The organism is Streptomyces sp. EDA2-14 (genome assembly GCF_054963755.1).
In genome coordinates this window covers 1-56,439 of the sequence record NZ_JBUEGE010000028.1, presented here as the reverse complement: position 1 = coordinate 56,439, position 56,439 = coordinate 1, and the positions used below count along the sequence as shown (strand labels likewise).

The following is a 56,439-nucleotide window of genomic DNA, read 5'->3' as shown; positions in this document are numbered from 1 at the left end:
CTCACCGTCATCTCCGGTGTCCGCGAGACCGGCAAGATGATCAAGGTGGACGACATCGTCAGCCACTTCGAGACGCGCTGCCGCGGCGTGGTCGTCGTCCCGTTCGACGAGCACCTGGCGGCCGGTGCCGAGGTCGACCTCGACATGATGCGCCCGAAGACGCGTGAGGCGTACTTCGAGATCGCGGCGCTGATCGCCGAGGACTTCGCGCAGCGCGCCGAGGCCCAGATGCAGGCGGGCGGCATGTACGGCGGCCAGCAGCCGGGCATGCCCCCGGCCGGCTATCCGCCGCAGCAGGGGTACGGGCAGCAGCAGCCCCCGGCCCCGCAGCAGGGCGGTCAGCCCGGCTACGGCTACCCGCAGCAGCAGCCGCCCCAGCAGCCGCAGGCGCCGCAGCAGCAGCCCCCGCAGCAGCCGGGGGGCGGCCTGCCGTCGGGCTGGACGAACCAGCCGCCGCCGCAGTAGGCATCCACGTACAAGCGGTAACGAGGGAGGGGGCCGCGTCCGGTGTGGACGCGGCCCCCTCCCTCGTACGTGCTGCTCATGTGCTCACCGCTGGAAGGTCGACCGCAGATGCTGGTCGAGCCAGGCGGTCCAGGCCGGTACGTCGATGTTGTCGTACGGGAAGGCGAACGGCCCGTACCTGCCGGTGACCAGGTCGAGAGAGTCGTGACGGGCGAAGAACATCGACTCCAACTGCCCGCCGGGCCGCCGGTACTCCGGCGGGAACCACATCTCGATCTCCTGCCAGAAGTCGGCCTGCGAGTTGTGGCCACCGGTCGGCGTGCCCTTCTTCACCTCGGCCTCGTCGAAGCGGAAGCCGAGGTTGGCGTACGCCTGCAGCAGTGCGTCCTGCGCGGGCAGCGCGTGCACCTGGATCTCGTCGAAGTCACCGCGGTCCACGGCGTTGTCGACGGTCAGCTCGGTACGGACCGCGACCCGCGCCCCCTTCAGCGGCCGCCCGCCAAGGAAGTGCGTCAACGGGGTCTCCCACGGCACCTCGAACGAGACCTGCCCGTCTTTCGTCTCCCCGGCCTTCAGCTCGAACTTCTCGCCGAGCACGAGGGACTTCACGACCCCCGGATTGCTCCACAGGACCTCGGTCTCCTCCAGGTCCTCGAACCGGGTGACGATCTCGATCCGGACCCGCTCGACCTCGATGTCCACCGAGCCGCCCTTCAGCTGCACATTGCAGTGCAACTGGTCCCCCGGCCGTACGGCGCTCGCACTGAGCGTGGTCTCGACCTCGGGCGCACCGACACCGAGCGAACTGAGGAACTTCCGAAAAGCCACGAATACCCACTCCCCAAGCCACCGGCTCCTCCACCTGGACCCTCCAAGCCCGCCGTGACCCGCCGGGGAACCCTAACGTGGCGGTGCGGGAAGGGACTTGGCCAGAAAGGATTTGATGACCGGCGCCACCGCGAAGCCTTTGCCGGGTGGCTGAATCAAGTTGTTCCGCATCTGCGCACCAACAGCCGAATGGCAGCAGAACGGTAACGCATCACGGTGACTGTGGTGCGTGTGACGTGTGAAGATGCCGTTTGTCCGGCTCTGGCCGATGCGGCAGTCGACTAATCTAGTGGCCGGGATTCGACTGTGGTCCCGACAATGACAGGCAGCAGGGGGATGACATGGCGGGCCCGCAGTTCGATGTCGATCCGGACGTCCTGAAGGCGCAGGCGCGGAGCTTTGACCGGATGGCGAGCGAGTTCGCCACCAAGTCGAAGGCATTCGAGGAACGGATCAAGGCGCTCGAAAAGGGGTGGGGCGAGGACGACGTCAAGGTCGTCAGCGCGCTTCTCGATGTGTACGGGCCGGTGAGCGGAGGCATCCTCGGCGCTCTCGAGCACCTCGGCGAGGCCATGAAGGGCGTGGGCGAGAAGCTCGACTCCACGGCGCGCAGCTATGAGCAGACGGAAGAGGATCATTACCACGCGCTGAAGCAGGCTGCTCAGCAGCGTCACGGCTGATCCGACTGCGCGCGGCCCTCGGGTCGCCCGTCCGTGTCCAATCCGCGTGCGCCGATACGGCGGCGCAGCTCTGTGTCCTGAGGGGAAAATCCCGTGTCCATTATGTTGCCTGGGGAACTCGACTGGGTTCTCGATCTTCTGGGTTTTGAGTGGCCGAATATCGACGAGGACCTGCTGTATCAGGCCGCTCAGGAATGGCGTGACTTCGGGCAGGCCGTTTCTGAGTACCAGGAGCAGGGCAATACGGCGGCGAGCCTCGTCGTGAGCGCGCACGTCGGTGATGCCGCGGACGCCTTCATGAAGGAATGGGGCAAGTTCGCCGACAACGGCCTCGGTATCGGTGGACACGGCATCGGCTACCTGGACGGTCTGGCCGGCGCCGGTGAAGTACTGGCATTGATGCTCGAGATGTGCGCGATCGCCGTCATCGCTCTGAAGATCTTCGTCATCGTCCAACTCATCGACTTGGCCATCGAGTTCGCCATCGCCCAGGCGTCTGCGCCTGTGACGCTGGGCGCCTCCGAGGCCGCGCTTGCCGGCCGCGTCGTCATGATCCGGATGCTGGTCAAGCGCGCCCTGACCGAAGCTGCGCAGAAGGTCGAAGAGGCGGTCATCAAGGCCGTCAAGGAGCGCGTCGTCGTCAAGGCCAAGGACATGGCCGTCGACCTGGCGAAGGACGTAGGCAAGAAGGTGGCCGGCGAGCTGGCTTCCCAGGGCATCAAGGCATCGTTCGGTGCGGGCGGCAGCTGGGGCGAGAGCCTGACGTCGCTGGGCGTCGCCGCCGCCAACCCTGTGCTGGGCAAGGTCGCCGGGGAGATCAAGGAAGACGACGACGGTTCCGGCTACCACTTCGAGACGAAGGCGGGCGGCAAGGTCGTCGAGGGCGCTATCGACACGGCGAAGGGCGACGACGGCGGCCTGTCGAAGATCGCGCAGGGTTCCGGCGAACTCTTCAACAACTTCACGGAGAAGAAGGGCGAGGAGTCGGGCAGCGGCACGACGTCGGAGTCCGGTGGCGGTTCCGGAGAGGGGTCGGGCGGCGGTACGACATCGGGATCGGGCGGCAGTGCGACGTCGGAGGCCGGTGGCGGCTCCGGAGAGGGGTCCGGCGGCGGTACCACGTCCGAATCCGGCGGCGGGAGCACTTCGGGGTCCGGCAGCGGTACGACGTCCGAGTCGGGTGGTGGCACGACGACCTCGGAGTCCGGTGGCGGTACGGCCCAGGGGGCAGGAGAGGGCACCTCGCAAGAGTCGGGCAGTGGCACCTCGCAGGAGGCCGGCGCTGCACAGGCGCCGCCGGAGCCCAGGCAGGGCAGTGCGACGAGCGCCGAAGGTGTTCCCGAGAAGGATCGCGTCCGCACCGTATTCGGCTGACCGACCACACCGACATCCCGCCGCACCGCCCCGACGAGGAGACCAGCACACCATGAGCACCGGAAACCGCTTCGAGCCACAGGGCGAGCGTGAGTACCCGATCGAGGACAAGAATCTTACCGAGGAGCAGAACGAGCACCTGACGGAGTCGTTGCGCAAGGTGCGGGACATGAAGAACGCGCCGCCTGCGTTGCAGGATCTTGCGCGTCAACTCCTGGGTGGGCGTATGGAGTTGAAGGACGTGCTCGATTCCTCGTCCGGGCACCGTGCCCTGGGTGAGGGGCTTGCGCCGTTGCGGGAGCAGTGGCGGAACATGTCTCCCCAGGAGCGGCAGCGGGTGCGGGACTACGACCCGGACGAGGACCCGAAGAACGCCCCCGGACGTGACGGCAGGATTCGGTAGGAACTGTGGCTACCAACAGCGAGGCGTGGCAGCGGCATCGGGCTCGACGGTCGTTCGTGTACCGGCGGGGGGCGGGCTGGATCTTCGGAGCCGTGCTCGTCGTGTTCGCCGTCAAGATTCTCATTTCCGCGGGAAGTTGGGCCGGCTGGCGGGTTACTCCCGCTGACGGGGTCGGCACTCAAGGACTGTTCAGATTCGCCGCGTGTGCGCCCGCAGGAGACGACTACCGGTGCACAGGCGCTTTCCGGGAGGACGGCGGGGACCGCCGGACGTTCGACGACGCCGTCTTCGTGGCCCACTCCGACGAGCTCAAGGGCAGCCTGGCGGCTGTGTACCGGGCACCGGACGGCGGCTACTCGTACGACAACCCGGGAGAGGTCACCAAGGGGATGCTCGGTGGAGCGTCCATGGTGTTCGGCGCAGCCGCGTTGATGATCGGCACCGGCACCTTCTTCCTGGCGACCGGGTATACGCCGCGCCCGCCGCGGATGTCCGGCAGCTGGTCCCGGTGGGGTCGGGTCTCCTTCGGAGAGGCGTGGCAGGTTGTGCGCTCGAGCGCCCTGCTCCTCTGGTCGATCATCGCCTTCTGCGTCCTGGGTCTGGTGTTGCTGGCGACGGGGCCGCTGGTGGTCTTCCTGACTTGACGGAGAGCACAGCGACGCCGTGGGCCCCGAGTCGTACTCGGCTCGGGGCCCACGTGCGTCACTTGTGTTTGCCGGTCAGATGAAGATCTTTGTCAGGATGATGCCGAGGACGGCGGCGGATGCCACCGTGATCACCGAGCCGCGGGTCCCCGGGCCGACGCTCTGGCGCCAGGCGACCTTGAGCGGGAGGCTTCCGCCGCCCCCTCGCGGCCAGTCGGCCTTGAGGCAGAAGATTCCGGCGGCGAGGAAGAAAAGGCCGCCCAGCGCCATGAATGCGGACCGCTCCGTCTTCTCTGGGTTCGACGTGTTGAACTCGCCGAGGAAGTTTCCGAGGACCGAGTCGGGGTCCAGTCGGGCCGTGTGCAGTTCTGTGCCCTTGCCTCCGGTGTTCATCAGCTCGCGGAGGTAGGCGTCACCGTCCGAGACCGGGGCATCCCCGGGCTGCAGCGTCATACGAACGGACGTGGCGGCCGCGGTGTTCCCGTCGGGGCGGAACTCGCCGTTGCACGTCACCTGCAGTTCGTGCGTGGAGCCGTTCTTGCGGGAGCTGCCGCCGGGAGTCCTACTGAAGGTCTCTTCGCATGAACTCGCCGTGAATGTCCCCCCAGTTCCGATGTTCCCGCTGGAGTAGACAGCCTGGAACGAGAACCAGGACGCCAACACCACGAAGACCGCAATGAATATGAATCCGAGAATGCCGCGGTCCCGCAAGCGGGCCTTCGACTGCTGTTCCACAGGCTGACTCACGAATACCGACCTTCGGTGGTGGGGGGAGGGCTACGACCGCGGGCTCGCAGGCCCGGTCCGTTAGGGTACGGGACGCGATGCACCGCGCCTGAGCTCGTGCGCGAGCCCGATGCCGGAGGTCGGTGGTGAAGGCGATTCGCCACGTACACATGACACATAGCTAGGGGGCACCACGCCATGAGTAGTGGTGACAAGGGGTACGCGGCGCAGGGCGAGCGTGAGTACCCGATCGAGGACAGGAACCTCACCGAGGAGCAGAACGAGCATCTGACGGAGTCGTTGCGCAAGGTGCGGGACATGAAGAACGCGCCGCCTGCGTTGCAGGATCTTGCGCGTCAACTCCTGGGTGGGCGTATGGAGTTGAAGGACGTGCTTGATTCCTCGTCCGGGCACCGTGCCCTGGGTGAGGGGCTTGCGCCGCTGCGGGAGCAGTGGCGGAACATGTCTCCGCAGGAGCGGCAGCGGGTGCGGGACTACGACCCGGACGAGGACCCGAAGAACGCCGGGCCCCGTGACACCAGGATTCGTTGAGAGCGGGCGCTGACGTGACATCCACGGGGGCCGCCGAGCAGTACGTGGCTCGGCGCAATTACATCTTCCGGCGCATGTTCGGCTGGATCGCCGGCATCGGCATCGTGGTCATCGGCTGTGCCACGGCGTGGACGGGCATCGGGTACCTCGACGGCCATGTGTCGGTCTCGGCGCGGCCGGGGGCGCTGGTGGTGCAGTCGTGCGAGCCCGCTGGGTCGGGCTACTCCTGCACCGGCACGTTCGAGGACGACGCGAGCGGTGAGAAGAGCCGGGGCGCCACCATGCAGTGGGAGCGCGACGCCATTCAGAGCGCCGCGATCCCCGCGTTCAAGACGGACGACGGCTACACGGACACGGCCGACGGCGAACTCACCACGGCCAAGCTCTCCAGGGCGCTGTTCTGGCTCGGCATCACGGACCTGCTGTGGGTCGTCGGTGCCTTCCTCCTGCTGACCGGCTACCAGCCGCGCCCACCCCTCCACGTCAGCGCCTTCTTCGGTGTCTGGCGCGAACGCGAACGTCGCTTCGGACGAGTCACCCTCGAGGAGGGATGGCACGTCGTACGGCACGAGCGCGGCCCGGCGCTGCCGATCCTCGTCGTCTTCGCGGTGCTGTGCCCGGTGCTGTTCGCCGGGAGCTGGTTGGCGGGCGGTGCGTGACGTGAGTCTTCAGAGCGACCAGCTGCGGGGCCGTGCCGAGACGCGCAGTACCTACGTATGGCAGCACCTCGGTGGTTGGCTGTCCGGAACCTTCATCGTCCTGTTGGGCCTCTTTTTCGGGCTCGGCGGGGCCGGAGCCCTCAATGGACATGTGACCGTCACCGCGCACCCCGGCACGTTCCGCACCGAGTCGTGCGCATTCGCCGGCGACCACACCGAGTGCAAGGGCACGTTCGAGGACCACGTCACCGGGCAGACCGCGACCGGGGTCAGTGCCAAGATGCTCTGGCATGACGAAGAGGGCGAGCGGGTTCCCGCATTCAAGGTCCCTGGCGGGTACTCCGACGAAGCCGGCGGCGAGCTGGTCCCGAGCGACCTCTCCCGCGCGCTGTTCCTGATGGGGGGCGGGGCCTTCACCCTGGCCGTTGGCCTGTTCTGCGTCCTCACCGGCTACTCGCCGCGTCCCACTTCTCAGAACCAGCGCTCGGTCCCGTGGTACGGACGCATCAGCATCGGGCAGGCGTGGCGAGGTCTGGGGCGCTGGGGGCCAGTGCGTCCGATCCTCTGCGGGTTGGCCGGTCTTGGTGTGCTCGTCGCGGCCGGGGCCCCGGTCGTGTCGCTCGTGTATCGCTGACGGCGACACATCGACGCGAGTCGACTACGCGGCTCGGTCCCGTGCCCACACGATGAGGGGTACGGGACCGAGTTGCGTGACGAGCAACGGCGACAGGTGCGGTAACCGCTACAGCACCAGCCCCAGCAGCAGCGAGACCACCGCGCCCAGCGCGCCGAGCGCCGCCAGGCCGAGGGGGACGAGCCGGGTCGCCCGGCCCGCCGTCGACCGCCATGCGACACCGAACGACACCCTGCTGCGCCTGCCCGTGTAGCCGGTCAGCAGCATGAAGGAACCCAGGGCAGTCATGATCAGCATCGCGAAGGCGAAGGCGAACATCTGCCCGCCGTGCCAGGCGTCGGACTCGACGTACGAGAACCGGCGGTTCTCCGGCGACGCATCGGAGTCCGTCTGCGTCACGGAGAGCTTCGCGCCCACGGAGTGGTACGACGAGGGCTCGATGTAGGCGTCGGCGTCGTCGCTGTTGCCGTTGTCCGAGGCGAACTTCCCGTAGCACTTCACCTCTTCACGGGTGCGGTGCTTGCCGTGCGAGCGGTAGCTGACGGTCTGCGTCGCGCAGCGGGACACCTCGAAGTCGCCGTGCGTGCCGCGCAGCCCGGCGGAGTACATGGCCTGCCAGAAAAAGATGCCGCTCGCGATCAGCGAGACGAGGATGACGCCTACGCCGATCAGGCGCGCCATGAACGGCACCTGGTGCTTGGGCGGCGCGGACGAAGGGCCGGGCGGCGGAGGAGGCGGAGGCGGGTAGGCGCCGGGAGCGGGCGGCTGCTGCTGGTAGGGGCCGCCGGGCGCGGGCTGCTGCGGGGGCGGGTACTGACCGGGAGCCGGTTGCTGCTGGGGCTGGTACTGACCGGGCGGGGGTGGCGGCTGTTGTTGATACGGGCCGGGCGGGGGCGGCGGCTGTTGTTGGTACGGGCCGCCGGGCGCGGGCGGCTGCTGGTACGAGCCGGGGCCGGGCGGCTGTTGCGGGTACTGGCCCCCAGGCGGGGGCGGGTACTGGCCCGCAGGGGGATGGGGCGGGTACTGGCCCGGAGGGGGCGGCGGTGGGTACGAGCCCTGCGGAGGCGGCGGATAGCCACCCTGATTGGGCTGCGGTGGGTAGTGGGACATCTCGGTGCGCTTCCCCCTGTGCCGATGTGTCGAACGGATCGCCGTGCACCGCTCCGCGCATCACGGATACGGCTGAGATGTGGACGGTCGCGGAACGCTACCGCAGAGACATGGCAATAGTGCGAGGAGGACGTGAAGACCGGCGATTCGGTGCCGATGCCACGTCTCGAGATCACTAGGGTCACGAAGCCGGACGTCTGCGTCCGCGGGCGCGGGTCGTCGTGCGCGTCAACTGCACGCTGTCCAGCCCTACTTGCGCACCACCTGCGCGCATTGGCGCGCACACCGACATGCGCACCGACACGCGCACCGACATGCGTACGCATTGACACACGCACATTCATGGGGGAGCACATGGCAGGTTTCGGGTCCGGCAGTTTCGACGTCGATCCGGCGGTCCTCAAGGACCAGGGCGCCGCCTTCGGCGAGTTGGGCAAGTCCTTCCAGGCCGCCACCAAGGCACTCAAGTCTGCCCTGGAGAGCGCCGAGGGGGAGTGGGGCGAGGACATCATCGGGACCTTCAACGACATCTACGAGCCGGTGCGCGAAGGCATGTACACCTCGATGGAGCATCTCGCCGACGAACTCGGCAAGATCGGCGGCAACTTGAACGTCATGGCCACCCAGTACGAGGTGACCGAGGACGACCAGGCCCAGATCATGATCGGGCAGCAGTCGAGCCGCCCCGGCCTGGGCATGCAGTTCTGACCGCCGGACGAACCATCCGGGCGCGAACCACCATCACGCGAACCACCAACACGCGTACCGCGATCACACACACGCACCACGGGGGAGTGACACGGCATGGCATTGACCCTGCCCGACGAAGTCGCATGGGTCCTTGACCTGCTCGGCTACAGCTGGCCTGACGCCGACGAGGACAAGATTCACGAAGCGGCCGAGGCATGGCGACAGTTCGCCGCCGCGGTGCGGGACACCCAGAACGACGGCACCAGCGCCGCGGTCGCCGTACTCGGCTCCAACTCCGGTGACGCGTCACAGGGGTTCGAGGAGTCGTGGAAGAAGTTCTCCGGCGGCGGGGGCGGCTACCTCGACGACGCCGCGACGGCCGCCGAGATTCTCGCCTTCGCGCTCGACGCGGTCGCCGTCATCGTCGTCGCCAGCAAGATCGCGGTCATCGCGCAGCTCATCGCGCTGGCCTTCGAGATCGCGGCGGCGCAGGCCGCGGCGCCGGTGACGTTCGGTCTCTCGGAGATCGGCGCGGCCGGGGCCACGCAGGCGACCCGGCTCATCGTGCGCCGCATCCTCGACGAGCTGAAGCAGAAACTCATCCAGCAGGTCACCCAGGCCGTCGAGCAGCAGGCGGTCCAGTCGATCAAGGACATGGTCCTCGATGTGGTGAAGGAGGCGGCCGTCGAGGCGGGCAAGGCGGCCGGGCAGAACCTCGTTCAGCAGGGCGTGCAGAACCACTTCGGCGCGCAGGACGGCATGAAGTGGGGCGAGGCGGCCGTGGTCGGCGTGGGCACCTTCGCCTCGGAGACCGTCAACGGCGCCGCGGGTGTCGTCGGCGAGGCCGCCGGGCGGTACGGCCCGGCCGGCCGGATGCTCGGAGGGGCCGCGGGCGCGGGGCTCGGCGCGGTCGGCGAGGGCATCGGTGAGGGTGTCCACGCGACGGGCGAGGGTGTGGGCCAGGGGGCCGGGGCTGCGGCCCAGGGCATCATGGACAGCACCGCCGAGAGTCTGCCGAAGGCGGGTGACGCCGTCTCGGAGGCACTGAACCCGCAGTCGATGGTCTCGTCGCCGGGCGAGGCGGCCCAGGGAGTGTTCGACGGTGCCGTGGACAGCGCGAGCGGGGCGCTCGGAGACGCGGCGCAGAACGGTGTCTCGCGCCTCAGGGGAGAGCAGCCGGCTCCCGAGGAGGCGGGCGGCGATCCGGGCGGCGGGAGCAGTGGTACTGGAAACGCGGGCAGCGGGACCGGAGGCGCGAGCAGCGGGACCGGTGACACGGGCAGCGGGACCGGGAACGACGCTTCGCGATCGAGCGGTTCCGGGCGCAGTGCGGAGCATGACCGCGCCAGATCGGTCTTTGGGTGATGTAACGGACGTATGGGGGTCCTGTGTGAACAGCGCGCCCCTGTAATGAACCGTGACATTGTGTGGATCCTGTCACGGCACGGCCGGTCACCCGGGAACCGCCTTGGGTGACCGTGTCAGTTGTGGCTAAAGTACTGTCGCGGCACTATCGAGAAGTGCCACCCGTGCCCCAGCTTCCCACCGGAAGCCGAGCGGCGCGGGGACCGATGTCGAATTCTCATGGGGGCAAGTGGCCATGGCCGGTCAATTTAATGTCACGCACGAGGAGATGGTCGCGTTCAGCGGCCGTATCTCCCAGGTGAACGAGTCCATCCAGGGTGAGATCCAGCGACTGCAGACGGTGGTCGACTCGATCACCTCTGGCTGGAAGGGCCAGGCGGCCACTGCGTACAACAACCTGCAGAACCAGGTGAACGAGGACGCCACCGCCCTCAACCGGGTGCTCAACGAGATCAAGGAAGCGATCGACTCGACCGCCCAGAACTACCAGACGTCCGAGGACGAGCAGGCCTCGTCGATCTCGCACGTCGCCTCTGGCGCCGAGGCCTCTCCCTTCGGATGAGCCGCCCCGGCCGCTGATCCGGCTCCACGAGGAGCCATCGGCGTACAGCGCGTCACCGACGTAATCCTTCTTCACCTTTCCGTCCAACATCCCCCGGGGGAGACATCATGTCCGGTCAGGTTCTGGTCAATTTCCAGACCATTTCCCAGGCTTCGCAGGACGTCAAGTCCACGGCCAGCAACGTCCGCCAGCAGCTCGACGACCTCGAGTCCGGCGTCAAGCGCATCGCCGCCAGCTGGGAAGGCGCGGCCCAGGAGGGCTACCAGCAGAAGCAGGCCGAGTGGGACAAGCGTGCCGCGTCCCTCCACTCGACGCTCGAGTCGATCGCCCGCGCGCTCGACACGGCCGCCCAGAACTACCAGGCGACCGAGAGCCGCAACACCAGCGTCTGGTCGTAATGCGTAGTGCGTAACGCGTAGCGCGCAGCGATACGCAGCCGGGGTCGGCAGGTGCGAAAGCATCTTCCGGCCCCGTTGGCATGTGTGGGGTCCTCCAGCCCCTGCGCGCACGGCGGTTTTCGGCCACGAGGGCGGAGTGAAGCCCGCATTCCGTATTTGACCCCGTTTTCCTGACCTACACTCGGCGCTCGCAGTGCTGGAGACGGTTATCCGGAGCGGGGGGCTTCGCGCCATGTCCAATTGGCTTGGTCGACGCAATGTGCACACTTGGTCGTTAAGTCGGGGGAATGCAGGAATATCAGTATCAGTGCCGGTATCAGTGCCGGTATCGGTGCCGGTATCGATATGGGTATCGGTCGAGGTCTGCCATGGCCTCTGACTTCGCACGATTACTGAGACAGGATTTCTCGGACACGGAGGCGTCCGCCAAGGCGTGGCGCGAACTCTCCAGCACCATCCATACGTTGATGTCCCGTCACCGGACGAAGGTCACCGGGCCATTGCACCACTCCTGGAAGGGCGACGACGCCGACAGCGCGCTCTTCTTCCTGGAAGACGTCGAGTCGCGGCTGGGAGTGGTGGAGACCGAGGCCATGGGCGTCGCGCGCGTCGTGGACACCACGCGGATCTGGATGCTGGGGGCCCAGACAGCGCTGCGCAATGCCGTGCGGCGTGCCGAAGCGGACCGCTTCGAGGTCGACGACGACGGCTGGGTGAGCGACCCGACGACCGCGGACCTGCCGCACAACGACCCCGACGCCCAACAGATCGTCGCCGATCGCAGCGCCCAGCTCGGCGAGTACCGCGCGCGCATCGACGAGGCTCTGGCAGACGCCCGCAAGGCAAGCGACGACGGAGCGAAGGCGCTCGGCCGGCTGACCGGTGACATCCTCACCGACCCGCTCAGCCACGACGCGGCCGCCGAATCCGCCGACGACATCGAACGTGCCATGAAGGACATCGGCGTCCAGGACCCGCAGATCCCCAAGAACGACCCCAAGGCGGCCGCCGAGTGGTGGAAAGCGCTCAGCCCGGAAGAACGGCAGGAGTACACCGCCCTCTACCCGCAGCAGATCGGCGCGACGGACGGACTGCCCACCGACGTACGCGACGACGCGAATCGCACCGCCCTCGCCCAGGAACTCAACGCCCTCCGAGAGGGAAATTACGAGGAGCAATTCCCGGGCGAGAGCGTCGAGACCGTCAACCAGCGCCTGAAGAACGCCGAGTTGCTGAGCACCCGGCTCGACGCGGCGGACAGCGCGCCGAAGGGCAAGGAGTTGTACCTCATCGACTACGACTCCAAGGACGACGGGCGAGCCGTCATCGCGATGGGCAACCCGGACACGGCCGCGCACACGGGGATTCTGGTGCCGGGGACGAATACCAGTGTGGAGGGGGTACCGGGGCAGCTCGAGCGGATCGACAAATTGCGGGAAGCGGCCTTGAACCGGTCCGACGGTGAGGACGTGGCCATGGTCACCTGGATCGGCTACGACGCACCCGAGGCCTCCAGCACCGACTTCGACAGCGTCGGGGGAACGGGGCGGGCCGCCGATGCCGCACCCGATCTCCGGCAGTTCGTCGCCGGCACGCACGCCTCCCATGACGGTTCACCCAGCCACACCACCGTCATGGGCCACAGCTACGGCTCCACTGTGGTCGGTGCCGCGGCTGCCGGAGGGGGCGGTCTGGGGGCCGACGACGTGGTGGTGGTCGGAAGTCCCGGCATGACGGTCCACGAGGCATCCGACCTTCAAATGGACCCGGAACACGTGTGGGTCGGCGGAGCCAAGGACGATCCCATCATCAATGAGTTCGCCGGCCTCACGCTTGGAGACGACCCCTTGAACGCGCCGTTCGGCGGGAACAACTTCGAAGTCGACACCAGCGGCCACAGCGGATATTGGGACGACAACAGCCGGTCTCTCGACAATCAGGGATCGATCATTGCCGGAAGGCGCCCGCGTGAAGTACCGAAGGAAGTCAATGACGATCCGGTCTCAGGCACATTCATCGGTTAGGAAACGCCTTTGGTGCAGGGTGGCCGCCCTGTGCGCCGTGTTGCTGATGACTGGAGCCTGCATGTCCCAGAACGACGACCGGAACGCCCCGCTGCCGCGCGTGGAGCGGGATGCGGCCTTGAAGTGGGCCAAGGACTTCACCGTCTACATGGCCGGAGCGTCCGGCGCGGAGATCGTCCCGGACACCGCGAAAACGAACTTCGAGGCATGCGTCGGAGCGCATGACGAGGTCGCGGACGACGGCCGGTACAGCCTCTTCTACTACGTGTACTCGTCGGCTCCGGCGACACGGCACACAGAAATGGTGCGGGCCCTGCGTGATTCGCTGCGCAAGCACGGATACAAGATCACGGACTACCGCGAATTCAAGAACGCCTACGACTCGGCTCTCCTGTGGGCGGAGAACGAGAAGAACAACTACCGGGTCATGGCCGAGACGGTGGGCTCGGGCAAGACGAAGCCGCAGCGCTTCTCCTTCTCCGTACGCACGCCCTGCCTGCTCCCGCCGGGCGTTAAACAGCAACAGTTCTGAGCGCCGAGACGAAGCCGAGGAGCCGAGCATGTCCAAGGAAACGCACGTAGACCCCGCCGAGCTTCGCGCCTCCGCAGGTGCCGCCGACGCGATCGCCGAGGACTTTGCGGGCCCCGCCGACAAGGCGGTCAAGGAGGCCGATACGGCGGGGAGTTCGCTCGTCGGCTGGTCGTTCGGGTCCACCCTGAGCGACGTGTCCAGTAGCTGGAAACCGGCCCTGGACGGCCTCCGCGCACGCATCAAGGCCGGAGCCACCAACCTCCGCTCGTCGGCCGAAGGACACGAGTGGAACGACCAGCGCACCAGCAAGGACTTCGAGAACCCCGGTACGGGGACGGGGTCCGCCACCACCCGCGCGGCAGCCGGCGAGCTGCCCGCCGTATTGCGCAGACCGGGCAGCGACGACCCCGCCTCGCACTACGGCGGCACGCCGATCAGCACCCGGCCCACCGCGGGGGAGAACCCCTTCGGCTGAGAGGCGTGCCGGACCAGCCGCTCCGGCTGCCCCAGCCACCGCAGGAGTCCGACCTCGAACGCCGGATCAAGGCACGGCTTCCGGGGGGGGGGGCGGCGATGCAGCGACTCCTGCAACCGAGCCCGGCCAAGCCCATCTCACGGACCGAGCGTGTGACCGGGGGCGTTGCAGACAAGCTGGAAAGCGCTGAGCGGGCGGGGGCGCGGATCGCGCCGGTGGCTTCGGTGCCGACGCACGCGGGGCCGTTCGCCGCGCAGGCGGGGGCGTGAGGTCAGGCAGTCGTCCCCCTGCACGCCCCCGTCGCAGATTCGAGCCGGGTCAGCGCTCCACGGCAACCCCCGGAGCGCTCGTCCTCGTCGCCTCCTTGGAGAGAAGCTGGCCGAGGAGCGGCGCGAGTACCACCACGAGGGCCGTCCAGACCCGCCAACCACCGTTCATCGGTACGAGCAACGCGCCCACGCAAGCCGCCGCGACCAGCATCCCGACCACCAGGCCCACCGGCACCGTGCGCGGCCAGAAGCCGCCGAGTTCCAGGAGCCGGGTACGGCGACCCGCGTCGACGGTGACCGGTCCGCGCGGCCCGGCGGCCACACGGGCCGCGACCGCGCCGGGGACCCGCCCAGGCAACTGCGAGCCGTCGTCTGCGACGAAGTCCGCGGCGACCTTGGCCTTCCCGTCGCCCCGCGGGTCCCACAGGAGCCAGCCCGCGGCGCCGGTGAGTACGGGAGCCGCGGCACTCAGCTTCGCCGCGACCGCCAAGGGAACGTCCTCGTCGGCATCGGTCCGCAACGTCAAGCAGGCGTAACGGCCGGCACTCTTTCCCTTCTCCTGAGTGCCGACGCCACCGCCGCCCGCTCCCTCGACATACTCCGCCTGCCCCGCCACAACCGCCCGCAGTGCGACCCAGTCACCACCCACACGCCGCCCACCACGCGGCCGCGACGCGACACCGGTCCCCACGGCCACCGCCAGCACGACGGCGACCGCCCACCCGACCGCGACGAAGGGAACGCTGCGGGACGACAAGGCCTGCCCGCTGAGCTGTCCTTCGACGGCCTGGACCGAGACGTCGCCGACCGCGCCGAGACCGAGCTGCCCCGGCGCGTAGGCGACCTCGTAGGTGTCGCCCACCTCTCGTACGCCCTTGCCGTTGTACGCGCGGAACGTCGCGGGAGTGGGCCTGCCGCCGTCCGCCGAGGGCAAGTTGACGGTGTAGTCGGCCATCGTCGAACTCCGCGAACTGCTCCCGGCCGCATCCACGTGAGCGACGGAGACGATCGGCAGCTCTTCGATGACATGGTCCACGTCCGCGATGGCGGCGGCGCTGTCGGAACGCTCCGGCTGAGCGAAACCGAGGCACGCGGCGAGCACCGCAGTGGTCACCACGGCGACCGCGACCGCAGTGACCCGGACCCAGACCCAACGCGTCCCGTGGACCGCCGCAGGGACCGCGACCGGCTGCGCACCCCGCTGCCCCTCACCCGGCTCCGAGCCGACGCCAGCGCCAGCCCGTACGCCTCCGCCCGCGACACCCGCCCACCAGAACGCGCCTGCGCCGCGACAACCACCACACACCCGACGAGGACGACCAGCCCCGCCCACGTCAGCGAGTTCCTGACAGCCCCGGCCCCCAGAAACAGCCAGCTACCCGTCATGACGACAAGCGCGCCGCCCCCACCGAGACAAACCCACCGCCCCCACCGAGACAAACCCACCGCCCGACACGAACCGCACCCGTACTCATCCGTACGCCCCCCAGTCACCACCTCAAGACCCCACGGCCTCAAGACCTCAAGGCCGCACGCTCTCACAACCTCACCCGAACATCGGCCCGTCCCCCAGCATGGCAACCCCCGCGCCCACACACATCGCCGCGAACGCCCACCGCGTCCGCCCGAAGCGTGCCAACACCACCCCGCACCCGCTCACGAACCCACCCACGAGGTACAGCACCGTCCACACCCCGGCCTCGCTGCCCTGGCCGAGGCGGATGCCCGTGAGGGCGATGGCTACGAAGGCGACCAGAGCCGAGACCCCCGCGGAGAATCGACGCGCCTGCCGTGCCGCGCGTCGGCGGTCCACCACGAGCCGCTCGCGTCCCTGGCCCCGGAATCGCGCCTTGAGCGCCTGAGGCGTCGTCAGCTCTTCGTCGAATTCCGAGCCATAAGTCATGGCTCGGAGCCTAGACGGCACCGATCTCCCCGGTGATGGACGCGACAGGTTCCCTACACTCCCTGCCCATGTCGACACCTCACGGCCACGCCCCTGCACCCACCGCCACCGCCACGGTCATACGCACTGGTCGGGGCAGTGCGGCGAAGGCGCTGCCGCTCGGCACCAGCCTCATGCCCCTCGTCCGCGACGCGGGCAGGCTCACTGATTTGTGCCCGTACACGGCCAGGCGCACAGACCCTGGGCCCGTACGATGATCGCCGGATTCGAACCGGTCGGCGACGACGGTTCACTACGGGGGAGCTGTCCAACGCTCATGGCAGACATCGACATCAACGCCGCACGCGTACGCGCCACGGCCCACGACACCGAGTCCCTGGCCCGCCAGACGGCGAACCGCCTCGGTCACTCGCTCGACACCAGCGACGACGTGCACACGTCCCACGAAGGCCACGGCTGGCAGAGCCCGGCGCAGCTCAAGGCCTGCGCGCTCAAGTGGGAGGAACACATGGTGTCCCTCGCCAAGCGGATGGGCGAGCTGAGCGAGAAGTTGCGGGATTCCGCGGCCAGTTACGACCGCGCGGACGCCGAGGCCGAGTCCCGCCTGCGCGCCGGCCTGAACGACCTCGGGAGGGCCTGACCATGGTCTCGTACGAGGGAGTGGCAGGCGCCCACCCGAAGACCTGGGCGACCGCCGCCGACGAGTGGCACGCGCTCGCCAAGCACGCCCTGAGTGCGGCGAAGGACCTGCGCGAGTACGGCGCCAAGCCGCTCGCCGACAACTGGACGGACGAGGTCGGCGCCAAGGCGGCCGCCGAGTTCGCGCAGCTCGCCGACCAACTCGAGTCCGCGTACGACATCCTCCTCGCGGTCAACATGGTCGCCGACGGCATGACGACGACCATCGAGACCGCGCAGAGCACCGTGCACGCCGCCATGGACCTCGCGGCGCGCCACGGCCTGGAGATCGCCGCCGACGGCACGATCACCGACCCCGGCGCGGACTCCGAGCAGCCGGAGCGGCACCGCGCCGAGGTCCAGGACCTCATCGACCAGGCCGTCGAACAGGTCACCACCGCAGACGAGTTGGCCGCCGCGGAGTTCGCCGAGCTCGCCGCCCAGACTGGTGTCATCGACCCCGAAATGGCGCTGGGCGACCTCCAGGAGCACGCCTCGCACGTCCAGATGCGGATGCTCGCCGCCGACATCCCGGTCGACGCGGACAAGGCGACCGTCCGCCGCTGGTGGAACGGCCTGACGCCCAAGCAGGGCAAGGACATGATGCTGGCCGAGCCGGTCGCCGTCGCCCACCTCGACGGCATTCCCGCCGACGTACGCGAGGAACTGCGCGGCACCGACGGCAAGTACGACCGCGTGAAGATGGTCGAGTACGCCCTCGCCAACTGGAACAAGTCCGACCCCACCGACTTCGGCAACAACTGCGCCAACTTCGTCTCCAACGCCCTGTCGCACGCCGGCATGAAGGAGAAGACCAGCTTCTGGGGCACGGCGGACGACGACACCTGGATGGTCGGCCACCGCACCGGCATCGACGCCATCGACAAACGCCTCGCCTACTCCGACACCTGGGCCGCGGCCGAGAACCAGCAGAACTTCATGCTCAAGCACGGCGGTTCGGAGGTCCCGCAGTCGGAGGCGAAGCCGGGCGACATCATCTACTACGAGCAGGCCGGCGAGGGTGACACCGCCGATCGGGGCAACACACACCACGCGGCGATCGTCACCGCGGTGATGCCGGACGGCGAGATCAAGTACACCCAGCACAACAACGAGTACCAGAACGTCAGCCTGGAAGGCCGCCTCCCCTCGACCGAGAAGAACGAGGGCGACCAGAACCTGCGCTTCGTACGCCCGTCCCCGGACTGGTACTGATGCCGCCGCGGCCCTCCGCGCGGCGCCCGCCCCTGCTCGTACCGCTTGTACTGCTCGTACCGCTCCTGGTCCTCGCCTCGGCGGCCCTGCTGGTGGCCCACTTCTCCTTCGAGGGAGACACGTACCAGCACTGCCACTACCTGGGCCCGTCGACCCGCATGTACGTGACGGCGTGGGCCGCTCCGTTGTGCGGAGTCTCGGCGCTGGTACTTCTGTTGGTCCTACGCGGCGGTTCGCGCGGGCGAGGAAGACGGCCGGGCACGACGTGGCAGGACCGGGCGGCCCTGGCGGCGGCCTGCCTCGTCCCCGTCCTGCTCCTGGCCCAACTCACCGCCCTGTACTGGGTATACGCACCGGACCCGGCGGGCGGCCAGGACTGTTCGGGGCTGACGGCGACGGCGACGGAACCGATGGAACGCGCACGACCTCAGGCATGACAAGGGCCAGGACCTCATGAACTCCGCCGAGAAGCTGATCTCGTACGCCCGTGAAGGGCACTTCCAGGAGGCACTGCCACAACTGCTGGACATCGCTCTTCGGCCCGGTGGTGCGCGTGGCCCCGTCTGGGAAGCGGCTGCCGCGGCGATCCAGATCCTGCAGTGGTCGGGCCGCCTTGGCGAAGCCGCGGATCTGGCCGAGTCGTTGATCCGGACGGACGGCCCGAGCGGTGGCGAGCTCTGCGACCAGGACATGCCGTTCGACGAGGCCCTGTTGGCCGCCACACCGGAGTCCTCGCCCGAGGAAATCGCGGAGCGCCTCGACGCGCTGGCGGAGGCAGTACCGACCGGACGGGTCATGCAGCGCCGGCTGTCCTGGCTCGCCCAACAGTTGACGCAGCGCCCTGTAGCGGAGCTCATGCCCGGCTTCGAGCCTTGGGGCGCACCGCTTCCGTCATCGGGGATTCAGCTCGACTCGCCACTCGTGGAGCGCTCCTACGAGACGCTCACCGCCGACGAGCAGCGCGTTGTGTGGCCGTCGCTCATGTCCGCCAATGACTTCTCGCGTGCACACGAGCTCGTCGTGCAGGGGCACACCCCTCACCAGTACGCCGAGTGCACCTGGATGGCAGGATGGTACGCAGTCCAGGGAGACATCGAGCGTGGCGAAGCCATGTTGCTGGCGGCGCACAGCGGATGGCATCCGTACATGAAGTGGGACGCCCTCCCGACGGATCCCGTCCTTCAGCCAACGCTCCGTCTGGTCGCCACTGACCGGGTGCGCGAGCACTATCTGACACGGCCCATCGGTCCGGAAGCGAAGTGATCTCCGATCAGAAGGCGAACGGCGCGCTCGACCCGGCCGAGCGCCTGATCCCCCCGCCGCTTGTTCGTCGCGGGTGGCGGCTACGACTTCGACAACTTCAAGGTCGAGGACGCGGTGACCGCGATGCGGATCCGCGGGCCCATCGCGCAGCAGGTGTTCGACCTTCCTGATGGGGCGACGCTCCGGCTGCCGAGCGCGGATCCCTTCGGGTGACTCTGCGGCCGCGGCCTTCCTGAGGGGTGGGTGTTCCGTGACAACCACCCACCGCTCAGGACAGCGCCAGGACGATCACCGCGGCCACTGCGCCGAGCGCACCCACGACAGCGATCGAGATCGCGAAGGGTGTGACCCAGTCACCGCTCGTCCGCCACCCCACCTTGGCGGCGACCTGCGCGACGACAGCGACCCCGAAGTCCTTGTCGCTGCCGTCCAGCGCCGCGGGACCAGCCTCCAATGCCCGCTTCACGGCCCCACCGCCGACCGTGCCGCGTGCCGACACACCACCGAGTCCGCGATCGGCGGTCAGCTGCCGCTGTACGGAGCTGATGGCGAAGGTCCGCTTCCCGGCGTCCGGTGTCACCTGCCACAGCCGCACCGATGAGCTGCCCTGCCACCGCGGATCCGCCAGATCCGGCACGATGTCGAACCGCGACTGCGCGGGCACGACGCGGTACGGCGCACCGGACTCGGCGAGCCGATGCTCCACGAGGGCGATGAACTGCTCGGTCGGCGACGCCTCGACGGTGCCGGAGGCGCCACCCTGCGTCGGCTGCTGCCCCGCCACCAACTCCGCGACTTCGGTCAGGAACGCCAGCGCAGGCTCGACGCGTCCGGGAGCCTGATCGCCCCGGTCCCAACTGATCACCTCGGTGCCCGTGAACCGCAGCGGATACTCCCTGGCCCGCGGATCCGCGAGCAGAAAGTCGGCGAGCGGCCCTCGCAGGACTCCGACGGCGGCCGAGTGCTGCAGGGTGCGTACGGTGAACTGCTCGTCGAAGGCTGGGTGTCCGACGCGTACGTCATCGCCTGATCCGAAGGCGCGCCGCAACGCCCCGGTGCGCTGCACCGAGAACTCGGCAACCGCTTGCGGGAGTTGCACGGCCCAGACTGCATAGGTGGCCGACTGCCGGTCGGAGTCGCCCGGCCGATCGACATCGCCGTCGGTCGAGGAACGGGTGACGAAGGTGGCCTCGAAGCTGGCGGCCTGACGGCCACGATAAGAACCGTGGCAGTAGTCCGAGACCGTCACCGACGTCCTACCGCTGCCGCCGGGGAACGGCTCGTCACCCAGGAACCGGTCGGCTTCACCGTTCACGGCATGCGCGACGTGCCGCCAGCCGAGCCGCCGGACGAACTCCCCGTACGCGTCCAACTCCCGCCCGCGCCGCCACTTCCGCCAGAGGGACGACACCCCGCTGATGACCAGCAAGACCACGGCAGCGACCAGGAACCGCTGCACTCCATCCGACATGACGTCACTCATTTCCTTGGGGCGGGTGGCCGGTCTGGCCGATTTCGGAGGTGTGGGCGGTGCTGACGGTGCGTAGGAAGCCCTGGAAGTCGGATAGAACCTCGTCCAGTTGGTCGGACCGGGCGGTCAGCGCGATCTCCAGCTCAGCGAAACGGCCGGGTCGGTGTACGTCCTCGACGACCAGCAGGACCTGACTCTGGGAGAGCTGCACGGGCCGGCCACCGACCCGGGCGTAGATCCGCAGATTCTGTACGACGCCGGTCGAGCCCGTGAGCCCCGGCGTGACACCGACACCCACGTCGGTGCGCTGGACCAGGGTGACTGGCCCCACGTTCTCCCTCAGCCGCCGCAGCGATTCCGCCGCGAGGCCGTGTGGATCGGCGGTGTCGCCTTCACGCGGTTGTCCCGACACGGTGATGTTCGGCGTGAAGCCCGAGCCCCGGGAGGCGACGTGAAGTGCGACGAACGCGGCCTGCGTGGCGCCGACCTCCTCGGGAGGCGCCGACTGCCACCCCGGCGGAACCTCGCAGGTCAGCGGTACCGGAAGGCTTCCCGGCATGGTGGATCAACTCCTTGGCGTACGGGTGGCGATGTGTGGCAGGTGGTCGTACTACGGGGTTCGTCAGGTGGAGGAGTCCGGATACGGGGTGGGGTTGGGGAGGCAGGAGGCGCCGACCTCAGCCGAAGACGGATCCGGCCGCGCCGACCACGTCTTCCGACCAGTCGCCGGCCGCGTCCGCCGCGTCCCCCACGGCGTCGGTGACCTTCACCGGATCGATCTCGACCTGCCCGCCGAGATGACCCCCGACGCCGACCGCGGCACCGACGTCCGCGCCGATGACAATCTTGCCGTTCTGCGTACCGGCGTCGACATGGGCCTCGGCCCCGATCCCCGCCCAGCCCTCGGCGCTACCGCCGACGCCGACACCGGCGACCGACGCGTGTGCATCCGCCGATGCCCTGGCGCCGGCGAACGCCTCGGCACCCAGGTGGGCACCGCCTTTGCCGGCCGAAGCGGCGGCACTCGCCTCGGCGCCCGCGAACCCCTCCGCCTTGCCGGACGTCTCGAACAGACCCGCCGCGTACGAGCCCTCGGCCGAGGCCTGCCCCAGGTAGGCCTTACCGGCTGCTTGTGCCTGGAGGTTGCCGTCCTCCAGCCCGAACCCGGCACCGCCTTCCACGCCGAGCAACTCGATACCGGCCCGCCCCGCGACATCCCCGCCCAGCGCACTGCCGTGCCCCAGCGCCTCCGCGCCCCACACACTCGCGTCGCCGGAGACCGAACCGAGCTCAAGGCCGACGCCGGGTCCGCCGCCACGCCGCTTCTCGGCCGCCTCCACGTCGGTGTTGGCACCCCACCCCCGTGACGGGTCGAAGAGGTTGCGCTGGAATGGCGGCGACTCCCAGAACGACAGTGCGCTGTTCCCGGCGGCGGACTGGGCGTCCTGCGCCGCCCAGTACAGCCAGTCGGGGGCGTCGGAGGCCGAGCCGCCGACCGCCTCGAACCGTTTGACGGCCGAGTCGCCCGCCGTCTCCACCTGAGTCCGCGCCGATGTGAGCAGCGCCTCGGCGCCGGCCTCGTCCCCGGAGTCGTAGAGGCCGATCGCCTGCGCTGCCTGACCCTGCCCCCACGCGAGGACACCGGCGTAGTCCTGGAGGGCGGACGCGGCCTGCTTCAGTGAGTCGGAGCCGCGGTACCACTTGTTCGACTGCGGGGAGAAGTCGTCCCAGAAAGCCTCGCTCGCCTGGCCGGTCCAGCCTGGAACGCGTACGGCGCGCAGCCCGTCGCCGATGCTCTCCACAGTGGTGGTGCTCGCGGTCAACTGACCGGCACTGGCGTACAGCTGGGACGGATCGCCCGGGATGAGTTCCGTCGGATCGCTGGATTCGCCCAGCCTCCCCGTCATCAGCTGGGACCTGCGGTGCACTGTGCGAACTGGCCCGCATTTCCGCCCTCGCGCCCCTCGTACTCGTCCGCCGAGTCGCTGAGCTTTCCTGCGGACTCCTCGCCCTCGTCCTTGAGGGTCTTCGTCAACGCTCCATGCCATGTGGCCATCAGCCCGACGAACGCCTTCGCGGCACCGGAGTGCCCGAAGTCGTGCTGTTGCTCGGCGAGCTTGTCCAGCCGAACCTCGTCCACATCGTTCACGGCGCCGCGGATGCGCTTGGCGGCTGAGCGCAGCAGGTCCGGCTCGACGGCGTACCCCGTCATACGTGTCCCCTTTGACATGTGCCATTCACCCGGCTCGGGTGGTCGCAAAGCGTAGCGAGATCACCAACCTCGCCGTCGCGTCGAACGGCGTTGCTGAGGTGGGTACTTGGGTGCGGCTTGGGCCTGCACAGGACCTCGTCGAGGAGGAGTTCGGCCCGCGGTTTTCCTAGGCCCGTGAGGCGAAGCCGGGCGGGCGCGACGATGATCGGACAGGCCTACGGGCCGGGGGAGGCGGGGCGCACGGGCGCGTGCCGCATTGCTTCGGACGAGCGAGGTGGCGTACGGAGGGTGACGGGCGACGGGATCACTGTGAATCAGGCCATTTGGCCTCATTGTGCCGTCAGTGGGGGATGTGGGCACTCACCGCGCGGAAGGTTGCCGGGCGGTTGGCCGCCCTCGTCGAACCCTGCGGGTCGCCCGCGGTTCCAGACGGCCAGGCGGCAGCAGATGCGCCCCCGAAACCCCTCCGGCCTGCCTCTTTGGCCTCACAGGCCCCTCGGGTACAGTCGAGCGCCGATCGATCGAGTGAGCGTGGGCCACATCGGCCCCATGCCTACGGCAGCCGGGGGAGCTGATCCATATGTCCGGTGGTTACCAATTCGACGAAGGACAGGCGCAGCGCGCCTGGAACCGCCTGAGCGAAGCCGCTGAGCGCATGCAGGCCGCGCGCAAGCGCCTCGAGGAGGTCGGGCCGAAGACGCTCGGCACCGACGGGCTCGACGACGCGTGCGACACCTTCCAGAGCGAGTGGAAGGACGGCATCACCCGTATCGAGCGTGCCTCCTCCGACATCGCTGAAAGACTCAAGGCCACGATCGACGGCTACGGCAAGACCGAGGACACCGTCGCCACTGGCTTCGGCGCGAAGTAGCGAAGCAGAAGCGGTAGCGAAGCAGGAGAGGGAGGCACCACGTGTCCTGGCGGAGCATCTTCATAGAGGACGACAGTGGCTGGCCGGGCGTCGGGTTCAACCCGGCCAAGGGCGACGCGGAGGCTGTCGACCTCCTTGCCAAGCACGTTGCCTCGGTCGGGCGTGAACTCGACGAGCTGGAGGAGCTGCTGACCTCCGTCGGCAAGGACGGCGGCTGGTGGCAGGGAGACGCAGCGGAGAAGTTCCGGGCCAAGCTTGCCGACCTGCCCAAATATCTGCGTCAGGGCGGTGAATCCATGAAGGCCTGTGCTGATGGTCTGCGGATCTATCACGGTCACCTGACCGGCATGCAGAACCGCGCGCAGAGCGTGGAGGCCGAGGCCGTCCCTGCCCGCAGGGACGCGGACGCCAAGCGTGATCGGCTCCTGGAACTGAACAACAAGTACGCGGGCCGCGTCATGGAGGCCGCCGAGGCCGATCGCGTCAACGACATGATGAGCGCCGCCTCCGACGCCTCGCAAGACGCGACGGACAAGCTCAATCAGCTGATTCGCGAGGCGGAGGACATCCATGCCTCGTGGAAGGACCGTGCGGGAGAGGCCGAACGCGCCATCCTGAAGGCCTCCGAGAATCACCCCCCGGACCTGTCCGTCTGGAGTCGCATCGCCGACGGCCTCAAGGAGGCCTGGGGCGGCTTCAAGGACTGGCTCGTCGACCACGCCGATCTGCTGTCCACGATCTCCGCCGGCCTCGCGGTGGCTGCTCTTGCGGTGAACGCCCTTCCCATTGCCGGGCAGGTGGCCTCCGGAATCCTGGGAGCCGGATCCGCACTCTGCGCCGCGGGAGCGATGGCTGGTCACTGGATGGGGAACGCCCGTGGGAACGGCACCCCTGCCTGGAAGATCGGGCTGGACGCACTGGGGATCATTCCGGGTGTGGGTGGAGTGGCGAAGGGCGCCACGGCCGGTGTGAAGGCAGTCAGCGAGGGGGCCGTAGCGGTCGGGCGGGAGGCCAGCTTGATCGGGAAGGTGGGGGCCGCCGGCAAGGGCTTGGTCAGCGGGAGGGCGGGCCAGGAGATCGTGGGGGCGATCGAGAACCCTCTCAGTATGAAGGGCATCAATGCGGCCCTGGGGAAGATCGCAGGCAAGGAGCTGCCGCAGGCCCCCACTCAGATGGTCATCAAGGGGGTCTCCGCCGCCAAGGGGGCCTGGCATGAGATCACCGGCGACAACAGCGCACAGGCGCAGACCTCTGCCACCCCGGACAGCAGTAAGTATCGCCAGACGCTGGCGGCTTGAGCGGCGCTGGAAGGAACACCCGCATGACCATGCCCATACCGTCCCCCCTGGCACCGACCGAGTTGCGGATCGGCTGGATCATGCCGCCGTTCGTGCACGAGCTTCCTTTGGATGCCGCATCCGACGAGGAAGCGGCTGAAGACCTCTACGAGCTGGCCTGTGACGTGCTGCCCGACAGTGGGCAGGATGATCGACTCGTCTTCGCGCAGCTGCTCGCCACGCAGGTCGTCGAGCTGAAGAGTGACAGGGCTCTGTACGCCGGACTGTGCTTCTTGGAGGTCGACGGCGCGCATACCGGATCCACCGTCCTCATCACGCAATTCGAGCACGATCTGCCAGAGGCCGACACGGACGAACGGCTGCGCGAAACGCTGGAAGAGGCCTATCCGCAAGATGAGGTCTTCCCGGTGACGCTGCCGTGCGGCGGCGCCGTCACCCGCGTTGCCATGGCACCACTTCACGTTAAGGACGCCGATGACGGCACCACCGTGAATCTCCCGCGCAACGTCATCCAGACCTACGTTCCGTTGCCCGGCACCGCCGAGTTGCTTCTCTTCGAGCTCAGCCTGTTCACCCCTGAAGGCTGGGACATGCACTCCGAGTTGTTCGCCGAGATCCTGCGCACTGTCGATTGGGCTACGGACGCCGAGATCGCCCAGCACCAGAACGAGCAGCTGCAGCCTCAGCATCCTGCGCACGAGTCACAGGTCCCCGATCCAGGAACTCAGGATCTGTTGCGACAGCAGTCAGATCGGCTCCTCGACGTGATGGATGGTCGCGGTACTCGCGATGAGCACTACGAACAACTTGCGTCACTCACGTGCGACAACTGCTCCGCCCGGGGGCTGCTCTCCTCCTGTGTCACCCGGCACCGCTGGCGTATTCGAAATCTTGATGCGGTCTCCGCCCGAAACGCTCTTGCGGACGCTGCTACTTACCTGAGCACATCGGGCTGGACGCTCTCGCAGGACGAGATCGCAGAAGCCATTACTCTGACCGCGGAGCAGGCGACTGTGCCGGAAACGAGCCTCGCCACGCTCGACATCCGCATGAGTGCCGAATTCCATGAAGGCACGTGCACTGTGGCGGTCACCACCAAGTGCCCCCGTGGAGCAGCCGCCTCGGGGGCGACACCCTTCGGATAGCAGCACACCCGGGCCTTCTCGGCCTCGCCACTTCGACAGCACAGGAGCCGTGCCAGCTCATGAACCTCGCCGCAGCCAGGAGCGCCGCCGCAGCCGCGAGCGCCGAGACCATGAGTGCCCGGGTCGGAGCGCTTCTCCCGCCGGGAACTCCTGTCACCGGGCCCTTCGCCATCAACCGGCTGGACTGGTGGAGGGAAAGGGAGCCTGTCGCTCCGGTCGAGCGACGTCCGGAGGTGTTCAGCGATGCCGACAGCCCCGGCGGCACGGGACACAAGGCCAAGGTGGTGGCCTCGACGTTGTTCTACGGAGACGAGAACGCGTCGAAGAATGGACCGAAGCAGATTTGCGACGATCCGGGAAAGCGCGAGAAGTTCAAGCGCCGAAAGCGTGCTTTCTGGGGAGGCTGGGACAGCTGGGCCGGACAACTGGAAATTGCGATTCAGCCCCGCTCCCGCTGGTGGTACGTCCGCTCTTTCCTCGTCCTGACCCCCGAAGTGCTGCAGATCTTTTACGCTCCCTGTGTCGCGAGTGACTCCTTCGATCTCGCAGAAGGCGTCGAGGCCGGTTGGCACTGCCCCCGTTCTCAACTGGGCTGGGTCCGTCGTCAAAAGAAGGAGATGCTCTTCGAGTTCGGCTTCGCCGACGGGTCCTGGGCGACTCTCCATCTCCCCAATCACGAAGCGTTCACCGCTAAGGTGCCGGGCATCCTCCCGGCCGGCGCGCCCCGGCCGTAAGCGAGGAGAGTGCCGCTTTCGGTGAGCTGGAGCGTGACGGGGATACCGAAGAGCACCGAGTGCTCGGCGTCCCGGTGGCGCCCCCGAACCGAGGGGTGTCCGTAACCCACCAGCCCCCGGAATCTGGCACAGGCCTTGTCGGGGGGGGCGTTCCCGACAAGGCCCCTATGGACGCGGGCGAGCGCTATCGGTCCCGGGACGAGGCAGGGCTCAGGGTGTGCCGGGGAACGGACGGGCATGGCCTGTTACGCCTCTGCTGTCGCTGGTGTGCGATGTGCGGGCTGACTGCGTGGGCAACGTGTAAGTCAAGCGCTCGGTGACACAAGTGGGTGAACTCCGCCTTTGTGTCACGGAGTTGGACCCGATCGGGGGGTCGGTGATTCGGAGAGTGACCCCCGGCATGGCCACCGCCACAGAGATGCTCGCCCCATCCAGGAGGCCGAGGTTGATTTCGCTGCCGGGGCAGGACTCGTGTCGATGCGCGGCCGCTGTGGTAAGTGTGTGTGGTAGTTACATCTCTTATGTCCTATAAGGGTGCATGTCTGAGGCGCATGTCGCCCAGTTGTGACGGGCAGCACCGAGCGAGGTGTGGGTGCCGTTCGATAGGCTAAGAACAGGCTTGTGGCAGGGGACCGGACTTATCGCCCCACAGGGGAAGAACGGGACTAGCAGGATGAACGGGGAGGGCCAAGCGCATGGCCGGTGATGGGTACAAGGTCGATCTGAGCGCGCTCGACCAGGTCATCAGGAAGCTGAACGCGATCATTGGTGACCTTGGTAAGGCGAACGCGGACACGAAGAGCAATACGTACCTACCGCCAGGTGCACTGGGTGCGAGCACGTCTGATCAGTGCACGACGGGCGGGAACGTGTCGGCCGCCCGGTTCGAAGAGGCGGAACAACTGACCTCCGCCCACAGCGAGATGAAGGACTATCTAGAGGCCGTCGTCGCCCACCTGGAGTCACAGATGGACGAATTCGGCACGAAGACGAAGAAGGCGCACGGGGCGTATCAGGACGCTGAGGCGGACACGTCGAACGCGATGCACGGGGCGAACCAGACGTCGACTTCCTCCTCGTCGTCGGGGATCGGAGCGGGCTCGTCGCCGGGGTCGATGTCGGGTGTGTAGCGACATCAAGGACCGCAGCGGGCACGTAGGACACGAAGCGAGAGACGAAGGGGGCCTGGCGCGATGAGTGACCAGGGCGCGGACTACACGTACCAGGCGCCGACGCAGTGCTACGTCGGTGACAACACGAGCGACTTCAAGAATCTGGACATGAACACCATGAAGGCCATGGTCCAGAACGCCAACCCTGAGAACGTGCATCGGGCCGCCAGGGGCTGGAGCGGTGTCCACGACCAACTGGTCGCGGCCAAGGAGGCCTACGAGCACGCTGTTGCCGAGGTGATGGAGCACTGGGAGGGCTCGTCGGCCGAGCAGTTCCAGGCTCGATCGAAGGTGATCGCGAAGAAGATCCACGACACGTCGACGTATGCGTCGCATGTCTCCACGGCGATGACGAGCGCGGCGAACAAGCTCGGGGACATCAAAAAAGAAGTCATGGCCATGGAGAAGCCGTCCGGGGGTGAGAGCGCGAAAGACCGTTTCACCGATCTCAACCGCGACACGGAAGGCCTGGACCGGGATCTCGCCAACAAGAACGTCTCCGCGCAGCAGATCGCTGACAATCGCGAAGGCGACATGTCGGCCGGCCGTGAGGCCCAGATGGCCATGGCCGTGAAGATGGAGGAGCTGGGGGCGGCTTACAACGCGCAGACCAGGTCCATGGGGTCGTGGAAGAAGAATCCAGACTTGGGCGACAATGAGGACTACCCGGGTGACCCCGGTGGCGTTGCTCCCGTGCCGATCCCCGCTGGGTCCGTAACCGGTCCCTCCGGCAGCGCTGGCACTGGCAAACTCGGCCGCTCCACCGGCTCCGGTGCGCCGATTACAAGTGTGAAGTCGCCGAAAACGAGCGGCATCAGCGGGGGGATCGGTTCGCAGAAGCCGACGGCCGGTTCGCAGATCGGTGCCGGCAACCTCAGCTTCAACGGCGGCTCGGGAGTTGGAGCCGGCGGTGTTGGTGCGGGGGCCGGTGCTGGTGCCGGTGGCATCAGTGGCGGCATGGCTGGTTCCGGAGCCGGTGCTGGCGCGGGTGGCGTCGGCGGCGCTGGGATCGGTGGCGGGATCGGTGCTGGTGCAGGTCTCGGTGCGGGCGCTGCCGGTCGTGGTGGTGCGGGCGCTGCGGGGCGTGGCGGGCTCGGTGCTGGCGGTGCAGGTTCCGGGGCTGCGGGCAAGGGTGCGGCGAAGGGGCTGAAGGGCAACTCGCTCGCGCGCACTAAGGGCGGCGAGATCGGCAAGTCCGTCGTCAAGCCGGGCTCCGGGCAGCAGGGTGGTTCCGCTCTGCGCCAGAAGCCGAAGACCGCTACGGGCGGTGCCGGCAAGAACGCCGGCCGTAATGGTCTCGCTGGGCACGGAGCCCAGACGGGTGGCAAGGACAAGAAGCGGCGTGAGAACGCTCGTCCGGACTACCTGGTCGAGGACGAGCAGACCTGGGCAAACGACCGCACTGTTAACCCCAAGGTCGTGGAATAGTCAGGCCTACTGGTTAAGTATGCGGTGAAGACAAGACGGGGCCCGCAGCCTTCGGGCTGTGGGCCCCGCCCTGCGAGGGAAGGTGTACGGCATGAGCTTCACGCGAGCGCTGCGCGCGGTGGGCGCTGCAGCGGCGGCGGGAGCGCTGCTTTTCGCGGCCGCGCCGACGGCGTCGGCTGACCGGGTAAGAGAGGATCAATGGGCCCTGTCGGCCTTCTCTGCCGACAAGGTATGGAATGAGGCGACGGGGAAGGGCGTCACAGTAGCCGTCATCGATAACGGCTTCAAGACGAACCATCCCGACCTCACCGGTCAGTTCCTCGAGGGTAAGAATTTCATCGACGGGGGTAACTCCGTAGAGCCCGACATGAGTGATGATAAGCCGGCGCACGGTACCTCGATGGCGGGCATCATTGCTGGACACGGGCATGGTGCGGGTGGCGCGAGTGGGATCAAGGGGTTGGCGCCGGACGCCAAAATCCTGCCGATTCGTGGCAATGGAACCAAGCCCGGAATTTTCGGCCCGGCGATTCGCTATGCCGTGGATCATGGCGCTGACGTCATCAACATCTCGCAGGGTTTTTGGTCGTCGCAGGAATCGCCGAGGGATATTCAGGTACAGCGAGAGGCGATCAAGTACGCGGCAGATCACGGCGTTCCCGTCGTTGCCGCGTCTGGTAACGACGGGAAGACGGGCGACAAGTACCTGAACAACCCGGCGAACCAACCGGGCGTGGTGACGGTTGGTGCTGTGGAATCAAGCGGTGAGATCTGGAGTAGGTCCAACTATGGTCCTCAGCTCATGCTCGCCGCGCCCGGAGTAAAGAACGTCGTTGCAGGCCTTGATTCCGACGGCTACGACCTGGGTGACGGCACCTCGGACTCCACCGCCTATACCTCCGCAGCCCTGGCTCTCCTCCAGCAGAAGTTCCCCGACCTCTCCGCCGGTCAACTGGTCAACCGTCTCGTCAAGACCGCCGGTCTCCCCGCCTCCGCCAAGGGGACGTCGCTCCCCGACGAGCACTACGGGTACGGCTTCATTCAGCCGCTCGCCGCGCTCACGAAGGACGTCCCGGCTGGCTCCAAGAACGGCCCGTTGAAGGTCGATGAGCTGAACGCTGCCATTGCCAAGGCGAAGGGGAGTAGCGCCTCGGCACCGTCCACCACGTCACCTGCCGCCTCCGACTCCTCGGACTCAGGCGGCATGAGCACCGGCCTCATCGTCGGCATTGCCGCCGGCGTTCTCGTCGTCCTGGTGGTCGTCGTCATCGTGATCGTGCGCAGTCGGAAGAACAATGGTGGCGGCCCGCCCCCGCCCCCCGGCGGTGGCTGGGGTGGCGGTGGCCACCAGCCGTACCCGACGCAGCAGCCGTACCCGGGCTCGTACCCGCAGCAGGCGCCTCCCGCGCAGGGCGGTTCGTACCCGCAGCCTCCTTCGCAACCGCCTTACGGGCAGAGGTAGTTACTGCCTGCCCATGGTCATGTGCGCGCCCCGCGTCCTTCTGGACGCGGGGCGCGTTGCTGTTCGGGGGGGGGGGGCAGGAAGCAGCGTCCGTATGACGTCCTGCGTCCTACGCTGCCGCCGGTCGCCCGGCCCGCCCCGTAAAGCGAGTGTCAGTCGCCCATCTTGAGCAGCGCGGAGTCGTGCTGGTCGGTTTCCTTGATCTCGCCCCTGTCGCTGTTGGCGACCGAGGCCAGGAACAGCGTGCCGTCGTGCACGTAGGGCATCGCCCAGGTGCTCAGGCCGAGGGGCTTGTCGAGGTGTCCGTAAGACGCGCGTTCCGATTCGGAGCCGGACTTGGGGTCGAGGCTGACGAGATACGCGGGGTACCCGTCGCCGCCGAAGGTCTCCTCGCGCCAGCCGCTGTCGTCGTGCTTCAGCGCCAGGAGTTCGTCTCCGGAGCCCTGGACGAGGGAGTACTGCACGTCTTTCTCGTCTCCGGTGGTCCAGACGCGCTTGCCGCTGTCGAGGTCGTAGGCGTCCACCGCGGTCTCCAGGCCGTTGTCCGTGTGGTGCTCGGCGATGTAAAGGGTGTCGCCGATGACCTTCATCGCGGCCTCCGGGTCGCCCGCCGTCGCGCCCTCGCGCTGGGCGAAGAAGCTCTCGCCGCCCCGGTAGGCGCCGGACGGGCCCAGAACCATGCTCTCGCTTCTGACCTGACCGTTGTCCCGTAGGACGGTGAAGCCGTTCTTCTTCACCTCCTGCGGGACCCGGACGATGACAGGGGAGGTCGACACGATCGTCGCGTCCTCGCCGTAGTCCCACTCGCCGTCACCCATGGCGTAGGTCCACTTCGCCTTGCCGGTGGCCGGATCGACCGCGGCCGTCGTCGAGCTCTGGCCTTCGGGGTTGCCGTACGCCCAGCGGGTCGTGCACAGCTGAACCCGCACCAGCTGCTTTCCGCCGACGTACCCCTGGCCCTTGCACGCCTTGCCGCCGTACGTTCCGTTCCTGGATTCCTTCCAGAGCTGCCTGCCGGTACGCAGGTCGTACGCGGTCCGGTCGTTGACCACGACGGTGCCGGCGCTCACGGCGGTGGCGGGGTCCCCGTCCTGCTTCGACGTGTGCTGCCACAGCTTCTTGCCGGTCTTGAGGTCGATGGCGAAGAGCGTGTCGCAGTCATGGACGGCGCCTGCGGCGAGGACGGCCACGCCTTCGCTGGCCACCGAGGACGCGTGGCAGATCGTGGAGGCACCCTTGCCGGGGGCGGCCAGGCCCCACTGAAGGTCACCGCTGTCGATGTCGAGCGAACTGATGCCGTCGGTCTGGGCGCGGACGACGGTGTCGCCCACGAACCAGGTACCCAGGTAGTTCTGGGTGTCGCCCGCGCCTCCGTAGTACGGAAGGCTCCACTCGACCGAACTCTTCGTGGGGTCGAGCAGGATCCAGGCCACCGATCCGAAGAGGCCCGACAGGATGACGCTGAGCACCAGGAGGAAGACCATCACGCCCTGGCCGCGCTTCTTGCCAGGAGCGGCGGACGCCGGGTGCATCGGCGTGAACTGCGGCTGTCCGAGGCCCTGTTGGGGCGCATAGGGCTGCTGCTGCGGGTAGGACTGCTGAGGCGCGGAGGGCTGCGGAGGCGCGTACGGCTGCTGCTGCGGATAGGACTGCGGGGGCGCGTACGGCGAGTTCTGGGGCTGCTGGCCCGGTACGGGCGGCACGCCGTTGGAGTAGCCGGGCGTCGTCATGAGATCTGCTTCCTCACGTAGTCGGCCCAGGCTGCCTGGAACTCGTCCGTACCCATGCCGGTGGCCTTCGTCAGCTGCTCGTTCATCCCCTTGGGGTTCTTGTACTGCTCGGCCACGAACGTGAGGGCCTTGTCCTCGCCGTACTTCTCGGCGATGAACCGAATGGCCAGCCAACCCAGCGTGTAGTGCGCGCTGTTCTCCGCGTCGATCGTGCTGTGGAAGTCCTCGCTGAGCGGGAGCTTTCCGTCAAAGGGATCGGCGCTGCTGCTCGCGTAGTACGCCTTCAGGGACCGCAGTTCCTTGGTCGCCGCCGCGGGTGCGTTCCGCATCGCCATGTACTCGGCGAAGCCCTCCACCACCCACAGCTGCGCCTGGCCGTCCGGGCCCGTGAGCGGCTCCACCATGGTGTGCGCGAGTTCGTGGTGGCTGATCTCCAGGACGCTCGAAGCGTAGTCAGGACGGGTGAACCGGCTCTCCGCGGTGTCCATGACGATACGGGCGGCGCCGTTCTGCATGCTCACCTTGGCGGCCTTGCTGCCGCCTGCGGGCACCGCCGGCATCTGGATGGAGACGCCCGCCTCGGCGATCGACTCGTCCCCCTCGTCGCTGGTGCCCTCCCGGTACATGTGCTTGTACACCTTGCGGTTCTTCTCGAGCGTGACGACGAAGCCGGGCATTGTCGTGCCGCTCTTGGGGCCGTTGGCCTCCCAGACCGCGATGTTGTCCTTCGCCGCCTTCTCGATGTACGGGGCGTAGCGGCGGGCGTCGTTCGCCTGCGCGGCGTCCGACATGATCACGGTGTGCGGCTTGACGGTGACGGCCATCGAGTCGTACGCGTCCCACGGGGCCGGGTAGTTGGTCATCTTGCCGTAGCCGGCGAGCTCAGGGGTGGCGGGTCCGACCGAGGTGACCTGAAGGGCCGAGTCCTCGTTCTTCTTCTCGACCGTCCAGCGGTACCACTCGGCCACGGGGCTCGCGTCCGCGCCCTTCACCTGGTGTACGAACGCCACTTCGACGGTGGCCGACGCGCCCGCGCCGTAGTGGTCGACCGCCCGGCCGTCGAGGCTGAGGTACTGGTACTCGGACACCTGGAACGGAACCTTGCGCAGGTTCGAGAAGAGCGAGGCCTGCTTGCTCTTCAGCGCCGACGAACCGCCGTCGAACGGCGCGAGGTACGCATCCTTGTCGCCGCCCGTTAGGGCCTTCGAGTGGTCCTTCATGAGGCCTGCCATGTCGGCCTCGGTGATCGCGACCGACTCCCCGCCCTTGCCCGCCACCGGCAGCGGTTCGTCGCTGACCGCCTGGACGATGCCGAACACCATCAGGCCGAGGGCGACGACAGCGATTCCGCCGAAGGCCACGGTCACCCATTTGAGGACCGGGTTCACGGTGCGCGGCGTATTGCTCTGCGGCGTGACGGGCGGTCCCGGGGGAGCGGGCGGCGGAGAAGGTGGCCCGGGTGGCTGTTGCGGGGGATACGACTGCCCGTATCCCTGCGGGGGTTGAAACGACATGGATCCCTCGTTGTTGGGGGGACACACGTCCGTCCCCCGTGACGACGCTTGTCATGCATCCGCCTAGGGGACGCGACCCTCATTCTTATCAGATGCTTATATCGGTAACACCGTTAACTCCAGCACCACCGAAGTCGATCAGTACGCCGTCGAGGTGATCCGCCGCTGCGTCCGCCGACGCGGCCGCCGCATGTGACTATGGGCGACCTGTTGTTGTGATGAGGAGCGTTGTCCATGACGGTCGATCTGCCGGGGGCTCTCGAGGGTCCCCAACCACCCCTGGACAAGCGTGCCTTCGACCACCCGGAAACCCGACGCAACTGGCGGCGGGCCAGGCGTCGTGCGCGCGGAGTGGTGGTTCTGGTGGTGACGGGGCTTCTCGGCTTTCTGGCCGTGGTGGGGTTGCTCAACGACAGTCCGCGGTCGAAGCCGATGTGGATGCGCATCGTCCTGTTCGGGTGTGTGATCGCGACGCCGGTTGTCATCGCTCTCGTGCTTTACTCCCTGGGCCCGCTCTTGAGGCTCCGCCGCATCCGCAGGGTTCTTCGTGACCATCCCTGGGAGTACCGCGCCGCCGTGCGTCCCTGCCCGGAGGCGAAGGACGTGATGGGGGTGCTCGTTCAGCTCAGCACGGACTCGGGCGACGGGTGGTCCACGACCATGCGTGCGATCAACCCGCTGCGGCGCAAGCGCTGGAGTGGGGAGATGGAGCAGGGGGCCTGGTTCGCGGGAAGCCTCAAGGCCGGTGGTGTGATCGCGGTCCCCGGAGGACGTGACCTCATGACCCTGGAGCACGAGAGGCCGGGCTCGGGGCGGCTCCGGTGAGCGGGGCCGCCTCAGGCGGGCACCGTCCGTAGGCGCAGTGGATGGACACGAGACGCAGTAGCTGTACACGACGACTTGACGAGGAGCAGTACTGGTGAAGGCCGCAGCGTCCCTTCCGGTGAGCAAGGTCGCCTTTGACGACCCCGGTACTCGGCAGGCCTATGAGCGGGGCAGGCGGCGGGCGGTCGTCAATCTGTCGGTCAGGGGAGCCGTGTGGCTTGGGCTGCTGTTGGTGGCGACCCTCGGACCCGACGACGACGCACAGCTCGTACGGGGATTCGGGTCGTTCTTCTTCATGGTGTGGTCGTTCTTCCTGATCGGGCCGGCCAGGGCGCTGCGCTGGTACGTGATGGTCGGCCGGGTGCTGAGGTCCGGACCCTGGCAGTACGGCGTCGTGGTGCGGCGTCCGGACGTAAAGGTGGGCGCGGGGACGGCCGTTGAGGTCAGGATCGGCTCGCCGGATGCCGCGCCCGGCCCGACCGGGGCGGCGCAGGCGACCGCCAAGGTGGCGACGCCGGTCCTCGCGGCGAGTACCTGGCGGCGGCGCATGCGCTGGGTGCAGGAACTGGAGCAGGGGGCCTGGTTCGTGGGCGATCCGGAGCGCATGGGCGTCATCGCCCTGCCGGGCGGGCACGAGTTCATGACGGTCATGACGGTGCACCGGACCCAGCGCGTGGGCTGAGCCCCGGCGGTGCCTTCCTCGGGAACCGGCGCGGATCCTCTTCGCGCCGGTTGCCCACGTCTCGCGACGGCCCGCTGTCAGAACAAGCCGTGCCACATCTGCTCGATGACGAGGGACCACCAGTGGTTCGGCTCCGACAAGGCGTTCGGGTCGATCGCCAGGAGGCGGGTCTGGAGGTCGGCGACGATGTTGCCCGCCAGGTGCGGGTCCGCGTCGACCATGTGGCCGCGCGTCGCGTACAGGGTGGCGAGAGAGTACGCGAAGGCGGCCACCGAGGAGTTCACGTACTGGAGGCGGCCGTCCAGGGGCATGGCCGCCCAGACCTGACCGGTGTCCCGGTGCACGCTGATCACGTACACCCCGTCGGTACCGATACGGGTGTACGCGGTCAGGGTGTTGGCCGCGTCGGGGCTCAACTGGACGCCCGTGCCGATGAGGTGGGTGCGGACGTCCGCGAACATGCCGCCCATGACGGGCGGCACACCGGGGGCGTCCGTGTCAGCCAGGAAGAAGAGCGGGACGTCGGCCGGGATTCCGGAGACGGACAACGTCGCGCGCGCCGCGTCCGGGAGCGCCGCCGTGGCCAGGAGCTGCGGAGCGAAACGGCGTACCTTCTGCTCGCCGAACACCTGCGTGAGCAGCGGGCCGAGCTCCGCGTCCGGCAGCACATGCGTGGGCGGTACGGGGTGGGGGAGCGGGGCACGGCAGGGCTGCGGCGGGGCGGGCAGACCGGCGACCTGCGACATCAGCTGCGCGTGGGAGGTGAGCGCGGTGACTCCCTCGGCGCGCGAGGCGGGGTCCCAGCCGTAGGGGTGGGCGTGCGACTGGGAGGCGTTCGGGAAGGTGGACGTGAGGGCGTTCGCCGTGTAGCCGCCGGGGAAGTAGCCGGGGCACAGGTCCGTGTGGATCGCCACGACGTTGTCCACGGGCACCCTCAACTCGCCCAGCTGCGCCATGCCTTGGTACTCGGCCGGCGGCTTGCCGGGCGCCGAGGTGGCGGTGACGTAGGCCTCCTGGCCCGTGCGCGGGTCGACGTACGTGAACACGGCGGTGTTGCCCGGACCGGTGACCGGGCGGCCGGTCGGTTGACCAGTGGGAGTCGGCCGGGGGCCGCCCTGACTCGGCTGGGGTGTGGCGGCCGGCGTGGGGGCCGGCGCCGGCTGGTGCTGCTCAGGGTGTGCCGCGGGCGGCTGCGGCGGGGCCAGCGGGTAGTCCACCACGGTGGGTGTGGGCTGCGGGGGAGCGGCTGCGGGGGTGCCGGTGGCCGGGGCCGGTGGTGTCGACTCCGGAGCCGTGCGCTGCGGACCCACCGGCGCCGTGGGCCGGGAGGCGGCAGGGCCGGGCTCACCAGGCGAGGTCGAGGCCGGGGTGGCGGCGGAGCCCAACGCGCTTGCGTACTGCGCGAGTCCGTCCTCCTCGAACGCCGCCGCCAGCATCCGCGCGCGCTGCGCGGGCCCCGCCTGTGTACGCGTCAGCAGTGGGGCGATCCGCAGATACGTACGCCCCGGAGCGGGCAGCGCATCGCGCGCCCGGTCGTCCGCGGCGACCTCCTCCACCGCCGCCCGCAGCGCCACCGGGTCCGCGTGCACCAGCAGCCAGGGGTCCTTGAGCAGACGCGGCAGTTGGCCCGCGCCCAGAAGGTGGCCGACGATGCCGTCCCGTACGTAGGGGTCGGCCTTGTCCCAGCCTTCGTCGGGCACCGACTCGAGCAGTTCCATCGCGAGGCAGAGGTGTGCGGCGCGCACGTCGGGCAGCGTGGCGCGGATGGCCTCGCCGAGCGCCGGGTGGGCGAGGGCGACGAGCGTGGGTTCCGCCGTGCTCTCGTCGTTCACCGTGGTGACGAAGGGGCCCGCGAGTGCCATGCCGCCCGCGATGTCCGACGACAGGTCGCGCGCGGCGAGCGCCGACGCGAGGGGTGCCCACAGGGGCAGCGGCAGGCCCTCGCCCTCCGCCAGGGCGAGCGGGGCCAGCATCGCGCGCAGGGTGCCGGGGTCGGCACCGAGGCGGTGGGCGTGCATATCGACGGCCTCGGCGGGACCGGCCGGGAACAGGGCGGCGTTGGGCGGCGGCTCCGGCGCCAACAGGTGGGCGTTGACGGCCAGTTGGGCGGTGAGGCGGCTGCCGCCGGGCCCCGTGGCCGTGCGCGCCGCGATGCCCTGTGCGAGCCAGAGCCGCATCTGCGGGTCCTCGGTGAACGGCAGCCGGGGCGCCCCGAAGGTCGGGTCGAGCGCGATCTGGGTCTGCAGGGTGAGGCCGTGGAGGTCGGCGTGCTCGGGCGCGTCCAGATCGATGACCTGTGCCGTCCCGGCGGGAAGCGCGGCAGCGAGCTCGGCGGCCACCGCGCGCGGGACCTCGGCGAGGAGCCGTACGGAGGGGAGCCCCGCGAGCGGCAGCAGCAGCTCGCGCGCCATCCGCTCGGGCCCGCGCCCGGCCCGTACGGGACCCGCCTTGTCCACATCGGGGACGACGATCGTGCGCTCGGCGGCGCCCAACGCCTCGTAGACCTCCGCATCGCGCGCGACGTCGATCCCGTAGTGATCGGCGAGCACCCACAGCAGCTGCGCCGGTGTCAGCCCGGCGGCGCTCGGTACGGCGGGCGCGGGCAGCGCCGGAGGGACGGTCCACGGGTCGAGGCGCGCGAGATCGATGCGCTCGCGGTGGCCGGGGTCGCACAGCATCAGGAAGCCGGTCAACAGGCGCGAGCTGCCGCACCCCGGAGAGCCGGTGAGGAGTGCGACGCGTGGCGCGCCCTGTGCGGCGGCCCGCCAGGCGGCGAGCGCGCGCAGTGCGGAGGCGCGGCCGCCGATGAACGGATGCGGCTCGTAGGCGACTTGCTGCGCCGCTGCCATCGGGCTGCTCTGCCAGCTCACGTCTCTCCTTGGGTCCCCGTCATCACGTGCCTGCCCACCTTAAGGCCGACCTCTGACAGCGGGGCACGCGCGGCTGATGGTGGGGGCGTGCGCCAGTTGGTTCACGGCGTACGCGCGCGAGGAGACGAGGCCCGCGGAATCCACCGGCGACCTGCCACGTGACTTGCTACCGGAGCCGACCGGCGGGGCCCTCCCGGCCTCTCACTCGTGATGTGAGCCGCGTGCGGCCCGTCGGCTAGGGTCGCGGGCATGACACGCACGGGTGGAGACAGCAGCGGCCTGCAGTGGGAGGCGGACTTCTCGCGCAAGTGGGAGACCGAGCTTCCGCCGGAGGAGCGCGCGCTCGCCGAGGAGCAGGAACGGGTCGCCGAGGCTGCGCGACGCGAGCGCCTGCGCGGCATCGCCTGCGCGGTTGTCTTCCTCGTGGCGGCCGTCGCCGCACTCGTCGGACAGGCCGTCGGAAACGCCGGAGCGGTCGCGCTGGCCGCCAACGCCGTGGGCGTGGTCGCCGGCTGCGGCGCGCTGTGGCTCGCCCTGCGCGGACCCGGCGGCATGGGCCGTACGGGGCTGTGGCTGATGGTTGGCGCGCTGCTCGTCATCGGCGTCGGCCAGGCCGTCTGACACCGGGCCTCGCCAGCCCTGCCCGAGCTAGCCCCGCCCCACCATCCGCCGATAAAGATCGATCGCCGACTGCGGCGGAAAGTTCGGGACGGGTGTCGTCGACCCGTCCGTCTTGGAGACGACCAGGTGGCTGCCGCCGTACGAAGGCGGTTCCGTCGGCGGGAACGTCGCGTGGATCAGGAAGCCCAGGTCGAATTCCTGGACGTTGAGCGTGGCCGGTGTTCCGTCCGCGCACAGTGGCCGGAACGTCGTCCGGGCGATCGCGAGGGCCTCGTCGGCGGTGTGCGGCGCGGTGGTCAACTTCCGTCTCCTCAGGGCTGGTTGCAAGAACGGCGCCGGTGATCGGTTCTCCCGATCACCGGCGCCGTACTGCTTGCACGTACTACGCGGGCATCAGCCGCTGCGCATCGGCAGCCAAGCCGTCTGCACCAACTGCGCGCCGCCCTTGCGGGTGACGAGCATGCCTCGGCCAGGCGGCAGCTTCTGCGGCTTGAGCGGGCCGAAGATCTGGCCCTCGGCCGGGTCGCCGGAGAGGACGAGGCCCGTCGCGCCGAGCTCCTTCATGCGCTGCATGACCGGCTCGAAGGACGAACGTGCCGCACCGGAGGAGCTGCGCGCGACGATGACGCGCAGGCCCAGGTCGCGGGCGAACGGCAGGTACTCGAGCAGCGACTGCAGCGGGTTGCCGGAGCTGGTGGCCACCAGGTCGTAGTCGTCGACGATGACGAACGCGTCCGGGAGGTCGTACCAGGACCGGTTGCGCAGCTGCTCCGGCGTGACGTCCGGACCCGGCATACGGCGGCCCATGGAGCCCGCGAGGCCGGTGACGACCTCCTGGAGCTGCGGGCCCGAGGCGCAGTACTTGTAGAGGTGCGATTCGGGCAGCTCGCTCAGGTGCGCGCGCCGGTAGTCACCGGCGACGATGAGCGCCTTGTCGGTCGCGTACCGCTCGGAGATCTGCTTGGCGATCATGCGCAGGAACGCGGACTTGCCGGACTCGGACTCGCCGTAGACCACCATCAGCGGGTCGTTCTCGAAGTCGATGAACGACGGCGAGAGCGTCGTCTCGTCGACACCGATCGCGACACCGCGCTCCGGGAAGTCGCTGCCCTTGGGGATCTCGCTGATGTGCAGCTTGGTCGGCAGCATCCGCACCTGCGGGGCCGGCGGGCCCTGCCAGTGCTCGGAGACCGTCGTCACCATGTGCTCGATGGCCTGGCCGAGAGTCGACACGTCGGACGAGGCGTCGATGCGGGGCAGTCCGCCGAGCGAGCTGAGCTTGTCGGGGGTCAGACCGCGGCCGGGCATGCCGAGCGGCACGGCCTCCATCTTCTTGCGGTCGAACTCCGACTCCATCGGGTCGCCGAGCTTGAGCTCCACGCGGTTGAGGAGCTGGTCGCGCAGCGCGGGCCGGACCTCGGTGTAGCGGCCGGAGCCGATGACCAGGTGGACACCGAAGCCGAGGCCGCGGGAGGCCAGGTCGAGGATGACCGGGTCGAGCTGCTCGTAGTCGGTCTTGAAGGCCGCCCACCCGTCGATGACGAGGAAGACGTCGCCCCACCGCTGGTCCGGGTACTGCCCGGCGGCGCGCCGCGAGCGGTACGTGGCGATGGAGTCGATGCTGTTGGCGCGGAAGAACTCCTCGCGCTCGTTGAGGATGCCGCGCACCTCGGCGACCGTACGGCGCACCTTCTCGGAGTCGAGGCGCGAGGCGACGCCGCCGACGTGCGGCAGCCCCTCCATCGCGAGCATGCCGCCGCCACCGAAGTCCAGGCAGTAGAACTGCACTTCGGACGGGGTGTGGGTGAGCGCGAACGAGGTCATGACCGACCGGATCAGCGTCGACTTTCCGGACTGCGGACCACCGACCACGAGACCGTGACCGGCCGAACCGGAGAAGTCCAGGTACTGGATGTCGCGACGCTGCTCGAACGGCTTGTCGACCAGGGCCATCGGCACGACCAGCTTGCCGAGCGCCGGGTAGTCCGGGGCGTGCAGACCGCGCTCCGGGGTCGTGGAGAGCGGCGGGAGCAGCGAGTCCACCGAGGGGGACTCCTCCAGCGGCGGCAGCCACACCTGGTGGGCGGGCGGGCCCTGGCCGACCATGCGGGCCACGATCACGTCGAGGACGGTGTCCGCGAGCGCGTCGTCGACCTGGTCGGGTACGACCTCGGGCTCCGGCTCGTGGATGATCTGCTCGGCCACGGGCGCGGCCGTGAAGAGCACCGGCTGCCGGTGGGTGCGCGAGCCGCCGCCACCGCCGCCGCCGGCGCGGTAGACACCACCGACGTACGCGGCCTTGAACTGGATCATCGTCTCGGTGTCGTACTTGAGGATGCCCGAGCCGGGGACGTTCGGCAGGTGGTACGCGTCGGGGACGCCGATCGCGGTACGGGACTCGGCGGCCGAGAACGTACGCAGACCGATCCGGTACGACAGGAAGGTGTCCAGGCCGCGCAGCTTGCCCTCTTCCAGGCGCTGCGAGGCGAGGAGCATGTGCACACCCATGGATCGGCCGATGCGGCCGATCTGGATGAACATGTCGATGAAGTCGGGGCGCGCGGTGAGGAGTTCGGAGAACTCGTCGAGAACCATGACGAGGGAGGGCAGCGGGTCCAGCGGGGCGCCGGCCGCGCGGGCCTTCTCGTAGTCGGTGATGTTCGCGTAGTTGCCCGCCGAGCGGAGCAGCTCCTGGCGGCGCTGGAGCTCACCGGTGATCGAGTCGCGCATGCGGTCGATCAGGGTGAGGTCGTCGGCCAGGTTGGTGATCACGGCGGCGACGTGCGGGAGTTCGGACATGCCCGCGAAGGTCGCGCCACCCTTGAAGTCCGCGAGGATGAAGTTCAGCGTCTCGGAGGAGTGCGTCACCGAGAGGGCGAGCACGAGCGTGCGGAGCACCTCGGACTTACCGGAACCGGTGGCGCCGACGCACAGGCCGTGCGGGCCCATGCCCTCCTGCGAGGCCTCCTTGATGTCGAGCATGACGGGCTGGCCGTCGCGGTCCACACCGAGCGGCACACGCAGTCGCTCGTGCAGGGTGCGGGGCCGCCAGGTGCGCCCGACGTCCACCGAACCGGCGTCGCCGATGCCCATCAGCTCGGTGAAGTCCAGGTTGGCCAGGAGCGGTTCGTCGCCGTCCGCCGAACCGGCGCGCAGCGGCGCGAGCTGGCGCGCGAGCGCCTCGGCCTCGGTGAGCGACAGGGTGTCGCAGACGCCGGTGTACTGGGTGCCGCCCTGCGATTCGAGCAGCAGGCTGCCGGGCTGGACCTGCACGGACAGCGATCCGCGCAGCTCCTCGACGATGCCGGGGACCACCTCGAGGATGGTGACGCCCTGAAGGCCCTCGGCGCCCGCGATGAGCGACTCGTCGGGGATGCCGCCGCCGTCCATGACGACGACGAGGTGCGGCTGGTCGACGACCGGCGTGCCCTGCGGGTTGAACCGGCCGCGGCCCTCCAACTCGTCGGCGAGCATGTCCTCGACCTCGCCGAGGTCGCCGACGATGACGCGCTGCGAGCCGGCGCCGTCCGTGGTGCTGTGCTGCACGTGCGGCAGCCACTTCGTCCACTCCCACTCGGCCATGGCGCCGGGCGAGGCCACCACGGCGACCCGCAGGTCCTCGGGGGAGTGCAGGGTGCACAGTTGGGAGAGGATGGCGCGGGCGGCGCCGTACGTGGTGTCCGGATCGCCGGAGACGCTCACGTGGTAGAAGGAGCGCAGCGACACGGCGAGCGGCAGCGAGTCCAGCGTGCCGTGGGTCTCCAGGAACGACTTCATCGCGTGCGCGGTGAGCGGTTCCAGCTCATCCAGCGGCGCGGTCTCCGGCGCCATCAGCGGTGTCGCCAACTGCTGTGGTCCGAGCCCGAGTCGGACCTGGGTGAAGTCCGAGTCGCTCGACCTTCGTTCCCACACCCGGCGGCCCTCGGCGACCAGCGCCCACAGCTGCTCGGGGTTGGGGTGCAGGAAGTACTGCCCGTCGCGCTGCATGCGCGCGGTCTTGCGCACGTCACGCCGGACCTGGGTCAAGTACTTGAGGTAGTCCTGGCGTTCCTGGGCCATCTCGGCCCCGCCGCCCTGCCGCGCCTTGATCAGCTGCGTCAACGCCATGGCCAGGGTGGAGGCGATCATGACGCCACCCATGATCTTCATGATCGACTGGCCGGACGTGAAGAAGAACGCCGATGACGTGCCCATGCCCAGCATGGGCAGAAGGCTCATCATCAGGTTCTGGTCTTCGGCCCGCGCCAGTTCGGGTGGCGGTTCGAGACGCACCTCGTCCGTCGGAACGTCGGGTGGCAACACCCGAGGCGGTCGCTTGACGATGACCGTGCTCACCGAGGCACCAGTCCTTAAATCTTCAGTCGTCGATCAGTTCAGCGCACATAGATGTCGTGCACATCGGGACATGTCGGACCGCCCCCGTTACTGGCGGTACCTCAAGGCCGGAGGCAAGGACCTCCGGCGTGCCCGGTGATCCTACTGACTCTGGTCAAGTGCCGGGGCCTGTGGGGTGAGATGGGGTCAGGGCGCTACGCTGTCGCACCGCGCGTGACGCCGTCCGAACTCCGCGCCGCCGCACCGATACCACGCCAAGTCATGACATTAGGGGGAACCGCGAGGTGAGCACCACAGCTCTTGCCGGAGGCGGGACCGGCTTCTGCCGGGTCACCGTCGCCGCACCGGACGCACGTATCGATGTGGCCCTGCCCGAAGACGCCGCCCTGGCCGACATCTACCCGGAGATCCTCCAGCTCTCCGGTCAGAGTCAGGCCGAGGGCGACCCCACCGGGTACCACCTGGTCCGCCGGGACGGCACCGTCCTCGACGCCGGCCGCTCCCTCGCCGACCAGCGGGTCCTCGACGGCGACGTGCTGCTGCTGCGCCCGTTCTCCGAGTCGCTGCCCGCCGCCGTCTTCGACGACGTCTCCGACGCGGTCGCCTCCGCGGTCCGCCGCGACCGGCGCCGCTGGAGCGACGGCCTGATGAGCGTCGTCGGTCTCGGCGCCGGCGTCCTGCTGCTGACGCTCATGGCGTTCGCCCTCTGGTTCTCGAACCCGATCACCCGCGACATGCACAGCCTGCCCGGCATCATCGCCGGTGTCGTCGGCGTGCTCCTCGTGGCCCTCGCCGTCGTCCGCGCGCGGGTGTACGACGACCGTGCCGCGTCCACCTCGCTGGGCCTCGCCGCCCTGCCGCACCTGCTGATCGCCGGCTCCGGGATCTTCCCGACCGACACCGGTTCCGGCCCGGGCCGCCTCCAGCTGCTGTCCGGCTGCGTCGTGGTGCTCATCGCCTCCGCGCTGCTCGTGGTGCTGCTGCCGCACGGCGACGCCGTGTTCGTCGCCGCCGCCCTGGGCTCGGCGGTCGGTGCGCTCGCCACGTTCGGCGCACTGATGACCGAGGCCTCGCCGAGCGAGGTCGCCGCCGTCACCGCCGTCGTCGCGATCATCGCGATGGCCTGGCTGCCCGGCCTCTCGGCCCGCTCCGCCCGGCTGCCCATCGGCTACCGCTCGCCGGACCAGATCTCCCAGGGCCGTGACTACGGGCGCGACGAGGAGGAGCACGTCGACTTCGACCGCATCGGCGCCCAGGTCCGCCGCGCCCACGAGCTGCTCCTCGGTCTCGTCATCGGCTGCGCGGCCCTCGCCGTCGCCTCGGCCGGCGTGGTCCTCGGCTTCTCCGACAACGTCTGGGCGCAGCTGCTCGCCCTGGCCGCCGGTATCGCCGTCATGCTGCGCGCCCGTCTGTTCGACTACACCGCGCAGGTCGCGTCCCTGGTCGTCGGCGGTCTGGTCATTCTCGGCCTGCTGATCCTCGGCGTGACCCTGAACACCCCGCAGTCCCTCCTGCAGAGCTTCCTGCAGGGCGACAGCGCCCCGCTCAACATCCACATCCTGTGGTTCGCCGCCGCGATCGGCGGGGGAGCGGCCCTTCTCGTGATCGTCGGCCTGTCCGTGCCGCGCAAGGGTGTCTCCCCCTTCTGGGGTCGCATGCTCGACCTGTTCGACGGTTTCGTGCTGCTGACCCTCGTACCGCTGTGCCTCGCGGTGCTCGGTCTCTACACGCAGGTGCGCAGCATGGTCAGCTGATCCGCCGCCCGGTCGGCCGCTGTGAGAGCGGCCGCCGGGCTGCTGGTACGCTGTGTGACGGCCGTTTGTGTACGCGCCCCCGGCAGCAGGACTCTCCTGGGGGCAGCGCCCAGCGGATCCCCGCCTCCCGAGTTGTGGAAGCTCTCCTGAGATGTAGACCAGGGGCACTCGGCGGCAATCAGACTCTACGAGGAGTAAGCGTGGCTCTCGACACCGCTACGAAGAAGCAGATCATGACCGAGTTCGGCACCAAGGAGGGCGACACCGGCTCCCCCGAGGTCCAGGTCGCCATGCTCTCCCGCCGCATCTCGGACCTGACCGAGCACCTCAAGACGCACAAGCACGACCACCACTCGCGTCGTGGCCTGCTCATCCTGGTCGGCCAGCGTCGCCGCCTGCTGCAGTACCTGGCCAAGAAGGACATCCAGCGCTTCCGTACGCTGGTCGAGCGCCTCGGCATCCGCCGCGGTGCGGCCGGCGCCCGATAAGACGCTGTGAGAGGGGGCGGTTCCCGATTGTGGGGGCCGCTCCCTTTGCCGTACGTGCGCACTGTCACTGAGGCTTTGTAGTCTGGTGACGTACGACTACGCATATGAGGAGAAGCGTCCTCACGCCGCCGCCGGTCCTCGGTAGTGGCCCCCGGAGACGCAAGAGGATTTCCGGGAGCTTCGATCGAAGACCGGCCCGCATCCCAGGCGCGCTTCTCCACACCGTCCCCCGGCCACACGGGCCGAGCGGGACAAAAGACGCATTCAGACGAAAGTAAACGGAGAGATCGCTAGTGGAGAACGAGACCCACTACGCCGAGGCCGTCATCGACAACGGCTCCTTCGGCACCCGCACCATCCGCTTCGAGACGGGCCGCCTGGCCCGCCAGGCCGCCGGCTCCGCCGTCGCCTACCTCGACGACGACACCATGGTGCTCTCGGCCACCTCGGCCTCGAAGAACCCCAAGGACCAGCTCGACTTCTTCCCCCTCACGGTGGACGTCGAGGAGCGGCAGTACGCCGCCGGCAAGATCCCCGGCAGCTTCTTCCGCCGCGAGGGCCGTCCCTCCGAGGACGCCATCCTCACCTGCCGCCTGATCGACCGCCCGCTGCGCCCGTCCTTCAAGAAGGGCCTGCGCAACGAGATCCAGGTCGTCGCCACGATCATGGCGCTCAACCCCGACCACCTGTACGACGTCGTGGCGATCAACGCCGCGTCCGCGTCCACGCAGCTGGCCGGCCTGCCCTTCTCCGGCCCGGTCGGCGGCGTCCGCGTCGCGCTGATCAACGGCCAGTGGGTCGCGTTCCCGACGCACACCGAGCTCGAGGACGCCGTCTTCGACATGGTCGTCGCCGGTCGCGTCCTTGAGGACGGCGACGTCGCGATCATGATGGTCGAGGCCGAGGCTACCGAGAAGACCATCAAGCTGGTCGAGGGCGGCGCCGAGGCGCCGACCGAGGAGGTCGTCGCCGCCGGTCTCGAGGCCGCGAAGCCCTTCATCAAGGTGCTGTGCAAGGCCCAGGCCGACCTCGCCGCGAAGGCCGCCAAGCCGACCGCCGAGTTCCCGATCTTCCTGGACTACCAGGACGACGTGCTCGAGGCCCTGACCTCCGCGGTCAAGACCGAGCTCTCCGCCGCGCTCACCATCGCCGGCAAGCAGGAGCGCGAGGCCGAGCTGGACCGCGTCAAGGGTCTGGCCGCCGAGAAGCTCCTCCCGGAGTTCGAGGGCCGCGAGAAGGAGATCTCCGCCGCGTACCGCTCGCTGACCAAGTCCCTGGTCCGTGAGCGCGTCATCAAGGAGAAGAAGCGCATCGACGGCCGCGGTGTCACCGACATCCGCACCCTGGCCGCCGAGGTCGAGGCCATCCCGCGCGTGCACGGCTCCGCCCTGTTCGAGCGTGGCGAGACCCAGATCCTGGGCGTCACCACGCTGAACATGCTGCGCATGGAGCAGCAGCTGGACACCCTCTCCCCGGTGACCCGCAAGCGCTACATGCACAACTACAACTTCCCGCCGTACTCCGTCGGTGAGACGGGCCGCGTCGGCTCCCCGAAGCGCCGCGAGATCGGCCACGGCGCGCTCGCCGAGCGCGCGATCGTGCCGGTCCTGCCGACGCGCGAGGAGTTCCCCTACGCGATCCGCCAGGTCTCCGAGGCCCTCGGGTCCAACGGCTCGACGTCCATGGGCTCCGTCTGCGCCTCCACCATGTCGCTGCTGAACGCCGGTGTGCCGCTCAAGGCCCCCGTCGCCGGTATCGCCATGGGCCTGATCTCGCAGGAGATCAAGGGCGAGACGCACTACGTCGCCCTCACCGACATCCTCGGTGCCGAGGACGCCTTCGGTGACATGGACTTCAAGGTCGCCGGCACGAAGAACTTCGTCACGGCCCTCCAGCTGGACACGAAGCTCGACGGCATCCCGGCCTCCGTCCTGGCCGCCGCCCTCAAGCAGGCCAAGGACGCCCGCCTCCACATCCTCGACGTGATGATGGAAGCGATCGACGTCCCGGACGAGATGTCCCCGAACGCGCCGCGGATCATCACGGTCAAGATCCCGGTCGACAAGATCGGTGAGGTCATCGGCCCGAAGGGCAAGATGATCAACCAGATCCAGGAGGACACCGGCGCCGACATCACGATCGAGGACGACGGCACGATCTACATCGGTGCCGCCGACGGTCCGGCCGCCGAGGCCGCCCGCGCCACGATCAACGGCATCGCGAACCCGACCATGCCGGAGGTCGGCGAGCGCTACCTGGGCACCGTCGTGAAGACGACGACCTTCGGTGCGTTCGTGTCGCTGCTCCCGGGCAAGGACGGTCTGCTGCACATCTCGCAGATCCGCAAGCTCGCCGGCGGCAAGCGCGTGGAGAACGTCGAGGACGTCCTCGGTGTGGGCCAGAAGGTCCAGGTCGAGATCGCCGAGATCGACTCCCGCGGCAAGCTCTCCCTCATCCCCGTGGTCGAGGGCGAGGAAGGCGACGAGGCGAAGAAGGACGACGCCGACAAGTGACGTCCCGTAGCACCAAGACGACGGCCCGCACCTCTTCGGAGGGGCGGGCCGTCGCCCGTACCCAAACCCTCATCAAGGGCGCAGGCGGCGCCGGCACGGTCCGCAAGACGACGCTGCCGAACGGCCTGCGCATCGTCACCGAGACCCTGCCCTCGGTCCGCTCGGCCACGTTCGGCATCTGGGCGCACGTCGGCTCGCGCGACGAGACGCCGACGCTGAACGGCGCGACGCACTACCTGGAGCACCTGCTCTTCAAGGGCACGTCCCGCAGAAGTGCCCTCGACATCTCCGCGGCCGTCGACGCGGTCGGCGGCGAGATGAACGCCTTCACGGCGAAGGAGTTCACCTGCTACTACGCGCGTGTGCTCGACAACGACCTGCCGCTCGCCATCGACGTCGTCTGCGACATGCTGACCGGCTCGCTCATCGAGCAGGAGGAGATCGACGCCGAGCGCGGCGTGATCCTCGAAGAGATCGCGATGACCGAGGACGACGCGGGTGACTGCGTGCACGACCTGTTCGCGCACACCATGCTCGGGGACACCCCGCTCGGCCGCCCGGTCCTCGGCACCGTCGACACGATCAACGCGCTGAGCCGGAACCAGATCACGCGCTTCTACAAGAAGCACTACGACCCGACGCACCTGGTCGTGGCCGCGGCGGGCAACGTCGACCACAACAAGGTCGTCCGGCAGGTTCGCGCCGCCTTCGACAGGGCCGGCTTCGACGCCGCGCCCGCGGCGCCCCTGGGCCCGCGTGCCGGCCGCAAGACCTTGCGCGCCGCCGGGCGGATGGAGCTCCTCGGCCGCAAGACCGAGCAGGCCCACGTCATCCTCGGCGTGCCGGGCCTGTCCCGCCACGACGACCGCCGCTGGGCCATGGGCGTGCTCAACACGGCGCTCGGCGGCGGCATGTCGTCCCGGCTCTTCCAGGAGGTCCGGGAGAAGCGCGGCCTGGCGTACAGCGTGTACTCGTACACGGCGGGCTTCGCCGACTGCGGACTGTTCGGCGTCTACGCCGGCTGCAGGCCGAGCCAGGTGCACGATGTGCTGAAGATCTGCCGCGACGAGCTCGACCAGGTCGCCGAGCACGGCATCAGCGACGACGAGATCAGCCGAGCCATCGGCCAGCTCGCCGGTTCCACGGTCCTCGGCCTGGAGGACACCGGGGCGCTCATGCACCGCATCGGCAAGAGCGAGCTGTGCTGGGGCGAGCAGATGTCGGTCGACGCGATGCTGGAGCGCATCTCTGCGGTGACCCCGGACGACGTGCGCGCGGTCGCACGCGACATCCTGGGACAGCGCCCGTCCCTGTCGGTCATCGGTCCGCTCAAGGACAAGCAGGCCTCGCGCCTGCACGAAGCGGTCGCGTAACCGACCCTCACGTAAGGATCACGGAGAACATGAGCAAGCTGCGCGTGGCGGTCATCGGAGCCAAGGGCCGCATCGGTTCCGAGGCCGTACGGGCCGTCGAGGCGGCCGAGGACATGGAGCTGGTCGCGGCCCTCGGCCGCGGCGACAAGCTGGACGTCCTGGTGGAGTCCGGGGCCCAGGTCGCGGTCGAGCTGACCACGCCCGACTCGGTGATGGAGAACCTGGAGTTCTGTGCACGCCACGGGATCCACGCCGTCGTCGGCACGACGGGCTGGACCGACGAGCGCCTCGCGCAGCTGAACCAGTGGCTGGCGGACGCCCCGGAGACCGGCGTGCTCATCGCGCCGAACTTCTCCATCGGAGCGGTCCTGACCATGAAGTTCGCGGAGGCGGCAGCGCCCTACTTCGAGTCCGTCGAGGTCATCGAGCTGCACCACCCGAAGAAGGTCGACGCCCCCTCGGGCACGGCCGGCCGCACCGCCCAGCTGATCGCCGCGGCGCGGGAGAAGGCGGGCAGCGCCCCGCAGCCCGACGCCACGGCCACCGCGCTCGACGGGGCGCGCGGCGCGGACGTCGACGGCATCCCGGTCCACTCCGTCCGGCTGCGCGGCCTCCTGGCGCACCAGGAGGTCCTGCTGGGCGGTGAGGGCGAGACGCTGACGATCCGGCACGACTCGCTGCACCACAGCAGCTTCATGCCGGGCATCCTGCTCGGCGCCCGCAAGGTCGTGTCCACTCCCGGCCTCACCTTCGGCCTGGAACACTTCCTCGATCTGAACGGCTGACCTGCTGCGATGCGCGCGAAAATCACCTACGCCGTCACGGCCCTGGTCCTGGTCTTCTACTTCGTCCTGGCCGGCGACCGCGGCGTCATGCTCATCCAGCAGGGCACGGCGCTGACGATCACCTTCGGCGTCGCGGTGCTGATCCTGCCGGTGATCGGTGTGTGGTTCCTCTGGGCGAACACCCGGTTCGTCACCAAGGCCAACCGTCTCGCCGAACTCCTGGAGGAGGAGGGCGGGCTGCCCGTCGACGAACTCCGGCGCGACGAGTACGGCCGCATCGACCGCGACTCCGCCGACGAGGTCTTCGCCAGGCGGAGGGCCGAGACGGAGGACGAACCGGGGAATTGGCGCTGCTGGTTCAGGCTCGCCGTCGCCTACCGGGACGCACGGGACACCCCGCGCGCGCGGAAGGCGATGCAGCGCGCGATCGCACTCCATGAGGGCCGCTCCGTGAGCGTCTGATCCCCGTAGGCCCGTGGTCTACGTACGACGAAGGGGCCGCACCGGCATCGTGCCGGTGCGGCCCCTTCGTCGTAGGGATACGCCTGCGCGCGCGTGCATCAGTGGCGCGCGCGGTACTCCTCGGCCCAGACCTCGATGCTGTCGGCGGCTCGGTCGAACGCCGTGCCGCGCCCCAGGAAGTCCGCGTTGTGGCTCGTGAGCAGCGTCGTCTGGTCCCCCTGCTGATCCCGCTGTACGAGGACCAGGGCCTGCCCCTGCACGGTGCGGGGCAGCCCGAGCCAGCGCACGGGCTGCTGCACCGTGCGCGCGGTGGTGACCTGGTCCCACGAAGCCGTACGGGTGACGAAGAAGGCGACGTGCCGGAGCCCGCGCGCGCTCACCCAGGTGCCCATCCGGAGCAGCCGCAGCGCCGCCGCGATGATCAGCACGGCGAGGACGCCGCAGATCGTCGCCGCGGACGTGTCACCGGCGACGGCGATGATCACCGAGGCGAACAGTACGTACGACGCCAGGAGCAGCAGCATCGCGGCCGCGCCCACCCGGTAGGGTCCGGGCCGGTACGGACGGCGCCACTGGTCGCGGTCGTCGAACGGCAGCGGGGTCTCCGCGGCCTCGTCGAAAGCACGGTCGGCCGTCAGGAAGGGCAGGGGCACGACGGGTCCTCACTCGTCCACGCGGTATGGGGGCTGTGCCCGGTGAGGCTATCCGGGGTCGCACCCGCCTTCCACCCCAGGGGGTCCGGAGGGGGAGGGCCGGCGACCGGCGGCGGTCGTCAGCGACTGTCGGAGGCCTCCGACTGCTGTACGTGCGACGACGTCTGATCGATCGACAGGGCCGGCATCCCGATCAGCAGGGAGCCCACGATGCCGGCCACGACGGTGAGGCCGGCGAGCGCGCGAACGGCGCGCTGCCCGGTCGAGGGGCGCTCGGGTGCGGGCGGTGTGACGTTGCTGCGGAACTTGTCGGCTTCGGCGATGAAGGCGAACGGTACGGGCTCGCGCCGACGGAACATTGGACTGCGTCTCCTCAAGCGACTCAAGTGGCTCGAACAAAGTGTGTTCATCTACACAGACGAGCGATCGCTTCAAAGGGTGCCCTGTTTCACCAAATTCACCAAACTTCGCTCCTCTTCGCCGGAGATCGTCGTGAGAAGCGGCCGAATGCCCTGTTGTCAGTGGCGGCCCGTAGAGTGGGCGCCGCCCTTGGTGAAGTGATCGGAAGGACCCCGGCAGCATGACCGAAACCCCAGCTGAAGAGCTCAAGCCGACGTTCCGCGGCGACGTGACAGTCGAGCTGGTGAAGCACAACGCGAGCGACTCCGACGTGCTGTTCGCGGCTCGCGTCTCGACGCTCGGCGAGCAGTCGATCGACGAGCTGTCGAAGGACCCCGAGCGCTCCAAGGGCCTGATCAACTATCTGATGCGGGACCGGCACGGCAGCCCCTTCGAGCACAACTCGATGACGTTCCTGATCAGCGCCCCGATCTTCGTCTTCCGCGAGTTCATGCGGCACCGCGTGGGCTGGTCGTACAACGAGGAGTCGGGCAGGTACAGGGAGCTCCAGCCGACGTTCTACGTTCCGGACGCCGACCGCAAGCTGGTCCAGGAGGGCCGCCCGGGCAAGTACCGGTTCGTCGAGGGCACGCAGGCGCAGCAGGAGCTGACGAGCCGCGTGATGGAGGACTCGTACCGCCAGGCGTACGAGGCGTACCAGGAGATGCTGGCCGCGGGCGTCGCCCGTGAGGTGGCCCGCGCGGTGCTCCCGGTCGGCCTCTTCTCGTCGATGTACGCGACGTGCAACGCGCGCTCCCTGATGCACTTCCTCGGCCTGCGCACGCAGCACGAGCTCGCCAAGGTGCCGTCGTTCCCGCAGCGGGAGATCGAGATGGTCGGCGAGAAGATGGAGGCGGAGTGGGCCGAGCTCATGCCGCTGACGTACGCGGCGTTCAACGCCAACGGCCGCGTGGCGCCGTAGTCCTGAAGAGGGGACCTGAACAGGAGTCCTGAACAGGAGTCCTGGCCAGGGCCGCCCGTGATCGGCCCGGCGTCGACCGAGAGTTCCCGCATCGGCACAGATGTACGGGCACTCGACCGATGTGTCCGTATTGCGGCTTTTCGGAAAGTTCATCTAGCCTGATCAAACGGACCCGGCACTGCTTGAACCCCCGAGCAGGCAGTGCCGGGCTCCACCTTTGTCGGCCTTGTCGGCGATTCGTCCGGACTTGCCACATCCCCCGAGGGGGGACCCGGTACTGAGCAGCGAGTAGCGTGTTACCCATGGCTCCGACCTCGACTCCGCAGACCCCCTTCGGGAGGGTCCTCACCGCCATGGTCACGCCCTTTACGGCGGATGGCGCACTCGACCTCGACGGCGCGCAGCGGCTCGCCGCCCACCTGGTGGCAGCAGGCAACGACGGCCTGGTCGTCAACGGCACCACCGGCGAGTCCCCGACCACCAGCGACGCGGAGAAATCGGATCTCGTACGAGCCGTCGTCGAGGCCGTCGGCGACCGCGCCCACGTCGTCGCGGGCGTCGGCACCAACGACACCCGGCACAGCATCGAGCTCGCCCGCCAGGCCCAGCAGGCCGGCGCGCACGGCCTGCTCACGGTGACGCCGTACTACAACAAGCCCCCGCAGGAGGGCCTGCTCCGCCACTTCACGGCGATCGCCGACGCGACCGAACTCCCCGTGATGCTCTACGACATTCCGGGCCGCAGCGGCGTACCGATCAACACCGACACGATCGTCCGCCTCGCCGAGCACCCGCGCATCGTGGCCAACAAGGACGCCAAGGGCGACCTCGGCCGTGCCGGCTGGGCCATCGCCCGCTCGGACCTCGCCTGGTACTCCGGCGACGACATGCTCAACCTGCCGCTGCTCTCGGTCGGCGCGTGCGGCTTCGTGTCGGTCGTCGGCCACGTCGTCGCGCCCGAGCTGCGCGCGATGCTCGACGCCTTCACGACCGGCGACGTGCACAAGGCGAAGGAGATCCACCAGAAGCTGCTCCCCGTCTTCACCGGCATGTTCCGCACGCAGGGTGTCATCACGACGAAGGCCGCCCTCGGCCTCCAGGGCGTCCCCGCGGGACCGCTCCGCCTGCCCCTCGTGGAACTCACCCCCGAAGAAACGGCCCAGCTCAAGATCGATCTTGCTGCCGGCGGGGTACAACTCTGATCACAGACTTGGCAAAGCTCCACAACTGAATGAACAGAATCAACAACTGAACAGCAAGACCCAGGAACCACCACAACTGCTATTGCACGAACGTCATGCGCGCCACGTGCCTACAGGTACGTGGCGCGCGTGGTTGAGGAGAGTCTTTTGAGTCATCCGCATCCTGAACTCGGCGCCCCGCCGAAGCTTCCGAAGGGCGGCCTGCGCGTCACCCCGCTCGGCGGCCTCGGTGAGATCGGGCGCAACATGACCGTCTTCGAGTACGGAGGCCGTCTGCTGATCGTCGACTGCGGAGTGCTCTTCCCCGAGGAGGAGCAGCCCGGAATCGACTTGATCCTGCCGGACTTCACGTCCATCAGGGACCGCCTCGACGACATCGAGGGCATCGTCCTGACGCATGGGCACGAAGACCACATCGGCGCGGTCCCGTATCTCCTCCGCGAGAAGCCGGACATCCCGCTGATCGGCTCCAAGCTGACCCTCGCCCTGATCGAGGCGAAGCTCCAGGAGCACCGGATCCGCCCCTACACGCTCGAGGTCGCCGAGGGCGAGCGCGAGCGGCTCGGCCCCTTCGACTGCGAGTTCGTCGCGGTCAACCACTCCATCCCGGACGCGCTGGCCGTCGCCATCCGCACCCCGGCGGGCATGGCGGTGCACACGGGCGACTTCAAGATGGACCAGCTTCCGCTGGACCGCCGCCTGACCGACCTCCCGACCTTCGCCAGGCTCGGCGAGGAGGGCATCGACCTCCTCCTCACCGACTCGACGAACGCTGAGGTCCCGGGCTTCGTCCCGCCCGAGCGCGACATCTCCAACGTGATCCGTGGCGTCTTCGCCAGCGCCCAGAAGCGGATCATCGTCGCGTCCTTCGCCAGCCACGTGCACCGCATCCAGCAGATCCTGGACGCCGCGCACGAGTACGGCCGCCGGGTCGCCTTCGTCGGCCGCTCGATGGTCCGCAACATGGGCATCGCCCGCGACCTCGGCTACCTGAAGGTCCCCGCCGGTCTCGTCGTGGACGTCAAGACGCTCGACGACCTCCCCGACAGCGAGGTCGTCCTGGTCTGCACGGGTTCGCAGGGCGAGCCGATGGCGGCCCTGTCCCGCATGGCCAACCGCGACCACCAGATCCGGATCGTCTCCGGCGACACGGTGATCCTGGCGTCGTCGCTGATCCCCGGCAACGAGAACGCGGTCTACCGCGTGATCAACGGCCTGACCCGCTGGGGCGCGAACGTGGTCCACAAGGGCAACGCCAAGGTGCACGTCTCGGGCCACGCGTCCGCTGGCGAGCTCCTGTACTTCTACAACATCTGCAAGCCGAAGAACCTGATGCCGGTCCACGGTGAATGGCGCCACCTGCGCGCCAACGCCGAGCTCGGCGCCCTCACCGGCGTCCCGCACGACCGCATCGTCATCGCCGAGGACGGCGTCGTCGTCGACCTCGTCGACGGCAAGGCGAAGATCTCCGGCAAGGTCCAGGCCGGTTACGTATACGTGGATGGCCTCTCGGTCGGCGACGTCGGCGAGCCCGCGCTCAAGGACCGCAAGATCCTCGGCGACGAGGGCATCATCTCGGTCTTCGTGGTGGTGGACTCCAGCACCGGCAAGATCACCAGCGGCCCGAACATCCAGGCCCGTGGTTCCGGCATCGAGGACTCGGCGTTCCACGCCGTACTCCCGAAGATCCAGGAAGTCCTGGAGAAGTCGGCCCAGGACGGAGTCGTCGAACCCCACCAGCTGCAGCAGCTCATCCGCCGCACGCTGGGCAAGTGGGTCTCCGACACCTACCGCCGACGCCCGATGATCCTTCCGGTCGTCGTCGAGGTCTGAGGCACGTAAGGAGCGGGGCGCCTCGATTTGCATCGGGGCGCCCCGCTCCAGTACGTTTACGGCTCCGCTTCAGGGGAACCCGGCGCTCTCAGCCGACGGGATCACATACCCGACGGGGCGGAAATTCCGACTCAGAATCTCTGATAAAGTCGGCACCGCCGAAAGGCAAAGGCCCTCCAACGGCCACCGGAAATGAATTCCGAACCGAGAACGGAACGGAAAACGGATCTGGTAGA

General features: G+C 68.7%; 55 protein-coding genes (1 of these 55 only partly in view). 39 read left to right on the top strand and 16 right to left on the bottom strand.

The annotated features are described in order from the left end of the window. Window positions 1–465, top strand: the end of a protein-coding gene (locus tag ACY34M_RS39060; RefSeq protein WP_462723107.1) for an AAA family ATPase. 2,205 nt of this gene lie to the left of the window's left edge; only the last 465 of its 2,670 coding nucleotides appear in the window; its start codon lies off the left edge, out of view; its stop codon occupies window positions 463–465. 84 nt (window positions 466–549) lie between these two features. On the opposite strand, the gene ACY34M_RS39055 is transcribed toward ACY34M_RS39060, so the two are convergent. Next, window positions 550–1,293: a sporulation protein gene (locus ACY34M_RS39055; protein ID WP_462723108.1), complete on the bottom strand. Its 744-nt coding sequence runs from the start codon at window positions 1,291–1,293 to the stop codon at window positions 550–552. A gap of 341 nt (window positions 1,294–1,634) precedes the next feature. Between ACY34M_RS39055 and ACY34M_RS39050 the strand changes: the two genes are divergently transcribed. The 4 genes from ACY34M_RS39050 to ACY34M_RS39035 all read left to right on the top strand — a co-directional run bounded on the left by ACY34M_RS39050 (window position 1,635) and on the right by ACY34M_RS39035 (window position 4,394). Then, window positions 1,635–1,973 carry a WXG100 family type VII secretion target gene (locus ACY34M_RS39050; RefSeq protein ID WP_462723109.1) on the top strand — a complete coding sequence of 113 codons (339 nt, stop codon included), beginning with the start codon at window positions 1,635–1,637 and terminating at the stop codon, window positions 1,971–1,973. Window positions 1,974–2,075: 102 nt separating this feature from the next. Then, window positions 2,076–3,347 carry a WXG100-like domain-containing protein gene (locus ACY34M_RS39045; RefSeq protein ID WP_462723159.1) on the top strand — a complete coding sequence of 424 codons (1,272 nt, stop codon included), beginning with the start codon at window positions 2,076–2,078 and terminating at the stop codon, window positions 3,345–3,347. 52 nt (window positions 3,348–3,399) lie between these two features. Further along, window positions 3,400–3,750, top strand: a complete 351-nt coding sequence (locus tag ACY34M_RS39040) for a hypothetical protein (protein WP_462723110.1) — start codon at window positions 3,400–3,402, stop codon at window positions 3,748–3,750. A 5-nt stretch (window positions 3,751–3,755) separates the two neighbouring features. After that, entirely contained in the window at window positions 3,756–4,394 is a 639-nt protein-coding gene (locus ACY34M_RS39035; RefSeq protein ID WP_462723111.1) for a hypothetical protein, read from the top strand. 75 nt (window positions 4,395–4,469) lie between these two features. On the opposite strand, the gene ACY34M_RS39030 is transcribed toward ACY34M_RS39035, so the two are convergent. Beyond that, the gene (locus ACY34M_RS39030) at window positions 4,470–5,141 is read right to left on the bottom strand and encodes a hypothetical protein (protein WP_462724137.1); all 672 of its coding nucleotides are present in this window, start codon (window positions 5,139–5,141) and stop codon (window positions 4,470–4,472) included. Between the two features lie 177 nt (window positions 5,142–5,318). On the opposite strand from ACY34M_RS39030, the gene ACY34M_RS39025 reads away from it, so the two are divergent. Genes ACY34M_RS39025 through ACY34M_RS39015 form a run of 3 tightly spaced genes read left to right on the top strand, consistent with a single transcriptional unit; the run spans window position 5,319 to window position 6,965 of the window. Beyond that, window positions 5,319–5,672 carry a hypothetical protein gene (locus tag ACY34M_RS39025; protein WP_462723113.1) on the top strand — a complete coding sequence of 118 codons (354 nt, stop codon included), beginning with the start codon at window positions 5,319–5,321 and terminating at the stop codon, window positions 5,670–5,672. A 14-nt stretch (window positions 5,673–5,686) separates the two neighbouring features. Continuing rightward, entirely contained in the window at window positions 5,687–6,331 is a 645-nt protein-coding gene (locus ACY34M_RS39020) for a hypothetical protein (protein WP_462723114.1), read from the top strand. A gap of 1 nt (window position 6,332) precedes the next feature. Then, window positions 6,333–6,965 carry a hypothetical protein gene (locus ACY34M_RS39015; protein ID WP_462723115.1) on the top strand — a complete coding sequence of 211 codons (633 nt, stop codon included), beginning with the start codon at window positions 6,333–6,335 and terminating at the stop codon, window positions 6,963–6,965. A gap of 108 nt (window positions 6,966–7,073) precedes the next feature. On the opposite strand, the gene ACY34M_RS39010 is transcribed toward ACY34M_RS39015, so the two are convergent. Next, window positions 7,074–8,075 carry a hypothetical protein gene (locus ACY34M_RS39010; protein WP_462723116.1) on the bottom strand — a complete coding sequence of 334 codons (1,002 nt, stop codon included), beginning with the start codon at window positions 8,073–8,075 and terminating at the stop codon, window positions 7,074–7,076. 354 nt (window positions 8,076–8,429) lie between these two features. Between ACY34M_RS39010 and ACY34M_RS39005 the strand changes: the two genes are divergently transcribed. From ACY34M_RS39005 to ACY34M_RS38975, 7 genes are all read left to right on the top strand, one after another. Continuing rightward, window positions 8,430–8,783, top strand: a complete 354-nt coding sequence (locus ACY34M_RS39005; RefSeq protein WP_462723117.1) for a WXG100 family type VII secretion target — start codon at window positions 8,430–8,432, stop codon at window positions 8,781–8,783. A 96-nt stretch (window positions 8,784–8,879) separates the two neighbouring features. After that, on the top strand, window positions 8,880–10,130 hold the full coding sequence (locus ACY34M_RS39000) for a WXG100-like domain-containing protein (RefSeq protein WP_462723118.1): 1,251 nt from the start codon (window positions 8,880–8,882) through the stop codon (window positions 10,128–10,130). Window positions 10,131–10,365: 235 nt separating this feature from the next. Further along, window positions 10,366–10,692, top strand: coding sequence for a WXG100 family type VII secretion target (locus ACY34M_RS38995; RefSeq protein ID WP_425828833.1), 327 nt, complete (start codon window positions 10,366–10,368; stop codon window positions 10,690–10,692). A gap of 107 nt (window positions 10,693–10,799) precedes the next feature. Next, window positions 10,800–11,090, top strand: coding sequence for a WXG100 family type VII secretion target (locus ACY34M_RS38990; RefSeq protein WP_462723119.1), 291 nt, complete (start codon window positions 10,800–10,802; stop codon window positions 11,088–11,090). A 287-nt stretch (window positions 11,091–11,377) separates the two neighbouring features. Continuing rightward, the gene (locus ACY34M_RS38985; protein ID WP_462724136.1) at window positions 11,378–13,114 is read left to right on the top strand and encodes an alpha/beta hydrolase; all 1,737 of its coding nucleotides are present in this window, start codon (window positions 11,378–11,380) and stop codon (window positions 13,112–13,114) included. Window positions 13,115–13,175: 61 nt separating this feature from the next. Further along, window positions 13,176–13,646, top strand: coding sequence for a hypothetical protein (locus ACY34M_RS38980; RefSeq protein ID WP_462723121.1), 471 nt, complete (start codon window positions 13,176–13,178; stop codon window positions 13,644–13,646). 28 nt (window positions 13,647–13,674) lie between these two features. Next, window positions 13,675–14,121, top strand: a complete 447-nt coding sequence (locus ACY34M_RS38975) for a type VII secretion target (protein ID WP_462723122.1) — start codon at window positions 13,675–13,677, stop codon at window positions 14,119–14,121. A 318-nt stretch (window positions 14,122–14,439) separates the two neighbouring features. Here ACY34M_RS38975 and ACY34M_RS38970 read toward each other — a convergent pair whose 3' ends face one another. Then, window positions 14,440–15,504 carry a hypothetical protein gene (locus ACY34M_RS38970; RefSeq protein WP_462723123.1) on the bottom strand — a complete coding sequence of 355 codons (1,065 nt, stop codon included), beginning with the start codon at window positions 15,502–15,504 and terminating at the stop codon, window positions 14,440–14,442. Window positions 15,505–15,936: 432 nt separating this feature from the next. Beyond that, the gene (locus ACY34M_RS38965; RefSeq protein ID WP_462723124.1) at window positions 15,937–16,293 is read right to left on the bottom strand and encodes a hypothetical protein; all 357 of its coding nucleotides are present in this window, start codon (window positions 16,291–16,293) and stop codon (window positions 15,937–15,939) included. 316 nt (window positions 16,294–16,609) lie between these two features. On the opposite strand from ACY34M_RS38965, the gene ACY34M_RS38960 reads away from it, so the two are divergent. From ACY34M_RS38960 to ACY34M_RS38940, 5 genes are read left to right on the top strand one after another with little or no spacing between them, the layout of a single operon-like run. Further along, window positions 16,610–16,933 carry a type VII secretion target gene (locus ACY34M_RS38960; RefSeq protein ID WP_462723125.1) on the top strand — a complete coding sequence of 108 codons (324 nt, stop codon included), beginning with the start codon at window positions 16,610–16,612 and terminating at the stop codon, window positions 16,931–16,933. 2 nt (window positions 16,934–16,935) lie between these two features. Next, a complete protein-coding gene (locus ACY34M_RS38955; RefSeq protein ID WP_462723126.1) occupies window positions 16,936–18,186 on the top strand; it encodes an amidase domain-containing protein in 1,251 nt (416 codons plus the stop codon). Further along, complete coding sequence (locus ACY34M_RS38950) at window positions 18,186–18,623, top strand: hypothetical protein (RefSeq protein ID WP_462723127.1); 438 nt, start codon at window positions 18,186–18,188, stop codon at window positions 18,621–18,623. Before ACY34M_RS38955 ends, ACY34M_RS38950 begins: the two co-directional genes overlap by 1 nt. Before the next feature lie 16 nt (window positions 18,624–18,639). Further along, window positions 18,640–19,449, top strand: coding sequence for a hypothetical protein (locus ACY34M_RS38945; protein WP_462723128.1), 810 nt, complete (start codon window positions 18,640–18,642; stop codon window positions 19,447–19,449). A gap of 60 nt (window positions 19,450–19,509) precedes the next feature. Next, entirely contained in the window at window positions 19,510–19,662 is a 153-nt protein-coding gene (locus tag ACY34M_RS38940) for a hypothetical protein (RefSeq protein WP_462723129.1), read from the top strand. A gap of 55 nt (window positions 19,663–19,717) precedes the next feature. On the opposite strand, the gene ACY34M_RS38935 is transcribed toward ACY34M_RS38940, so the two are convergent. The 4 genes from ACY34M_RS38935 to ACY34M_RS38920 all read right to left on the bottom strand — a co-directional run bounded on the left by ACY34M_RS38935 (window position 19,718) and on the right by ACY34M_RS38920 (window position 23,132). Continuing rightward, complete coding sequence (locus ACY34M_RS38935; RefSeq protein ID WP_462723130.1) at window positions 19,718–20,920, bottom strand: hypothetical protein; 1,203 nt, start codon at window positions 20,918–20,920, stop codon at window positions 19,718–19,720. A gap of 4 nt (window positions 20,921–20,924) precedes the next feature. Next, a complete protein-coding gene (locus ACY34M_RS38930; protein WP_462723131.1) occupies window positions 20,925–21,479 on the bottom strand; it encodes a hypothetical protein in 555 nt (184 codons plus the stop codon). Between the two features lie 118 nt (window positions 21,480–21,597). Further along, window positions 21,598–22,827, bottom strand: coding sequence for a putative T7SS-secreted protein (locus ACY34M_RS38925; RefSeq protein WP_462723132.1), 1,230 nt, complete (start codon window positions 22,825–22,827; stop codon window positions 21,598–21,600). Continuing rightward, window positions 22,827–23,132, bottom strand: coding sequence for a WXG100 family type VII secretion target (locus ACY34M_RS38920; protein WP_462723133.1), 306 nt, complete (start codon window positions 23,130–23,132; stop codon window positions 22,827–22,829). Before ACY34M_RS38920 ends, ACY34M_RS38925 begins: the two co-directional genes overlap by 1 nt. Before the next feature lie 580 nt (window positions 23,133–23,712). On the opposite strand from ACY34M_RS38920, the gene ACY34M_RS38915 reads away from it, so the two are divergent. The 7 genes from ACY34M_RS38915 to ACY34M_RS38885 all read left to right on the top strand — a co-directional run bounded on the left by ACY34M_RS38915 (window position 23,713) and on the right by ACY34M_RS38885 (window position 31,242). After that, window positions 23,713–24,003 (top strand): WXG100 family type VII secretion target, encoded by a 291-nt coding sequence (locus ACY34M_RS38915; RefSeq protein ID WP_462723134.1) that lies wholly within the window; start codon window positions 23,713–23,715, stop codon window positions 24,001–24,003. Window positions 24,004–24,044: 41 nt separating this feature from the next. Further along, window positions 24,045–25,301, top strand: coding sequence for a putative T7SS-secreted protein (locus tag ACY34M_RS38910; RefSeq protein ID WP_462723135.1), 1,257 nt, complete (start codon window positions 24,045–24,047; stop codon window positions 25,299–25,301). A 23-nt stretch (window positions 25,302–25,324) separates the two neighbouring features. Then, the gene (locus ACY34M_RS38905; protein WP_462723136.1) at window positions 25,325–26,446 is read left to right on the top strand and encodes a hypothetical protein; all 1,122 of its coding nucleotides are present in this window, start codon (window positions 25,325–25,327) and stop codon (window positions 26,444–26,446) included. A 59-nt stretch (window positions 26,447–26,505) separates the two neighbouring features. Further along, window positions 26,506–27,180 carry a hypothetical protein gene (locus tag ACY34M_RS38900; RefSeq protein WP_462723137.1) on the top strand — a complete coding sequence of 225 codons (675 nt, stop codon included), beginning with the start codon at window positions 26,506–26,508 and terminating at the stop codon, window positions 27,178–27,180. Between the two features lie 695 nt (window positions 27,181–27,875). Beyond that, window positions 27,876–28,310 carry a hypothetical protein gene (locus tag ACY34M_RS38895; RefSeq protein WP_462723138.1) on the top strand — a complete coding sequence of 145 codons (435 nt, stop codon included), beginning with the start codon at window positions 27,876–27,878 and terminating at the stop codon, window positions 28,308–28,310. 63 nt (window positions 28,311–28,373) lie between these two features. Continuing rightward, window positions 28,374–29,780, top strand: coding sequence for a WXG100 family type VII secretion target (locus tag ACY34M_RS38890; RefSeq protein WP_462723139.1), 1,407 nt, complete (start codon window positions 28,374–28,376; stop codon window positions 29,778–29,780). Between the two features lie 91 nt (window positions 29,781–29,871). Then, window positions 29,872–31,242, top strand: a complete 1,371-nt coding sequence (locus tag ACY34M_RS38885) for a S8 family serine peptidase (protein WP_462723140.1) — start codon at window positions 29,872–29,874, stop codon at window positions 31,240–31,242. A 152-nt stretch (window positions 31,243–31,394) separates the two neighbouring features. Here the strand turns inward: ACY34M_RS38885 and ACY34M_RS38880 are convergent, their stop codons facing one another. Both ACY34M_RS38880 and ACY34M_RS38875 read right to left on the bottom strand, forming a co-directional pair. Further along, entirely contained in the window at window positions 31,395–32,972 is a 1,578-nt protein-coding gene (locus tag ACY34M_RS38880) for an outer membrane protein assembly factor BamB family protein (protein ID WP_462723141.1), read from the bottom strand. Continuing rightward, window positions 32,969–34,360: a collagenase gene (locus tag ACY34M_RS38875; RefSeq protein ID WP_462723142.1), complete on the bottom strand. Its 1,392-nt coding sequence runs from the start codon at window positions 34,358–34,360 to the stop codon at window positions 32,969–32,971. The genes ACY34M_RS38880 and ACY34M_RS38875 overlap by 4 nt, the downstream gene beginning before the upstream one ends. A 360-nt stretch (window positions 34,361–34,720) precedes the next feature. Between ACY34M_RS38875 and ACY34M_RS38870 the strand changes: the two genes are divergently transcribed. Both ACY34M_RS38870 and ACY34M_RS38865 read left to right on the top strand, forming a co-directional pair. Continuing rightward, window positions 34,721–35,311 (top strand): hypothetical protein, encoded by a 591-nt coding sequence (locus ACY34M_RS38870; RefSeq protein ID WP_462723143.1) that lies wholly within the window; start codon window positions 34,721–34,723, stop codon window positions 35,309–35,311. Between the two features lie 94 nt (window positions 35,312–35,405). Further along, the gene (locus ACY34M_RS38865; RefSeq protein WP_462723144.1) at window positions 35,406–35,993 is read left to right on the top strand and encodes a hypothetical protein; all 588 of its coding nucleotides are present in this window, start codon (window positions 35,406–35,408) and stop codon (window positions 35,991–35,993) included. Window positions 35,994–36,070: 77 nt separating this feature from the next. Here the strand turns inward: ACY34M_RS38865 and ACY34M_RS38860 are convergent, their stop codons facing one another. Next, a complete protein-coding gene (locus tag ACY34M_RS38860) occupies window positions 36,071–38,863 on the bottom strand; it encodes an SUKH-4 family immunity protein (protein ID WP_462723145.1) in 2,793 nt (930 codons plus the stop codon). 249 nt (window positions 38,864–39,112) lie between these two features. Between ACY34M_RS38860 and ACY34M_RS38855 the strand changes: the two genes are divergently transcribed. Continuing rightward, entirely contained in the window at window positions 39,113–39,484 is a 372-nt protein-coding gene (locus ACY34M_RS38855) for a hypothetical protein (RefSeq protein ID WP_462723146.1), read from the top strand. Between the two features lie 27 nt (window positions 39,485–39,511). Here the strand turns inward: ACY34M_RS38855 and ACY34M_RS38850 are convergent, their stop codons facing one another. Together ACY34M_RS38850 and eccCa are read right to left on the bottom strand one after the other, a co-directional pair. Continuing rightward, entirely contained in the window at window positions 39,512–39,784 is a 273-nt protein-coding gene (locus ACY34M_RS38850) for a hypothetical protein (RefSeq protein ID WP_462723147.1), read from the bottom strand. A gap of 93 nt (window positions 39,785–39,877) precedes the next feature. Continuing rightward, a complete protein-coding gene (eccCa, locus tag ACY34M_RS38845; RefSeq protein ID WP_462723148.1) occupies window positions 39,878–43,819 on the bottom strand; it encodes a type VII secretion protein EccCa in 3,942 nt (1,313 codons plus the stop codon). A gap of 284 nt (window positions 43,820–44,103) precedes the next feature. Between eccCa and eccD the strand changes: the two genes are divergently transcribed. From eccD to ACY34M_RS38815, 6 genes are all read left to right on the top strand, one after another. Next, a complete protein-coding gene (gene eccD / locus ACY34M_RS38840; protein WP_462723149.1) occupies window positions 44,104–45,573 on the top strand; it encodes a type VII secretion integral membrane protein EccD in 1,470 nt (489 codons plus the stop codon). Between the two features lie 200 nt (window positions 45,574–45,773). Next, on the top strand, window positions 45,774–46,061 hold the full coding sequence (rpsO, locus tag ACY34M_RS38835; RefSeq protein ID WP_306323305.1) for a 30S ribosomal protein S15: 288 nt from the start codon (window positions 45,774–45,776) through the stop codon (window positions 46,059–46,061). Window positions 46,062–46,354: 293 nt separating this feature from the next. Continuing rightward, a complete protein-coding gene (locus tag ACY34M_RS38830; protein WP_462723150.1) occupies window positions 46,355–48,574 on the top strand; it encodes a polyribonucleotide nucleotidyltransferase in 2,220 nt (739 codons plus the stop codon). Beyond that, the gene (locus ACY34M_RS38825; RefSeq protein ID WP_462723151.1) at window positions 48,571–49,947 is read left to right on the top strand and encodes a M16 family metallopeptidase; all 1,377 of its coding nucleotides are present in this window, start codon (window positions 48,571–48,573) and stop codon (window positions 49,945–49,947) included. The genes ACY34M_RS38830 and ACY34M_RS38825 overlap by 4 nt, the downstream gene beginning before the upstream one ends. A 29-nt stretch (window positions 49,948–49,976) precedes the next feature. Beyond that, window positions 49,977–50,732, top strand: coding sequence for a 4-hydroxy-tetrahydrodipicolinate reductase (gene dapB, locus ACY34M_RS38820; protein WP_462723152.1), 756 nt, complete (start codon window positions 49,977–49,979; stop codon window positions 50,730–50,732). A 9-nt stretch (window positions 50,733–50,741) separates the two neighbouring features. After that, window positions 50,742–51,194, top strand: a complete 453-nt coding sequence (locus ACY34M_RS38815) for a hypothetical protein (RefSeq protein WP_462723153.1) — start codon at window positions 50,742–50,744, stop codon at window positions 51,192–51,194. Between the two features lie 98 nt (window positions 51,195–51,292). Here ACY34M_RS38815 and ACY34M_RS38810 read toward each other — a convergent pair whose 3' ends face one another. Together ACY34M_RS38810 and ACY34M_RS38805 are read right to left on the bottom strand one after the other, a co-directional pair. Next, a complete protein-coding gene (locus ACY34M_RS38810; protein ID WP_462723154.1) occupies window positions 51,293–51,847 on the bottom strand; it encodes a hypothetical protein in 555 nt (184 codons plus the stop codon). A 119-nt stretch (window positions 51,848–51,966) separates the two neighbouring features. Continuing rightward, entirely contained in the window at window positions 51,967–52,206 is a 240-nt protein-coding gene (locus ACY34M_RS38805) for a hypothetical protein (RefSeq protein ID WP_462723155.1), read from the bottom strand. Between the two features lie 221 nt (window positions 52,207–52,427). Between ACY34M_RS38805 and thyX the strand changes: the two genes are divergently transcribed. From thyX to ACY34M_RS38790, 3 genes are all read left to right on the top strand, one after another. After that, window positions 52,428–53,168, top strand: coding sequence for an FAD-dependent thymidylate synthase (gene thyX / locus ACY34M_RS38800; RefSeq protein ID WP_462723156.1), 741 nt, complete (start codon window positions 52,428–52,430; stop codon window positions 53,166–53,168). Between the two features lie 302 nt (window positions 53,169–53,470). After that, window positions 53,471–54,370 (top strand): 4-hydroxy-tetrahydrodipicolinate synthase, encoded by a 900-nt coding sequence (dapA, locus tag ACY34M_RS38795; RefSeq protein WP_462723157.1) that lies wholly within the window; start codon window positions 53,471–53,473, stop codon window positions 54,368–54,370. A gap of 147 nt (window positions 54,371–54,517) precedes the next feature. Further along, window positions 54,518–56,203, top strand: a complete 1,686-nt coding sequence (locus tag ACY34M_RS38790) for a ribonuclease J (protein ID WP_462723158.1) — start codon at window positions 54,518–54,520, stop codon at window positions 56,201–56,203. The last annotated feature ends 236 nt before the right edge of the window (window positions 56,204–56,439 follow it).

Excerpts from the sequence above, each read along its gene's own strand:
- ACY34M_RS39050 (WP_462723109.1), top strand. The coding sequence starts at position 1,635 with ATGGCGGGCCCGCAGTTCGATGTCGATCCGGACGTCCTGAAGGCGCAG.
- ACY34M_RS39045 (WP_462723159.1), top strand. The coding sequence starts at position 2,076 with ATGTTGCCTGGGGAACTCGACTGGGTTCTCGATCTTCTGGGTTTTGAG.
- ACY34M_RS39040 (WP_462723110.1), top strand. The coding sequence starts at position 3,400 with ATGAGCACCGGAAACCGCTTCGAGCCACAGGGCGAGCGTGAGTACCCG.
- ACY34M_RS39025 (WP_462723113.1), top strand. The coding sequence starts at position 5,319 with ATGAGTAGTGGTGACAAGGGGTACGCGGCGCAGGGCGAGCGTGAGTAC.
- ACY34M_RS39010 (WP_462723116.1), bottom strand. The coding sequence starts at position 8,075 with ATGTCCCACTACCCACCGCAGCCCAATCAGGGTGGCTATCCGCCGCCT.
- ACY34M_RS39005 (WP_462723117.1), top strand. The coding sequence starts at position 8,430 with ATGGCAGGTTTCGGGTCCGGCAGTTTCGACGTCGATCCGGCGGTCCTC.
- ACY34M_RS39000 (WP_462723118.1), top strand. The coding sequence starts at position 8,880 with ATGGCATTGACCCTGCCCGACGAAGTCGCATGGGTCCTTGACCTGCTC.
- ACY34M_RS38995 (WP_425828833.1), top strand. The coding sequence starts at position 10,366 with ATGGCCGGTCAATTTAATGTCACGCACGAGGAGATGGTCGCGTTCAGC.
- ACY34M_RS38990 (WP_462723119.1), top strand. The coding sequence starts at position 10,800 with ATGTCCGGTCAGGTTCTGGTCAATTTCCAGACCATTTCCCAGGCTTCG.
- ACY34M_RS38985 (WP_462724136.1), top strand. The coding sequence starts at position 11,378 with ATGCAGGAATATCAGTATCAGTGCCGGTATCAGTGCCGGTATCGGTGC.
- ACY34M_RS38980 (WP_462723121.1), top strand. The coding sequence starts at position 13,176 with ATGTCCCAGAACGACGACCGGAACGCCCCGCTGCCGCGCGTGGAGCGG.
- ACY34M_RS38975 (WP_462723122.1), top strand. The coding sequence starts at position 13,675 with ATGTCCAAGGAAACGCACGTAGACCCCGCCGAGCTTCGCGCCTCCGCA.
- ACY34M_RS38965 (WP_462723124.1), bottom strand. The coding sequence starts at position 16,293 with ATGACTTATGGCTCGGAATTCGACGAAGAGCTGACGACGCCTCAGGCG.
- ACY34M_RS38960 (WP_462723125.1), top strand. The coding sequence starts at position 16,610 with ATGGCAGACATCGACATCAACGCCGCACGCGTACGCGCCACGGCCCAC.
- ACY34M_RS38955 (WP_462723126.1), top strand. The coding sequence starts at position 16,936 with ATGGTCTCGTACGAGGGAGTGGCAGGCGCCCACCCGAAGACCTGGGCG.
- ACY34M_RS38950 (WP_462723127.1), top strand. The coding sequence starts at position 18,186 with ATGCCGCCGCGGCCCTCCGCGCGGCGCCCGCCCCTGCTCGTACCGCTT.
- ACY34M_RS38945 (WP_462723128.1), top strand. The coding sequence starts at position 18,640 with ATGAACTCCGCCGAGAAGCTGATCTCGTACGCCCGTGAAGGGCACTTC.
- ACY34M_RS38935 (WP_462723130.1), bottom strand. The coding sequence starts at position 20,920 with ATGTCGGATGGAGTGCAGCGGTTCCTGGTCGCTGCCGTGGTCTTGCTG.
- ACY34M_RS38930 (WP_462723131.1), bottom strand. The coding sequence starts at position 21,479 with ATGCCGGGAAGCCTTCCGGTACCGCTGACCTGCGAGGTTCCGCCGGGG.
- ACY34M_RS38925 (WP_462723132.1), bottom strand. The coding sequence starts at position 22,827 with ATGACGGGGAGGCTGGGCGAATCCAGCGATCCGACGGAACTCATCCCG.
- ACY34M_RS38920 (WP_462723133.1), bottom strand. The coding sequence starts at position 23,132 with ATGACGGGGTACGCCGTCGAGCCGGACCTGCTGCGCTCAGCCGCCAAG.
- ACY34M_RS38915 (WP_462723134.1), top strand. The coding sequence starts at position 23,713 with ATGTCCGGTGGTTACCAATTCGACGAAGGACAGGCGCAGCGCGCCTGG.
- ACY34M_RS38905 (WP_462723136.1), top strand. The coding sequence starts at position 25,325 with ATGACCATGCCCATACCGTCCCCCCTGGCACCGACCGAGTTGCGGATC.
- ACY34M_RS38900 (WP_462723137.1), top strand. The coding sequence starts at position 26,506 with ATGAACCTCGCCGCAGCCAGGAGCGCCGCCGCAGCCGCGAGCGCCGAG.
- ACY34M_RS38895 (WP_462723138.1), top strand. The coding sequence starts at position 27,876 with ATGGCCGGTGATGGGTACAAGGTCGATCTGAGCGCGCTCGACCAGGTC.
- ACY34M_RS38890 (WP_462723139.1), top strand. The coding sequence starts at position 28,374 with ATGAGTGACCAGGGCGCGGACTACACGTACCAGGCGCCGACGCAGTGC.
- ACY34M_RS38885 (WP_462723140.1), top strand. The coding sequence starts at position 29,872 with ATGAGCTTCACGCGAGCGCTGCGCGCGGTGGGCGCTGCAGCGGCGGCG.
- ACY34M_RS38880 (WP_462723141.1), bottom strand. The coding sequence starts at position 32,972 with ATGACGACGCCCGGCTACTCCAACGGCGTGCCGCCCGTACCGGGCCAG.
- ACY34M_RS38870 (WP_462723143.1), top strand. The coding sequence starts at position 34,721 with ATGACGGTCGATCTGCCGGGGGCTCTCGAGGGTCCCCAACCACCCCTG.
- ACY34M_RS38855 (WP_462723146.1), top strand. The coding sequence starts at position 39,113 with ATGACACGCACGGGTGGAGACAGCAGCGGCCTGCAGTGGGAGGCGGAC.
- dapB (WP_462723152.1), top strand. The coding sequence starts at position 49,977 with ATGAGCAAGCTGCGCGTGGCGGTCATCGGAGCCAAGGGCCGCATCGGT.
- ACY34M_RS38815 (WP_462723153.1), top strand. The coding sequence starts at position 50,742 with ATGCGCGCGAAAATCACCTACGCCGTCACGGCCCTGGTCCTGGTCTTC.
- ACY34M_RS38805 (WP_462723155.1), bottom strand. The coding sequence starts at position 52,206 with ATGTTCCGTCGGCGCGAGCCCGTACCGTTCGCCTTCATCGCCGAAGCC.
- thyX (WP_462723156.1), top strand. The coding sequence starts at position 52,428 with ATGACCGAAACCCCAGCTGAAGAGCTCAAGCCGACGTTCCGCGGCGAC.
- dapA (WP_462723157.1), top strand. The coding sequence starts at position 53,471 with ATGGCTCCGACCTCGACTCCGCAGACCCCCTTCGGGAGGGTCCTCACC.